Source organism: Eubacterium ruminantium (genome assembly GCF_900167085.1).
GTDB classification, from domain to species: domain Bacteria; phylum Bacillota; class Clostridia; order Lachnospirales; family Lachnospiraceae; genus Eubacterium_Q; species Eubacterium_Q ruminantium.
The window spans coordinates 230,686-288,356 of record NZ_FUXA01000005.1 but is presented as its reverse complement, the minus strand read 5'-3'; the positions used below and the strand labels follow the sequence as shown (position 1 = coordinate 288,356).

Here is a 57,671-nt window from a genome sequence, read left to right as displayed (position 1 = left end):
AAAGTTCCTGAAGTTCAGGAATAAGACGTCCGTTCTCATCAAAGAGTTCTTCTGCATGATAGCTTTCAAGCCAATCCTGAAGGATCTGCATATGCTCTGGCTTATCCATCATTACAGGAACCTGATGTGCCTGGAATGAACCTTCGATCTTGTTTCCGTCAACTACCTTTGGACCTGTCCATCCCTTAGGTGTACGAAGAACGATCATTGGCCATACTGGTCTTGTTGTATCACCATTTTCTCTAGCATTCTTCTGAATAGCCTTGATCTCATCAACAACTGTATCAAGAGTCTCAGCCATCTTACGATGCATTTCCTTAGGATCAGAACCTTCTACATAGTAAGGCTTCCAACCATTACCCTTGAAGAATGCATCAAGCTCTTCACGTGAAAGACGTGCAAGAATTGTTGGGTTAGAAATCTTAAATCCGTTAAGGTGAAGGATTGGAAGAACCGCACCATCAGATACAGGATTAAGGAATTTGTTTGACTGCCAAGATGTTGCAAGAGGACCTGTCTCAGCCTCTCCATCACCTACTACGCAGGCAGCTATAAGTTCTGGGTTATCAAATACAGCACCAAATGCATGTGCAATTGAATAACCAAGCTCTCCACCTTCGTGGATTGATCCAGGTGTCTCAGGAGCAACGTGGCTTGAGATACCGCCTGGGAATGAGAACTGCTTGCAAAGCTTCTGAAGTCCATCCATATCACGGCTGATATTTGGATATACTTCGCTGTAAGAACCTTCAAGGTAAGCATTAGCTACGAAGAAGTTTCCTCCGTGTCCAGGACCTGAAAGAAGGATCATGTCCTGATCATACTTGTTAATAACACGATTAAGATGAACATAGATGAAGTTCTGTCCAGGAACTGTTCCCCAGTGACCAACTATCTTCTTCTTAATATGTTCTTTCTGTAATGGCTCGCGGAGAAGCGGATTATCAAGCAGGTAAAGCTGAGCAGCTGCGAGATAATTTGTTGCACGCCAATACGCGTCCATTTTCTCAAGATATTCGTCTGTAATTACGTCGTGATTCATAATTATAACCTCTCTTATTTATTTTATTGCTCTGTCTGCTATTATACAAAAAAAATGCCCAACAGTGTGAGCATTTTTTTATTTTCGTTATATTTTCCGTATAGTCATTGTAAATATACATTTTTTTAGTTAATTTTACTAAATTTAATTTTTACTCTGCTAAATTATGTTAATACAGTGATTAAACAATTTATTTTTTTATATACAAACTGCTTTACAGAATGTCAATGTACTCTCCGGCAAGCGCTTTATTCATACTTCTTACTGCGCAGAATTTTCCACACATTGAGCAACTTTCTTCAATCTCAGGAGCTCTGCTGTCACGTATTGCCTTTGCTGTCTCAGGATCGATAGCACATTCCCACTGTTTCTCCCAGTCAAATGTCTGTCTTGCTTCAGCCATTCTATCGTCAATATCTCTTGCATGAGGAATCTTCTTGGCTATATCAGCTGCATGCGCTGCTATACGTGATGCGATGATTCCCTGTTTAACATCATCTACATTTGGAAGCGCAAGATGTTCAGCCGGTGTTACATAACAGAGAAATGCAGCGCCGGCAGATGCTGCAATTGCACCACCGATTGCTGAAGTGATATGGTCATATCCCGGAGCAATATCTGTAACAAGCGGTCCAAGTACATAAAAAGGAGCACCCATACAAATTGTCTGCTGTATCTTCATATTTGCTTCTATCTGATCAAGAGGCATATGTCCCGGTCCTTCAACCATTACCTGTACATCCTTTGCCCATGCACGTTTTGTAAGTTCACCAAGACGAACAAGCTCTTCAATCTGGCAAACATCACTTGCGTCTGCGAGACATCCCGGTCTGCAGGCATCACCAAGAGAAATAGTAACATCATACTCTCGACAGATTTCAAGTATTTCATCATAATGCTCGTAAAATGGATTCTCTTCCCCTGTCATACACATCCATGCAAATACAAGAGAACCTCCTCTTGAAACAATATTCATTTTTCTCTTATGCTTCTTTATCTGCTCGATAGTCTTACGTGTAATACCGCAATGGAGTGTTACAAAATCAACACCGTCCTCGGCATGGAGTCTTACAACATCAATAAAGTCCTGAGCTGTAAGTGTAGCAAGATCACGCTTATAATGAATAACGCTGTCGTATACAGGTACTGTACCGATCATTGCAGGACATTCTGATGTAAGTTTCTTACGAAATGGCTGTGTGTCGCCATGAGACGAAAGGTCCATGATTGCTTCAGCTCCCATTTCAACGGCAGCCATAACTTTCTCCATCTCAATACTATAATCTTTGCAATCCTTAGACACGCCAAGATTTACATTTATCTTGGTACGAAGCATTGAACCAACTCCGTTTGGATCGATACATTTGTGATTCTTATTTGCACAGATTGCAACCTGTCCCTTAGCAACAAGGTCTCTTATCTCTTCTTCTGTTCTGTATTCTTTTGCAGCAACAGCCTTCATTTCCGGTGTGATGATGCCTTTTCTTGCAGCATCCATCTGTGTAGTATAATTTCTCATTTAAATATTCCCTTCTTAAATTTGATTCATATAATTACAGGTGTCATTCACCTGAGTTTCTTCATTTTGCTTATGTTTTTCATTTATATGTATTTTTGTCTTAATATGTTGATTTGTTTAAATATGTTTTTTCATTCAATTCAACTTCTTCATTCAGCGGATTATTTGTTCAATCAAAATTTAAAAATATACATTTTTTATACATTTTAATGCAGTGTATTTTTTCATACATTTTTTCATATATTTGTATGCGGCACTTTTTCCATATATCTTTGTGCGGCGCATTTTAATATATCTTTATGTGGTACATTTTGTATATTGTAGCGGCACGGCATTCTCATTTATTTATTAATTCATTTGGCATGCTCTTTAAATAAAAAATAAAAAAGGAGATATCCGCCAAAAGAGTATCTCCCAGTTAATTCAGTATAATCCACCAGTATGACTCCCTGCGCCGGAATTACCCGTATCAGGTTATAGGGTCGAAGCGATACCAGCTTCCTCTCAGATTGTTTAAACAAACTCCCCTGCATCAAGTTATTATTTTGTTCACAACGTATTATATATATACAAAGACAATATTGCAAATGAATTTTTAAGATAAATTGACTTATCCATTTCAATATGCCGGATTGCTCATTTCGACAAATTAATTTATCCATTTCAATATGCCTGCTTGTTCATCCTAATAAATGCTTCCGCTTACAAATTCTTCCGTTTTTTCCATAACATCTTTTATTATAGATAAGTTGTGCATATTATCATCATTCTCAAGAGAATGATTCAATCCATCATAAACATACATTTTTATATTCTGCTCTTTTGCAGCTCTGATCACATTTTGATATTCGCACCACGGGTCAGCTGTACCGATAAAACCGATAGCATTCTTGGGATTATTTTCAAATGTATATTCCAGCGGAGTATATAAAATGTGCCTTATCTTATCATTAAGATTGTATTTTTCGGCATATGCACTTCCAATAACTGTTCCTATGCTTTTCGATAAAAAAAGTATGTCGTCATATTCCTTCCAATCGATCTCCGCAAGCTGATTTTCAGCTTCCTTATATAATTCCAGAAAAGCCTTTCTCATCTCCGGTTCATTTCCTCTTATTGACTTGCCGGGAGAATAATTAAAACTCACCAGCCTGCATACATCATATCCTGCTGAAGCTGCAATCTTTCCTGCATAATATAATATAGGCTTGTCTTTTGTATATCCTATTCCCGGAAATAAAACTGCTATTTTCTTCCCGGAATCATTCTTACACTGTTCCATTTACTGTTGCCTTTCTCTTATCACTCCATACTACATATCTCTTATTGCTCGATATTTTATAGTATATTATATTCAAATATTTTCACAGTATTAAAATCAAACCGACATTCCAAAATAATGAATTCCAAAATGTTGAAAATAAAAATGCAAAATTTATAAATCTCAGTATTACAAATTCGGATTCATATAGCTTGCTCTCAGGATGCGAAGGAGTTCCTCTGAGGGTATATCCATTCCATTTTCAACCCATTTAACGAGCATGCTAAACATACCGCCCACACTGTAGGAGAGCATGTAGGGAAGCGTCTGAGCATTTTTCTCCGCTATTTGTTTGGAATGTACTACTTCAAATACAGTAAGTGCATTTTGATCCAAAAAATCAAAGAATAAATTTAATAAATTATGACGAGTTAGGAGCTCCAGACTTTCCTTATGATTCTCGCAAAAATCAAAATAGCACTGAACGACATCCCAGTAGCTATGTAGCCGCTCTTCCCGAATACGGTCAAATATTTCCTGAAACCATTGTGAAAAGCGGGTTTTCAGAATATCTTCTTTTTTTGAAAACAGACGGTAAAAAGTTTTCCGCGAGAGACCGGACTCTTGAGCGATCTGAGTAATTGTGATTTCTCGATACTCATATTGAGACATGATGGAAAAAAGTGCATCCGCCATTTTCTGTTTGGATTTTTCAGCAATTATCCCGTTTGTTCTGTTCATTATATCCTCATTTTTCTATTTTGACACAAAAGCGGCCAATGTGTGACACATTAGAAAAGTTCCTTGATTTCACATTTTCTCATTATATAATAAATACATTGATATTAGAAGTGTGACATATTAGAAAAGAGGTTTTTATGTTTGAAATTTCATTTCCTATGTTATTTAGTTTTATCACTGTAGTATGGATTGTAGTAAGATTGATCATAAACATCAAGATGAAATCAATTGATATCAAACGTGAATTCCAATTGATTTTAGTATATATATGCATAATGGTTATTTCAAGGATGGTTTATCTTCCAACAGAGCATGTAAATGGCCATATTGCGACAGAGCCTTTTGATTTTTCAAAGATTTTGCCATTTAGAATTAACCCGGTGCCATTTACTTTTCTTCACGATTTTTATGACGGTTGGCAGATGAATATTATCGGAAATATCACTATGTTTATACCAGTCGGAATTGTTTGGCCTATATGCTTTAAAGAACTTGATACGATAGGAAAAGCTATTTTAGCAGGTGGAGGTTTCTCCCTTTTCATCGAGATATCGCAGTTACTTTTCTACAATCGCTGCACAGATATTGATGATCTCATTTTAAATACAACAGGCGTTACTATCGGTGTTCTAGTATACTTTGGTATCCGCAAATTATTCCGAAAAAGAATTAAAAATAAGATATAGGACACTCCTTTCCACCAAAAATCCTTATCCGCAGTACGCAACAGCATCCACTTGAAACTGCAGACCATCTTTGCCGCCCACATGCGCAAACTCGGTCTGAATAGATTTTCTCACAGGATACTTTCCGCCAAATCTTTCCTTTATGATTTTCTCCATGACAGGGATATTCCAAATGTCCCTGAACAGACAATCCATTTGAACCACGGATTCCAGAGTAAGACCGACCAAAGCAAGCCTTTCCTCCATATTGTCAAAAGCCCCATTGATCTGCTCTTCTATCGTTCCTCCGACATTTCCAACACAGTATCCCAAAAAGCAAAAGTCGCCTGCTTTAATAATTCCTGAATGAGCCCATTCTTCGCTTACATCGTATCTCTCAATTTCTCCCACTTTTCTTTCCTCCATACTTTCTGATCATTGATTCTGCCATATTCATAAGCTTCTCTCTTACTTCCACTGATAAGTTCTGATGATCCGGCCCGGATCTTTTCCATCAATTGACCGTATTACCTGCTTATCTTACCAAAGCAAACAGGACAACTGTGTGTCTTGTTTTGGATAAATTTTTTCCTGTACTATGAATCTTCGATCTTCGATTCTAACAGATTTCTTGGATTCTCATAGTACAGGATAGATTACTGATTCCTCCCTAACCACTGTACGAAAGCTGTCTTATCACCGCTGTTATATCCTGCCTTTTCATAGAAATGCAGAGTCTTCGGCTTCTTCGATCCGGTAAGCAGCATCATTTTATAGCAATTCTCCTGCTCAGCGATTTTCTTTGCATAAGCCAGGCACTCTCCTGCGTAACCTTTTCCTCTGTAATCAGCATGCGTCACCACATTCTCGACAAATGCATATGGTCTTACATTTCTGGTCAGATTCGGTATGATCACACATACACAGGAGGATATGATCCGACCATCAATCTCATTCACGATCAGATGATGATTGGGTTCTTCAAGAATCTGTTCCCATACTTTCTCAAGGTGGCTATTCATTTCCGGAATGCTGTCTTCATGTAAATACAAATACAATTCAAGCAACTCAGCTAAATCTTCTCTTTTCACTTCACGTATCATAGTGTATACAACTCCTCCATAAAATACTGTTCCTGAAAACCGATGGTCTCCAGAATGTCCTCTGCCGGAATCGTTTCTCCGTTTAAGCTTACTATCCACTTATCTTCGTTATCATTTAGGCGGTGATATACGGCATAGCCTTGACGCACCCATACCGTTTTCAGTTAATACATAGCCCTGTTTGTTTCTGATTTTTTCTTCAAATCCCTCTTCAGGCAAATGACGATCAAGCCTGAACCATTCTGTCTTATCATTTAATTGTGCGTATCTTATAAACATATATCTTCCTTACCCGGATTCCTTTTGTAAATCTTTAATCCTGTTTAACCACTTTTTCTCGAAAGCAGGCATCAGCGATGTTTTGAATAAAACACAAACTCATTATCTCGCTTTATTTCTTTATAGCCAATCTTAGAATAAAAACTGTTTGTCCTGACATTCCAAACAGGGGTATCCAGCGTAAATTCTTTTACTTCAGGGAACATATTCTCCACTTCCCGCATCATAAAGACCCCATACCCTTTTCGGAAATGCTCCGGAGCAATGAATATCCTGCCAACATTCAAAACATCATTTTTCAAAAACAGGATTGCGCCGCCAACGATCAATCCCTCATCGGTCAATTTATACAGATGCCCTTGCCTAGCCATTTTTGTATGAAATGGTAATGACATATATCCCGGAGGTCCACCCGGTGATGGCGCCCCGATCAAAATATCACTGTCAAACGCACGCTTCGATATTCCGTTCAATGTAAGCGCATCAGAAGTACCTGCCTTCAATAACTGTAAACTCATAGTCCACACCTCACTTACACGCAATATAAACGTCCATGCTCTCTCCATCCGTTTCAAAACAGGGGATCACTCCATTGATAAAGCAGACCGCTTCCGCTTTTGCTCTCTTAATCATCTTGTTCCTTTCGCTGTATTTCTTTACGGATGAATCTTGTTTTTAATTCTCAGGCACGCTTCAAGATGCATAATCCAATGTCTGGAAAACGGCATTTGAATCAATCCACGAATATCCTTGTTGCACCAATAATCGATGAGCCAGACGGCATTTTCATCTTCGCTTACCACATGGAGCGATCTCAGATTCTCTTTTGTTTCGTCCGAAATTTTCTTTTTAATATCATCAAAAGAAAGGCTTTCCAGTACCACCTCGGTACTGTCTTTTACTTCACCGATATAATGATACAGTTCATCCAGATTAAGTTCTTTCGAAAAATCTGCAATTTCCTGCTTCACAAGTTCATTCCCGGTTGTGATGATCGGAGCATTAATCCTCTTCTGATAGTTTCCCTTGAAGAAAACCTGCTGATCCTCTGCTACCAGCGTATGAGCAACAATATCTTCGATCCTGAAAACATGCCACAGAGAGTATGCTATCGTCTTACTATGATAGCCTTCTGCATTTATAAACGGTATTGCATTGAACTCATCACTGCTCAGTTCATTCTTCAGAGAAAGAATCGTATTCCATAACTCATCTCGCAACTTCATGAGTGAAAATATACCCTGATTGAATGTACCTCTCTTCTTAAGTTCTGTCTGCATCGTCTTATTAAGTTCCGACCATTCCTTATTCATGCTTGCCCCCTATTCCTACGCCATGTATGCGTAAAATGTTAGTTATTTAAGTCCACGCTCGTATACTTTACTGCCAAGCAGTTCATTTTTGCATGCTATAACAGTTTCATCATTGCCCTGTAAATGTTCATACTCCTTCAGGGTTCTGAGCCTTACCTCCGGATTTATATCCTCCAGAAGCCAATCCAAAACGGTTTGATTCTCAGGTATACTGTCTTCGTTCAGGAACAAATACAGTTAAAGTATTGCATTCAAATCCTCGTGCTTTGCTTCTCTAACCATCTGCAATCCCCTTCAGCCATTGGTCTTATGTGCAGTAATTATTGTATAACTTTTTGCATTTATGGTGATTTCGCATCCGTCATAGGTTACATACCAGTTTTTACCCTGCCGGATTATATCTGCACTTTCGTTCATAATGATTTCCCGACACCGTAAAACTACATCCTCATTGTCAAGAGCAAGGTTCTTTTTTATCCTTTCAGCTCCCATTTCCGTCGTATGTATTTTATCCAGATTATCAAGCAGAACCCGGACATCCGGTTTTTCAGAATCTATTTTATTAAGAGTATCCTTCAGTATTTCACTCCTAAGATCTGTAAGCCAGTCAGAAAAAGCAACCGTATCAAACGCGTATGTTTTGTTAAGTTCATATTCATTCTCTGCCCATGTATCAATCGGCGACTCGTTGTGCTGTATAAGTGCTTCGAGTTTATCAAGAGCCTTATATAACCTGGCTTCAGTCGTTTCCTGTGATTCCATTTCTTTGTATAGATCTTTCAGATCATCCGATACCTCCCTTGGAAGGCCTTCAACCCATTCATTAAGCAGAGAATCTTCCTTGTTCCTGTCAGCGTCCGTTTTATTAAAGGTCGGGATATCTCCGGTAAAACACTCTCCAAGATCATGAACAAGGCACATACTGACAACTCTGTCGATGTCTATATCAGGAAACTCATTTCTTAAGAGCAAGGCCATGAGCGAAACTCTCCAGCTGTGCTCTGCTACGCTTTCCACTCTTCTTTTGCTCGTGGTACAATGGCGCGTGGTATCCTTCAATCGCTCAGCAATATGAAGTATATTCAAATAATCTCTTGATGTCATATACACTCCTGATCCTCTACTTTATATCTATTATATCTTTGTATTCTTCGAGCAGCTCATGTGAATATTCCTTCTTCAGATCCGATTCTCTGACAATCTTCCAAAGAGCGGCCGCTGCCTTTAGCCGCCCGCTATAGACTTTTGTCGCCTCATCCCCACAGAAATCCTTTACAAATTTATTCCATTGAAGCGCAGATTTATCATATTTGGCGTATGTTTTTTTGCCATAATAGATGTCAAGCAGATCTCCGAGAGTAAAATTCTCATCTTCTGTAGCCTTGACCACCTTTACGGTTTCAACCATATCAACATTGAATTTGAACGGCTTAACTCCTGTCTGCTCAGAAAAAAATTCTCGGAATCTGTTACCAAAGGTGAAACCACACTCGATGAGGCCGGTCTGTAAAGTTAAGTCTTTCACTGCAGTCCCTCTCCGCCGTACTTTTTTCTTTTCAGGCAAAATCTTTTCACCCGAGAAGTATGCCTTGATAACCGTATTTAATTCAATTTTATTTCCACTGCACTTAAGACCGTGAGCCTTGCATATTCCAATTAATTCTTCACGATACCAATAGTACTTGCAAAACTCATCATAATCCCTGATACTTTCAAATTCCGGGCGCACCATATCTTTTACCGTTCCTCCTCTTTCTTCTCAGAATCCTTTATACTATAGTAATCCTCAGCATCCATGCTTATCCGCACATGATGCTTCGCCTTTGCATTTTTGTTTATCAACTGAACAACCGTCTCAACATGAATTCCATGAGAAAACTGATCAAATACAGCCACTTTCTTCAGTTCAAAATTATGATCAGTCAAATACTTTATATCTCGAGCCAAAGTCGCAGGATCGCAGGATACATATACAAGTCTTGCAGGCGCCATACTTACCAGGGTTTCAAGAAGTTTCTCATCGCACCCTTTTCTTGGAGGATCAACCACAACTACATCAGCTGTATATCTTTCTCTATCCTTCTCATAAAGTCCCGGCACAACTTCTTCAGCTTTTCCTACATGGAATTCCACATTTTTTATATCATTTAACTTTGCATTATTTTTAGCATCATCTATAGCCTGCGGCACAATTTCAACGCCATAAACATTTCCGGCTTTTTCTGCAAGGAATAAACTTATGGTACCTATACCGCAGTACATATCCCAAACTTTTTCGCCCCCTGAAAGCGCCGCGTATTCCAATGCTTTACTATAGAGTTTCTCTGTCATTTCGGGATTAACCTGGAAAAATGATTGAGGCGAAATATTGAATTTAACATCACCAATGTAATCGGAAATAAACGGATCACCAATCAAAACTTTCGAATCAAATCCAAGAATTCTGTTGGTTTTATCTTTATTGATATTAATCATAAATGATTTAAATAATATCTCCCCACCAAACTTTGCCACTTCAGAAGATATCATTTCATGAAGCTTCTCATAATGAGGGATATCATTTCCGTTAATCACCATACAAACCATGAGTTCATTTGTATGAAATCCGACTCTTGTCAGTACATGTCTTATAAGCCCTTTATGCTTTTCCTCATCATAAATGCTTATCTTGTATCTATCTATAAACTCTTTCACCGCTTTTATGATGAACTTATTGACCGGATGACCTATAACACAATCCGACAAAGGAATTATGGAATGAGTTCTTCCTGCATAAAAACCGAGAACCGCTTTTCCTTCTTTATCATAACCAACAGGAAACTGCATTTTATTGCGGTAATGAAATGGTTCAACAAGACCATAAGCCTTTTTGTCTTCAGCAGATTCCATTAGTTTTTCAGGTTCGGATATTCCTCCTATTCTCTGCAGAAGATTTTTGACCTTGTCCCATTTATATTTTAACTGGGCATCATAATCCATATGCTGCAATGTACATCCGCCGCAGCTTCTTGCAACGTCGCACAAAGGAGTTGTACGATAACCCGATGGTTTAATAATTTCCATAAGTCGTCCGTACGCAAGGTTCTTCTTTGCCTTGATAATCTTAATCGACGCAGTATCACCCGGAAGAGTATCCTTTACAAATACAGCCTCTCCATCCACATGTCCTATGCCCTGACCTTCTGTTCCTATATCTTCAATTGTTATTTCATATACTTCATTTTTATTTACCATTTTTATGCTGTTCCCTTCATAAAAAATCCATTTAAATACAGGGATTTCTTATCTGAATACTATGATTTTACCGCCATTAAACGTCGGTCTTAATCATTATAACATAAAAAAGACCACCTACAAATAAGTGGTCTCCTTTATAATAATATTTTATTTCAAATAAATAATTAGATGCTTACATTCTCACCCTTAAGTCCAACGTAAGCTCCCTGTGAAGCTTCACTTGATTCAGGATGTGCAAGAAGCCATTTATTTCTAGCCCAAAGCATCTTGTCTTCAAGATTCTTTGCTGCAGGTATTTCAAGATCTGTATTGGTATTTCTAGGAAGAACTACTGCTACTCTGAATCCTTCATCTGAAACCATACATGGTGCATAATGAAGTGATGTAGCATAAACTTCAACTACTACTCCTGCAGGAGCACGGAATGCCATAACATCCTTTGTATCAAGAACGCCATCGATTATCTTCTCCTGCTTTGCAAGAAGAAGTACGAAATCTGTTGCACCAATATTGATCTCGCTGTTTCTATGATACTCGAGGCAGTTAAGTGCCTTGTTGTATCCCCAGCACATACCAAGTTCTATCGGCATACCACCGAATGCATTCTCCTCAATATCTTTAAAAATTGCACATTTCTCAAGTGAATCGATCCATGGCTCATAATTAACACCTTCAGCAGGCATGGCAACATCATTCATTGCCTTAACAAGTTCTGCTGTATCATAACCATCTAATACCTTACCGAATTCAGCGAATTCAGGATCTGTTACTGAATAGATCTTCATAAATAATATCCTCCTGATCATCATTTAGTCTCATAATCCTTAAGACTACAACACCACTTTATATATTATAATTTAGCTGAATTCTTAAATCAACGGTGTTTGCCAAATAAAATACCTTACAAATTCTAGCACATAGATTCAATAGCTTTTTTTCTTCTCATAACATTTCTCTTTTCTCTCACAATTTCAAGAACTAAAAAGATAAATGTTACTGTAAATGCAAGTATGATATCTGAGTTAAAATATAGTTTTCCGCATTTTACTGATTCAAGTACGAATCCTAAAATAATACCACAAAGAATTGTTGAAATAAATTTAATAGTAGCTGTTAATCTCATAATTTTGATCTCCTTCACATTTCGTTATCTATATCGGTTAACTGTATCTCTTCTTTACATTTACATAATATAAAAAACAAAAATAAAAGTCCTTCGTTCAAAATTATTATTCATTACATTTTTGTAATATTCATTGAAAAAACGCAGATCCAAATTGGATCTGCGTCTTTACTTGAAATACCTAGCTACTCGATCATGCGATATTAATATTATCATCGACTTTGGTTGCGATATAGCTCATAACCTCATTCTTATCCATATCGAGGGAGATTGCAAGTTCCCCACACAGGCTCTCTTCCGCAATGTGGATATACTTCATGTCGGCAGCCGTCATCTTTTTGCCTTCCGATTGCCTTTGATTCATCCTGTTACTGATAGTTTTGATCATTCTGACAAGCTCTACAGGGTCACATGTATTGATGGTCTTCTTATATTCAATCTCACGCTTCTTCTCATCATCAATCTGAAGTGTGTCAATATCATTGATACCATCCACAAATGCCTCTGCCTCTGCCTTTGTCATAACTCCGCGCATTATAACCTTCCGGTTATCTACAGGAGTATAGACACTACTGGATTTTATATATAACGGACGTAGCGTATAATAAAGCTTGTCACTTGAAACCCCCGGGCAATCTATAGGTCCTACACTCTCGACTTCACAAACACCATTACTTCCGTAAATAATGTAGTCTCCTACTTCAAACATTCTTATCACCCATTTTAAAAAACCAAACAATAAAGTTCCAAGGGAACTGCATTAGCCTGTATAGAAAATGATAACACTTTTAAAACTTTTTTGTAAGTGTGATTTTGTTCCAAGAAACATTTTCGTGACATTGATCAGTAGGCATTAAATTTTCTTGTGCACTTTTACCACAGGCAATTTTTGCTCATAAATTTTCTATTCCATCTCACCGATCATATATCCATGATCAAGAGGTCCACTGCCCTTTCCGAGGTTAAGTCCGGCCTTAAGCGCACCCGAAATATATCTCTTTGCTCTCTCAACAGATTCAGTAAGACTATATCCCTTGGCCAGGTTCGAAGCTATGGCACTTGATAAAGTACAGCCTGTTCCGTGAGTATTCGGATTATCTATCCTTGAGCCTCTGAAATAAGTATATTTACCATTTTCATAAAGAATATCCGTCGCATCATTTATGCTATGACCGCCCTTCATAAGTACAGCCACATTATACTTTTCGCCGATAAGCTTTCCGACCTCAAGCATATCCACTTCATTTTTGATGCTCTTACCGGAAAGAACTTCCGCTTCAGGTATATTCGGTGTTATAACAGTTGCAAGCGGAATAAGAGACTCTTCCAAAACTTCAATTGCGTCATCACTTATCAGCTTCGCTCCGCTGGTGGCAACCATAACCGTATCAACAACGATATTCTTCGCCTTATATTCTTTAAGTTTCTCTGCAATAACTTTTATAAGTCCGCTGCCTGAAACCATTCCTATCTTCACTGCATCAGGATAAATATCCTGAAATACCATATCTATCTCTTCACCCAAAAATTCCGGTGTAACTTCCATAACCGATGAAACACCTGTTGTATTCTGAGCTGTAAGAGCTGTAATTGCGCTCATTCCGTAAACATTATTGGCTATCATAGTTTTAAGATCAGCCTGTATACCTGCTCCGCCGCTTGAATCACTTCCCGCTATGGTTAATGCTGTTTTCATTTTATTTCCTCCCGATCAGAATCACGGATTTTATCAATTAATAATTTACAATCATTTAATGTATCGATCTTGTCAAATACACCGATCATTCAATCACGTTTATCATTTACAACTTTTCAACAAGCTTCTTCATCCTTGCAGCTGCTGCTTCTACATCGTCCTGCCCGTAAATAGCACTTACAACTGCAACTCCACTCACTCCTCTGCCCGCAAGTTCCGAAACATTCTCTTCTGTGATCCCTCCGATGGCTACCACAGGAATATTTACCGCCTCACATATAGCCTGCAAGGTGTCATGACTAAGTGGTGATGCATCCTTTTTTGTTCCTGTTGCAAATGCAGCACCGACTCCAAGATAATCCGCGCCATCCTTTTCAGCGCGCAACGCCTCTTCTACCGAATGAGCTGAAACACCGAGAATTCTGTCAGGTCCGATAAGCTTTCTAACCTCTGCTGCAGGTCTGTCATTTTGTCCCACATGAACACCGTCAGCATCAAGTAATAGCGTAAGTTCTATATCATCATCAAGTATAAAAGGAACCTTATATCTTCCGCATAATTCCTTTAATCCTTTTCCAAGAGAAATGATTTCATCCTTTCCGGCCTTCTTCTCTCTAAGCTGAACAAATGTTGCTCCGCCTCTGATTGCTTCTTCGGTCTTCTCATATAATGTTTCACCTTCTTTAAGCCAGTAACGGTCTGTTACAGCATAAAGAAGCATCGCTCTTCTTATCTCTTCTTTTGTAAATCTAGCCATCATAAACCTCTTTCCGGATTTAATATATTTATAAAAAGTGATAGCGGAATCCCAAAGGACCCCGCTATAAATCCGCTATTTAGCTTCAAAAAGCCTTCTTTCCGCTTCAAGGAACATCCTGTCTATATCCATAAATTCCGAATACTTGGCATATCCGCATTTAACACTTATTTTTGCATCATATCCGTCGACTTTTCTTGTTCCGCCGACATAATTTATAACTCCTGAAATGAGTTCTTCTATCTCTTCTTCACTGTTTATCCTTAATAGAATGATGAATACATCTCCCGCAAATCTTGCAAGAATACTATCATCACCCATACATTCTTCTATTCTTCTTGCAGTATTTATCAGAAGATCATCGCCCATCTGATAACCATAGCTGTCGTTATAGCTTCTAAAATTAACTATATCAAGATAGATTGATACAAAATCCCTTGAATCTTCAAAATATTTTTCTTCAAGATCCTGAGCTACTTCATATGCTCCGCTTCGGTTAAGTACTCCCGTAAGCTGATCGAAAAACTCATAACGCTTAATCTGATCTTTGGTTTTGTTAAGTTCGCTTATAACTTCTTTAAATGATTTATTGGTATCGGTAACATCATTAAAGTCTCCCACAAGTCCGCATACCTGACCATTTTCATAAACAGGTCGCTTACTTGCAATGATCTCTCTTTCCTGTCCGTTAACAATGCATTTACATTCAGAACGGAGTACCGATCTTCCTTCTTCAAGAACAATCATCTCATCATTTAAAAACTGTGAAGGATTCTTTAGCCAACCAATCTCTTCATCAAACTTTCCGATTATATCCTCAACGCTTTCAAATCCAAAATAATCCAGAAATGCTTTATTGGCCCCAACAAAACGGCGAGTTTTATCTTTCCAGAAAATCTTAGCATGAGTATTGTCCAAAACTGCTTCGTAAATCCTGTTCTGATTCTTCAGGACTTCCAACTGCTGTTTCAACATTTCATTTTCTTCTATGTAGTTTTCAGGTTGTGAATTTATATCCATGTAACACCCTATCCTAAAAGCTATATACTAAATCAAAGCGCGCCTTATATTATACACGATTTAATGTTTTGAATCAAACTCTTTACGTGTTTTGTAGCGTGACATGGCACGGGCCAAACTTATCTCAGCAAGTTTATATTCTCTCTGATTCTGCTTAAGAAGCATTCCCGCAAGCGCTTTTTCTTCTGTTCTTTTTGCTCTGTTAAGATCTATCTCTTCAGGTGTTTCAAGAGAATCTATAAGAAGAATGACCCTGTTATTCTCTATCTTTATAAATCCTGTTCCGACCGATGCAATCTTCTTCTCGCCTGAAGCAGTCTCGATATGCAACACACCCGGAACTACCGGTGCGATCATATTTCTATGACCTGCCATCACACCATAATCACCATCAATTGTCGGAAATCTGAGAGATACAAGTTCACCTTCAAAATAAGGGCTGTCCGCCTCTCTTATCTCAGCATGAAATGAAGCCATATATTATTCCTCTTCTATCTGCTTTGCCTTCGCATAAGCATCATCAATAGTACCGACATTATAAAATGCATTTTCAGGCATATTATCCACTTCTCCGCCTATGATGATTTCTATTCCCTTGATGGTATCTTCAAGCGGAACATATACACCTTTATTTCCTGTAAATTTCTCTGCCACATACATAGGCTGTGAAAGGAATCTCATTATTCTTCTTGCTCTCTGAACTATTCCCTTATCATCATCCGAAAGCTCGTCCATACCAAGGATTGCGATGATATCCTGAAGCTCACTGTATTTCTGAAGTATCTCCTGTGACTTTCTTGCCACATTATAATGTCTTTCTCCAACTACACTTGCTTCAAGTATTCTTGATGTCGATGCAAGAGGATCAACCGCCGGATATATACCCTGCTCAGCTATTCTTCTTGAAAGAACCGTTGTGGCATCAAGATGTGAGAATGTTGTTGCAGGTGCAGGATCTGTAAGGTCATCGGCAGGTACATAAACCGCCTGAACCGATGTTATGGATCCATTCTTAGTAGAGGTGATTCTCTCCTGAAGAGCACCCATTTCATTTGCAAGAGTCGGCTGGTAACCAACCGCTGAAGGCATACGTCCGAGAAGTGTTGAAACCTCTGAACCTGCCTGTACAAATCTGAATATATTATCTATAAAAAGGAGTACATCCTTATTCTGATCGTCTCTGAAATATTCTGCCATCGTAAGTCCTGTAAGTGCAACTCTCATACGCACTCCCGGAGACTCATTCATCTGACCGAATACCATGGCCGTCTTCTCAAGGGTACCGCTTTCCTTCATCTCTCTCCACAGGTCATTACCTTCCCTGCTTCGTTCGCCAACACCCGTAAATATAGAATATCCGTTGTGGGCCATGGCTACATTATGGATAAGTTCCTGAATAAGAACTGTCTTTCCTACTCCGGCACCACCGAAAAGACCGATCTTTCCACCTCTTTGATAAGGTTCAAGAAGATCTATAACTTTAATACCTGTTTCGAGTATCTCTACTTCCACACTCTGGTCTTCAAACAAAGGAGCTTTACGATGAATGCTTCTTCTCTCCGCAGACTCATCTATCTGCTCTCCTCCATCTATGGCATCTCCAAGAACGTTGAACATCCTTCCGAGAGTCGCTTCTCCAACGGGAACTTTAATTCCACCGCCTTCATAGATAGCATCGTCGCCTCTGGCAATTCCTTCACTCTGTGAAAGCATGATACATCTGACTGTACGATTATGGAGAATCTGAGAAACTTCCATGACACGCTTTTCATTTTCAACATTTACATATAATGCATCACGTAATCTTGGAACTTCTCCTTCTTTAAATTCAACTTCTATTACAGGTCCTGAAACCTGAACTATCTTACCTTTATTCAAGATACAGCCTCCCCTGTTTTTCTTGTCTTTTTACGTTTCTGAGCATTTGCTCCGGCAGCAATCTCGGTTATTTCCTGGGTTATCGCTGCCTGTCTAACGCGGTTATATTCGACTGATAATTCCGATAATATCTCTTCCGCATTTTCATTTGCATTATTCATGGCCGTCATTCTTGCATTCTGCTCCGAGCAATAGCTGTCTATCATGGCACCATAGATGAATCCTGCAAGATACATCGAAACTACATTATCTATAACATCTATAAATGACGGATAAAACTCAAAATCCTCATAGTTTTTAACATCACTTACCATATGCCTGTCGAGAACTCGTCTTCTGTTAAGAGGAAGTATTCTCTTTCTTTCAACAACTTCTGTTATTCCGCTGAGATTTGTATAAATGATAAATACATCTCTGTACATTCCGTCATCATACCCGTTCAGAATAGCAGTTGCAGTCTTTCTGGCTATATGGAGTGTTGGATTCATCGCCGGATAATTATAGCTTTCAACCATTTCAATTTTATGTTTTCTGAAATAGTTTCTGCCATATTCACCCATAACAAAAAGATAGGTTTTCTTATATTTGGCGATAAGCTTCTCCGTCTCCTTGATAACATTTGAATTATAAGAACCTGCCAAACCTTTGTCCGCCGTAATGACGAAGATTGCGCAAGTATTTCTTGCCGCACCTTTCTCGCCTGCTTTTTCCTCATCTGAGTAAAAATAATTACTGTCGACACTGTCAACCCTCCTCAGCATACGACTGAATTCCTGGTTGATTTCATCAAAGAAGGGTTTAGTTTTCTCGTATTCATTTCTTGCCTTACGCATCTTTGTTGTTGAGATAAGATACATGGCATTGGTTATCTTACGAGTATTCTTTATACTATTTATTCTGTCTTTGATCTCTTTGGTTCCTGACATTACAATATCCTCTAATCCGACTATTTAATCTGGGATACAATAAACTCCTTAGAAGCTTCTTTGATCGTCTCTATCTGTTCATCCGTAACTGTTCCTGATGAGTCAATCGAACTGCAGATTTCAGGATACATATCTTCAAAATATTCAAGCATATTGTTGTTGATATCATTTATCCTGTCTATCGGAACATCCTGCATATTATGATTAAGTGCAGAAATCAGCGAAATAACCTGCTGATGCTGAGACATCGGATGATTCTTTGGCTGACGGAGCAGTCTCATAAGTCCCTGTCCGTAAACAAGCTGTTTCTTTGTAGCTTCATCCAGATCACTTGAAAACTGTGTAAATACTTCCATTTCTCTATACTGAGCAAGATCAAGTCTGAGACTTCCCGTTGACTTCTTCATTGCTTTAGTCTGGGCAGCTCCACCTACTCGCGATACGGAAAGTCCGACATTTACGGCAGGTCTTTGTCCTGCGAAGAAAAGGTCGCTTTCCAGGAAAATCTGTCCATCTGTTATGGAAATGATATTTGTCGGAATATAAGCCGACACGTCACCAGCCTGTGTTTCAACTATAGGAAGCGCTGTCATTGATCCGCCTCCACGTTCATCTGAAAGATGAGCACTTCTTTCAAGAAGTCTTGAATGAAGATAGAAAACATCTCCCGGATATGCTTCACGTCCCGGTGATCTTTCAAGAAGAAGGCTAAGTGCTCTATATGCGATAGCATGCTTTGAAAGGTCATCATAAACTATAAGTACGTCTCTTCCGGTATTCATAAAATACTCACCCAGTGCTGTTCCTGCATAAGGCGCGATAAACTGTATAGGTGCTGTTTCACCAGCGGAAGCATTTACTATAACTGTATACTCCATAGCACCGGAAACAGTAAGATTCTGTACAAGATTTGCTATACTGCTGGCTTTCTGACCGATTGCCACATATACGCAGATAACATTTTTACCTTTCTGATTAAGAATGGTATCAACTGCTATCGATGTCTTTCCGGTCTGTCTATCTCCGATTATAAGTTCTCTTTGTCCTTTTCCTATAGGGAACATGGAATCAATTGTAAGAAGTCCCGTCTCCATAGGTTTATCAACAGGCTGTCTGTCTATGATACCCGGCGCCGGAGATTCGATAGCTCTATATCCTTCAGCAATTATCTCACCCTTACCGTCCACAGGCTCTCCAAGTGCATTTACAACTCTTCCGATAAATGCATCACCAACAGGAATACCTGCTGTTTTTCCTGTTCTATATACAAGACTGTCTTCGGTTATCTCATTGTCATCACCGAAAAGGATAACACCGGCCTCATCATAATTAAGATCCTGTATCATTCCTTTTACACCGCATTCAAATGCAACGATCTCACCGTATTTTACTCTGTCGAGTCCCGAAACCACGGCGATTCCGTCACCTACAGAGATAACTTTTCCTGTCTCGTCCGCTCTTATCTTAAGCTTCCAGTTTTTAATATTCTCTTTAACAAGACCGACAACATCATTTGTTTCCGAAACATCGATATCATCGATCATTTCCTTGAACTGTCTGAGTCTTCCTTCAGTAGTCCAGTCATATATCTCACTGCCGCAACAAAGCTTAAATCCATTTCCCAGCGACTTATCTTTTACCCATTCAAGTGTAACCGGGCGGCCGCCATTCTTTTTGCTAAGAAACTCCAGAAATTTTTCTTTCTGTTCATTACCGGGAGCTTCGGCGGCGTAGAGGTAAGCCTTAAGGCATTCTCCATCCTTCATATCCTACTTACTCCTTATTTGTCTCTTTAAGGAAGGCGTCATAATTATCGCTGAGACTTCCTTTGACAAGCTGCTCAGCTGCATCGGCGACAATATTCTTCGCTTCCTTATCAGCCTCGTGAATGATCCTGTCACTTTCTCTCTTCGCCTTGTCTTTGGCATCTTTTACTATCTTTTCAGCCTCTGCCTCAGCCTTCTCGATCTGTTCTTTTCTGAGAGAGCTTATCTCAGCATCAGCACTTCTTTTCTTAGCGGATATCTCTTCATCAACCGAAGCGAGCTTTTCTTCATAACTCTTCTTCAGTTCTTCAGCTTCAGCTTTATTGTCATCAGCCTTTTTCTCCATATCCTTATAATGTTCCTGCCTCTTATTCATGAAATCCTTTACCGGCTTGTAAAGAATAAGATAAAGCCCTGTAAATAATATTGCGAAATTGAGGAGGTGCAAACATATCTGTTGAAAATCAATATTCAGTGGCATAGCCATGCCTCCTTTACATTACGAATATAATAAGTATCGCTACAATAAGGGCATAAATGATCGCTGTCTCTATGAATACGAGACCGAGCATAAGTGATGTTCTGATATTTCCCGTTGCTTCAGGCTGACGAGATATACCTTCAACAGACTTAGCAATGGCAATACCCATACCGATTGCACCGGCTGCTGCTGCAAGGCCTACAACAAGCGCTGCTGCCATAGCTTTTCCTGATGTTGATGAATCAGATTTCTTATCTTCATTTACTGCTTCAGTCTCAACAACTGCATCGTCCTGATTTACTTCATTTACAGAAGATGTACTAACCTGCTGTGTTTTAGCTTCTTCCTTGTCAGTCATGGCAAGTACAGGTATTGATACGCCGAGGACCATGATGACAACCCCGAGAATTATAGGTAATACTTTAAGTGCTTTATTCATTTTAAAATTCCTCCTAAATAAATATGAGAATGTGATTTTATGCTTCTTTTTTATGCTTCTTCTCGGACGGTTCGGAAACTTCTCCGTAAAAAAGTCCTGTAAGCATTGTAAGAACGTAAGCCTGTATCAATGCATGAAGCAGTGTAAACATGACTCCTACAAATACAGGAAGTACAAAACTTAAATTTATATAATAGTAAACAAGTTCCGTTACAAGAAGACCACTGAGAAGTGCTCCGAAAAGACGGAAACTCATCGATATCGGAAGCGAGAAATCCTTGAGAGTCTTCAAAACTCCTCCGAATTTATTCTCTGCTATTCCTCCGGACATGATCACGAAATAAGATAAAAATCCCATACATATAGCTGCGTTAACATCCGAAATAGGTGCCGGAAGTGCTACAGAATGTCCTTTAGTCGTTACTCCCTGTATTCCGAAAAGTTCAAAACATGTTCCAATGAAAATATAGGAACCGGCTGTAAAAAGATATGCACCAAGGAACTTATTCCTGTGAGGACTGTTCCCTTTAGCAAGACCGTCAAATATTCCTACCCACTCTTCAATCAGTAATTGGAATTTGCCCGGAACGTATTTGAATTTCGGTATCACAAATATCCTTATGATCAGTGCAAAAAGCAGTATCACGGCAGTTACCGTAAATGCTGATATAACAGACGGATTAACATCCATTATTCCAAACAGGTTTATCTTATTATCCCCGTGAAGAACAGCATCTTTCATAGTTTCCTGGATCGTTTCATGCTTTTCTTTATTGCCAAGCACGAATGTCAAAACGCCAAGTCCGATAACCACGGCAAACATTATAAGAAGCACTGATATCCTCTTCTTTTTAGTCATTTTTCAGAACGTCATCTCCTCTCTTTTAACCAACACTAATTCTAGTTTTTATATACATCAAAGTCAAGTTGTGTATTATAATTTTTTGTTATCGGTCATAGTCCTGAATAACCGATACTTCCCCTGCATAAAGTGAATAAATCACAGCCTTTTTTATCTTATTTCCACTGATTCCCATAACAGCTTCCGAGTATAATCTAAGTTGCTCAAAATATCTCTTTATAAGAATTTCTTTTTTGCCTGTTCTGTCGGTTTTATAATCGACTATCACGGCATTATTATCTTCATCAATATAATAAGCATCTATGATACCCTGCACTATAACCAAACCGGATTCATTTTCATCTGAAGATATTCCCATGGTGAACGGTGCTTCTTTATAAAGCTTTCCTTCTTTATCGGCTTTCTTCATACATTTAAAAAGATCTGTATTCGCAAAGCGGGCAATGTATTTTATATAATTCCCTTCAGCGATCATCTTTCTGTCGTCCTCAGTGAAAAAATCATCACTCATTATATTTTCTGCCGCATCACGCATATCTTCTTCCGAATCAATCTTCTGAAAATCCATAAGTTCAAATATCTTATGAATAACAGTACCTCTTCTTGTGGCCGCCTTCTCAATCTCAGCCTTTTTGATCAGTTCCTCACGATCAGGCTTTCCGGCAGTGCCATCTGTCTTTCCGGCAGCCTCATCCGTTTTTTCTACACTTTCTCCCGGACTTCCGGCAGCCTCATCATCTTCATCACCGTGGATTCCGTAGACATCAAAATATGATGCCACCGCTTCTTCATTTTCTCCAGTTTCTTCATAAAGCATTTTCTTTATTTCGGAAACCGACATCTTCGCCTTGGTGACAGTATCTGTGAGATAAGGATATTCTTCCTTCTGCCTGTAGACTTTCTCTACCGCATCCCTCTTTTCCTGAACATCCCTTTCCTGCGACTTTTCCTTAAGTTCCTCCGAAAGCTTAATATAATCAGCTTTCTCCTTAAACTTTCTGACTTCATTTGTGACAGCTATATCACTAAATAAATAAGTCTCTACGTCAAATACATCATAAACAGCATTTATATTCAGCAGCGGCTCGATCCATGTAAGATACTTTTTAAAAGTACTTCGTAATTTATAATCAAGTCCTGACTCCTCCGATAATTTCTTATCAACCCCGGTCATGATCAGATATTCTCTTGCTCTGGTCATTCCGACATACAAAAGTCTCTGCTCTTCTTCAACCTTCGCAAGCTTTGAAAGGCGGATTATAGAACGGCACATAAAGCTCTTATCTTTGATCCTCCTCTTCGGATCAAGATAATTTACGGCTATATGATTGTCACCGTCAACATATACATCCTTCTTCTCATCCATCTGATTAAACTGTCTTCCGAGTCCCACAAGGAATACAACAGGATATTCAAGTCCCTTACTTTTATGGATAGTAGTGATCTGAACTTTATCATCACTGCCTGTATCCATTTGTGCTTCTGCAAAATCAATATCATGATATCTGCATTTCTCTATATATCTCAGGAAATTAAATAAGCCGTTAAATGAATTCTTTTCAAATTCTTCAGCCTTTTTCATAAGCATATTTATATTGGCTATTCTTATATTTCCGTTCGGCAACGCCGAAATATAGATATCATATCCGGTTTTTTCAAGAACCTTCTCAATGAGGCTGTCTATACCGGTATAATTCTTACATTCCTCAAGCTCTCTGATCATCGTAAAAAATCTTTCGAGCTTGGTCTTTATCTCATCCTCATCATGCTTTTCGATATAAGAAATGCATGCATCGTAGAAACTGCATTTTTCTTCAACATTTCCTCTTATCAGGATTAATTCACTATTTGTAAATCCGCCAATCGAAGAAGAAAGAACTGCAGCCAAAGGGATATCCTGTCTTACGTTATCAATCACACTAAGAAGTGAAAGCATAGTTGTGATCTCTATCGCATCAAAATATCCATTCGGATTATCAAGTTTAACTCCGATACCTCTTCTTTTAAGAGCAGTTTCGTATTTATCTCCACGCCCCTTTACGCCTCTCATGATTATGGCTATATCGGAAGGCTTCACTCTTCTTCTGACCTTTTTGTCGGTATCAAGTATAAGGAACTCTTCATCATTAAGAAGCTCGTCTATCTTTGAAGCAACAAGTTCTGCTTCATATTCATCATTGTCAATTTCCTCTTCTTTTATTTCGCCGGACATTCCTTCTTCTTCATCCTGCGGCTGTGTAATAAGCATAACAAGAGGCTTTCTTCCCGGTCCTGTCTCTGCAGGATAAATATCAGCTTCCGACGCAAATGAAAGGGCGGCTCTGTCATCATAATCAATCCCGCCTATATCCTTTTGCATAAGATGCTTAAATATATAATTCGTTGCATCAAGAACAGGTTTTCTCGATCTGTAATTCGTACAAAGGTCGATTACAACTCCCGAAGCATCTTCAGGAATATCATCCTTTGAAAGATCCGTTACATTTGCGTAATCATTATATTTATCGATGAAAAGCTTAGGGCTCGCCTGTCTGAAACGATATATACTCTGCTTAACATCACCAACCATGAAAATATTATACGGAATACCATTCTTCGTTCTCGCAATAAGATTCAGCATATCTTCCTGGATATAACTACTGTCCTGATATTCGTCTGTATAAATAAATTTATATTTGTCCGCATAATTCTTTGCGACTCCCGACGGAAGTGCAGTTCCTTTTTCATCTCTTAAAATGCGCCCTTCGTCATCACATTCGGAAAGTATCTGCAAAGCAAAATGCGAAATATCACTGAATTCATATTGTCTTCTTCTATGCTTTTCAGTCATGAGTCTTTCATATATTTCTATACTTGTGAAAACAATGATATCAATCCATTTTGAAGTATTTTCTTCTATCTCTTTTTTAAGCGAATCCATATTCGGAAGTTTTCCGCTGCCGGTTATATTTTCAGCTATAGAGCCGATGATCCCGCTTTTAAGACTGTATTTCGATCTGAAATATGTATATGCTTCAGGCTCATCCTTACTCTTCGGTTTAAATTTATAACCTGAAAGTGCCTCCGAAATAGTCTTATATCCGCCGCCATTTTCCGGGTCACATGCTTCCTTAATGCCTTCAAGGATTTCTCTATCGAGTCTTGCTTTTTCAATAAGCTTACTGTCCTGCTTTTCTTCGGCAATCTCCAAGACCTTGTCATTATATCCGATGGCTGTTTCGACCTGTCCGTAAATATCCCTTATGATAAACTTCATCCACGGCATTTCATCAATCTCGCCTGTAAGCCTTGAATCCATCAGCCATTTAACAGGATCCGGCATTGTACTTGCAACACGGATAACCCTGCTGAAAATATCCTTTAATTCCGAATCGCTGGTTTTTCTGAAGAATACATTTGCAAGCTCGCAAAAGTCTGCCGACTTAATATATTTACCATCGGTTCCGCCGAAAAGCTGTTCAAAGAATTCTTCTGTGATATCTTCCTGAATTATGGAAGCCATATTTCCGTCTGTTACATTAAATGCAGGATCTATGCCTATAACATTGAAATTCTCTCTGACGATCTTCGCAGAAAAGCTGTCCAATGTGCATATATCCGCTCTTCCGACTGCAGTCTGTTGTCTAAGGAGGTGATCCACCAATTTAAGATCCGGATACTCTTTCTTACTTTCCTCATTGATCTTCTCGGAAATGGTTTTTGTTATCTTTTCCTTCATCTGTGAAGCAGCGGCTCTTGTGAATGTAACCACAAGAAATTCATCGATATTATTCTTATATTCACCATCTTCTTCAGTCATGATGCTTTCTAAGATACGTTCAACAAGAACAGCTGTCTTGCCGGAACCTGCTGCAGCTGAAACAAGTATGTTTTTATTGTAATTTCTGCTATCAATTACCTGCTTTTGTTGTTTATTCCACACTGTCATTTTTTGCAGCAGCCCCTCCTCTATTGATCATCTCACTAAACTTTTGCTCATCTATATCTTTTGAAACTCTGTTGATCTTATTATCCCTGTTAATCACGTCGAATCTGCATACAGACTTAAAACTGCAATAATCGCATTCCGATGAGGCCCCCTTATTGTAAGGGTTCTTTTCAATATCACCGGACATCATTTTGTCTGTAAGTTCTCCGGCCTTAACCTTTGCAAAATTCTCTATACATCTGAATTCATCCACCGAAAGATTTATATGGAAGCCTTTGATATCACCGGCTTTTTTATCCTTATATGGCTTTGTATAGAAATCAAACGGAAGGATCTTTGCATCTCCGTCTTTCCATCTTTCAGGTTCGGATATACCTTTCTCCTGAATCTCCTTCATGAAAGGATCATCGGCAGAAATACCTCTAAGCCTTAATTCCTTAGAGATTTTCTCCTCTATTACCCTAGGGTCATCTTCATTATCCGGCTTCTTAATATATGGATCATGCACCGGATAGTAATACATTCCCACAGGATAAACATTTACATTTCTGCCCTTTTTCTTATATACTTCTCTGACTTTTTCAGTCATAACTCCGAGATATATAACAAGCTGAAGCTGTCTGCCGTTATATAATTCCGAATAGTCAAATGTATTATTTCCGGTTTTATAATCAAGTATTCTAAGATAAACATTGTCGCCTTCTTCGTAGATATCAGCTCTGTCTATCCTTCCCACAAGTTTTATCTCTTCCTTCGCTCCGACCTTCGCCCTGTCGAATCCATCTCTGTCGGTAAACTGTTCCTCATAGAAAACAGGAACCATGTCACCGCCTCTTATCTGTTCACTGACAGAAGTGATGGTACGTTCACCCAGCTGATAGATATTTTCAATAATATATCTATTATATCCTTCTGCTATCACTTCACCTTCCGGAGAGATAAAATCATCGGACATCCTTCTGAATTCCGTAGTTATAGCATCCTTCATCATTTTTATCTCTTCGTCACGTTTTATCTTCTGCCAATTATCATAAGTTGCGGAAATAGTTTCTCCCTCCATCTCATCGAACACATCTCTTAATGCGTCATGGAGCACATTTCCGAAATTAAGCTGATCAATATTTCCTGAACGTCTTTCTTCAAGAGAAAGCATATATCGGAGGAAATATTTATATTCGCATCCCGCATACTGCTCAAGCTTTGAAACAGACTGAACCAAAAGCGCTTTTTTCGCTGCTTCTACCGCTGCTTCCGTAAGCTTCTTATCATCTATCTCATAAGCTTTTGCCTGATCGATATATCTCTTCTTATCTTCAAATAAACTGTATAAAACAGCATCATCAAGAGAAATGTCTTCATCTCCGTCATATAAGAATTTCCTAAAAGCTTCGGCAAAGAAATAAATATCCGTCTTCTCCGTACCTTTAAATACAGACGGTTTTCTGTTTTCCACCGATAGTCCCGAAAGAATCGCTTTTATTCTCGGGATTATATATGCGGATGTTAATTCCTCTCCGTCATTTCCTGCTTTGCAATAAGTCACATAAAGTCTTTCCATCGGTTTTGCGATGGCAAGATACATATAGAACTGTTCTATATAAAGTTTTCCCTTATCACTTGGCGCAAACTGCTTTCTTATGCCCTTCTTTTGGAATATATTTTCAACATATTCCTTATCCTGATCGGACAATATCTTCGCAGCATGAGGCGGATGCGGAACAACGCCTTCATTCATGTCCGTCAGGAATAATACCTTGATATCGGACACTCTTGTTCTTTCCGTATCACCTATAACAACACTGTCAATAACAGCCGGAATAGTTCCTATCCTGATCTCATTCATACCGGACTTCAGTATAGAAGCAAACTCCCTGAGAGTTATCTCTTCCTCCCCGAGAACATTTTCCATCTCATCAAAGAATGCGCAGATATTCTTATAAAGAGCCCTGTATGTTCTTGCAAGAGGTATGTCATTTTCCTCTATCCTGTCAGCCATAAGAAGAATGCTTTCCTCATATTCTTCATTTATCATGAATGTTCTTATGGCATTTATCAGATCCTTAACCTTTCCGGTTTTACTCTTTATTCCTTCATGGAAGTCGCCGATAACTTTCATTATCTTCTTTCTGACTTCTTCCTGCTCTGCATATCTGTCTTCGTTATTTAGGATCTTAGAGAAGCACCTGCTCCACTTTCTGTAACCTTTGATATTTTTCTCTAAAACAAAATTCTCGATAAGCGCTATCTCTTCACCGGTAAGCCCACTTATGACTCCGGTTTTTAAAAATGCAAATATACTCTCATAATCATAATTTTTATCTTCAGCCATAAGTAAGAGAATGATTGCTTCCGAAAATGGATTCTGTCTCATTTTCCTTGTATTATCCAGGAAATAAGGTATGTCATATTTCCTGAAGATCTTCTCAAATGACTTTGAACTGTCATCGAGAGAAGGAGAAAATACAGCTATATCGCTATATCTCATACCTTCTTCTCTTATAAGGCGCTTAATCTCTTCAGCGATAACAGCTATCTCATCATCGGAATTTCTGCATTCAAGTACCTTAACACTTTCATCGCATTCTTTATGTTCCGGACTCGGAAATCTAAATATTCCCGATACCAGATCATCAAGCATGGTGCCCTTCTGATGTCTCTGATCATTCTCATACAATAAAACTTCACCTTCGGAAAGGCCGTTTTCTTTTGCTTTTTCCATAAGATTTTTATATGTCACATAACTAAGATTAAATATTTCATAGTCTTTGACCACTCTTTTACTTTTAACTATCTCACTGTCCATAGTGATCACAAAGCTGAGACTTTCAGCCCTTTTCATTATCTCTTCTATGAGATCATACTGAGCAGGAGTATAGCCCGTAAAACCATCAAATGTAACAACTGCATTATCCAGGATATTGCACTCAAGTGATGAAAGCTTACGAAGCAGATATGACACAAGTCTCTCAGCAGGAAGGCTTTCTTCATAATCAGAAACCTTCTCCTCAAAGCCTGCAAATATATCTCTTATATCTTTGAGTTTCTCCAGAAGGACCGGTTTCTCCCCGGTCGCCTCCATCTCATTTATAACTTCATCAATATCCGAAATAGTAATATTATATTGAAATAATTCTGATAAAAGGGATTTTGCTTCAGAAATGAAGCCGTCTTTATCGATACTGTTTTTATATACTCTAAGCTTAAGTCTTCCTGCTATAAATCTGATTATCATTGATTTATCCGCATCTGCAAGAAGTCCTCCAACCTTAGCTCTCATTTCATTAAATATCTTATAAGCAAGTCGACTGATTCCGACTATATCGATATTCATGAAACCTTTCCTTCCATGACAAAGAGACATGATTTTCACCATGTCTCTTTCTACAGTACTTGCCGCTTGTTCCGGCACTATCATCAAATATTTTTTATCCGGATTCAGTACAGCCGCCTCAGCAACTCTCTTCATAAGATCCGTAGTTTTACCTGTTCCCGACGCCCCAACTAAATAATTGATCACAGCTCCCATACGCTTGTACTTCTCCTAATAATCTATTGTAAATATATTTAATAAATCAGTTTAAATCCTCTGATAATTATAATACGTTTACATCACGGAGTACATCTGTAATTTTCACAACAGGAACTATTTCCAAAGCTGACTTTACTTCTTCCGCAACATCCTCCAGATCCTGAACATTTTTCTCAGGAATAAATACTTTCTTAACTCCGGCTCTTACTGCTGCCATGAGTTTCTCAGGAAGTCCGCCTATAGGCATAACCTTTCCTCTTAATGAAACCTCACCTGTCATAGCAAGTGTCGGATCAACCTTTTTTCCTGTAAACAGTGAAGAAAGGGCTGTAACTATAGTGATTCCGGCAGAAGGTCCGTCCTTTGGAACAGCACCTTCAGGAACATGTATATGAAGATCATAATCAGCAAGATCTTCTGTTTCCTTAGGGAACAGTCCCTTTACAAGACTTATTGCAATCTCAACAGACTCTCTCATGACATCTCCGAGCTGTCCTGTGATAGTAACCTTTCCGCTTCCCTTTACTTTCTTTGTTTCTATGAAAAGGATTTCGCCGCCTGCCATAGTCCATGCAAGTCCGGTTACAATACCCGGAATAGTCATTCTATCTATAACATCATGGCTTAATACTTTATTTCCAAGGAATTCTCTAAGGCGTTTCGGAGTTACCGAAATTTTCTCCTCCTCACCCTTAACAAGTTTAACCGCAGCATATCTGCAAAGATTATCGATCTGCTTCTTAAGACCTCTTACACCTGCTTCAGCTGTATAATCCTCAATGATCTTTCTGACTGCAGCATCTGTAATTCCAAGATTCTTTGACTTGATACCCATCTGCTTCATAGCCTTAGGAATCAAATGTTTTCTTGCAATATTATATTTATCAACTGCTGTATAACCGCTGAAATTAATAATCTCCATACGGTTTAACAGTGGTTCCGGAATAGTATCTATCGAATTTGCAGTACATACAAAAAGTACATTCGAAAGATCATACGGAACATTCATATAATGATCTGTAAATGAATTGTTCTGCTCAGGGTCAAGAACTTCAAGAAGCGCCGATGCAGGATCTCCTCCAAAATCACGCACAAGTTTATCAACCTCATCAAGAACCATAACAGGATTTGATGATCCGGCTCTCTTCATCCCTTCCATGATACGTCCCGGCATAGCTCCGATATAAGTTCTTCTATGACCTCTTATCTCAGCTTCATCTCTTACACCACCAAGACTTATTCTTACATATTCTCTATCCAGTGCTTTAGCTATACTCTGACCGATACTTGTCTTACCTGTTCCGGGTGCACCTACAAAGAGAAGGATAGATCCCGACTGCTTTTTATTCAGGGCCATAACAGCCATCTGCTGAATGATCCTCTCTTTAACCTTCTTCAGTCCGTAATGCTCTGAATCAAGTATTTCTTCTGCTTTTTCAATATTGATTTCAGTCGCTTCAGCCGGCTTCCAGCTAAGTCCTGTCACGAAATCAAGATAATCATAAAGCATTCCGTACTCATGACCGTCCTGGCCTTCCTGCTTCATACGGTTAAGAACTTTTTCAGCCTCTTTACGAGCTGTCTCATTCATTCCCGATTCATCGATCATCTTTCTGAACTTACTTATATCGGAAATACTTTCCGGATGCATCTCCTCAAGTTCTTTCTGAAGAATATCTATCTGCTTACGAATAGCATTCTCTCTGTAAATCTTCTCATGCTCTTCTTTCTGAGCATCCTCAGCGCCGCTCTGAACTATAGCCATTTCCATAAATTCATATGCAGCTGTCTCGATAAGTCTATACCTTTGCTCCAAAGAATCAGCCTCTATGATGGAATATTTCTCTTCCCATGTGATACTGAAATATCCAGCCATAGCGCATGCAAGTTCATTCATATTCTTCCACTGAAGTATGAATCCTCTTGCCCAAAGACCCCACTGGAAATTCTGAACAAACTTAAGATATTCCGCCTTAAGTCTTTCAAAAACTTCAGTTCTTTCTTCAACACTGAAATCATCAACTTCAGGTCTCTCATCAATAGTCGCAAGGATCTTTGTCTTCTTAATACGAACATCTTCGAACAGTATTCTGTTCATGGTTCTTATTCTGATATTTCCTTCATTATCAATATTCTCAAGTTTAGCAGCGATACCTACAGGGTAGAAATCCTCAGGCTTTGCTTCATCAATACTGATATCTCTTTTCAACATGATAAATGCTATAGTTTCTGACGGCTTAAGTTCTTTAGTATTCCAGCCATCTATAACTTCTTTTTTAAAATAAAATGTCACTTCAGGAAGAAGCAATGTATCATATATTGGAATTATTGTCATTAAATATCTCCTCTTCTTTAACAAACAACAGGGATCTTGTTAGCACTTAATCTAAGTGAGTGCTAATTTAATCATACTACTTTTTATGAAAATTGCAATAGTATAAACCTATATAAAAAAAAGGATGGTCATAAGACCATCCAAAAAATTACCAACTAAGCACTTCGTGTCCGTCTTCAGTAACGAGAACCTGAATCTCCCACTGAGCTGACTTTGAGCCATCATCTGTATAAACTGTCCAATCATTTTCTTCATCAACGAAGATTTCCGGACCGCCCATATTGATCATAGGCTCTATAGTGAATATCATTCCGGGAACAAGTAATATCTCTGTACCTTTCTTAGTTACATAGCTTACCCATGGTTCCTCATGGAATTCTATTCCCACTCCATGTCCACCGATTTCACGAACAACAGAATAGCCGTTTGCTATCGCATGATCATTAACAGCCTGTCCCATGTCACCCATAAATGTCCATGGCTTAACCATCTCAAGGCCTTTATACATAGCTTCTTTAGTTACTTCAACAAGCTTCTTATCTTCATCGGAAACATTTCCCATCATAAACATTCTTGATGAGTCTGCAAAATATCCGTCAAGGATAGTTGAAACATCAACATTTATAATGTCGCCATCCATAAGTATCTCATCTTTTGAAGGAATACCATGACATACAGCATCATTTATTGATGTACATACGCTCTTTGGAAATCCTTCATAATTAAGAGGAGCCGGAATAGCATGATTCCTATAAGTTACCTCATTTACGATTTCATTGATCTCTTCAGTACTCATTCCTATGCAGATTTTATCCGCAACAGTATCAAGTACCTCTACATTTACCTTACATGCTTCTTTTATCTTAGCAATCTGTTCAGGATTCTTGATCATATTATGAGTCGGTACAATATGTCCCTGATTCTTATAAACTTCTATTCTTCTGTCAAATTCTTCATGGCATGCCTTGTATTTCTTTCCGCTTCCGCACCAGCATGCATCATTTCTTCCTAATTTAGCCACTATAATTCTCCATATTCCGAGGCTTAAGCCTCTACTAAGTTAGTTACGACTTACTTACCGACTACCTATTATATTACAATCAAAATATATGTCAAGACAGATAAATGATTATATTTTAGCGGTTCTCATACATCTTCTTATAATAATTCTGATATTCTCCGCTTATTATCTCTTCCCACCATTCACGGTTTTCAAGATACCATTTAACAGTCTTCTTTATACCATCTTCAAACTTTGTTTCCGGAAGCCATCCAAGTTCGTTATGAATCTTGGTAGGATCGATAGCATATCTCATATCATGTCCTTTTCTGTCCGCAACATGTGTTATGAGACTTTCAGGTTTTCCAAGTTCCTTGCAGATCAACTTAACGATGTCGATATTTCTCATCTCGTTATGTCCGCCGACATTATATACCTCACCGACTGTACCTTTATGGATAATAAGATCGATAGCCTTGCAATGATCTTCAACATAAAGCCAGTCTCTTACATTAAGCCCTTCACCATATACAGGAAGCGGCTTGTCATAAAGACAATTTGCTATCATAAGAGGTATAAGCTTTTCCGGAAAATGATAAGGTCCGTAATTATTTGAACAGCGCGAAATAGTTACAGGAAGACCATATGTACGGTGATAAGCCATTACAAGAAGATCCGCTCCTGCCTTACTGCTGCTGTACGGACTACTGGTATGAATAGGAGTTTCCTCTGTAAAGAAAAGATCAGGTCTGTCCAGTGGAAGATCTCCATATACCTCATCAGTTGATACCTGATGATATCTTTTAACATTATATTTGCATGAGGCATCCATAAGGACACCTGTACCTTTGATATTTGTCTCTAAGAATATTCCGGGATCTTCTATAGATCTGTCAACATGTGACTCTGCTGCAAAATTAACAACAATATCAGGATGCTCTTCTTCAAAGAGCTTATATACTCCCTCTCTGTCACATATATCAAGCTTAACAAATCTGAAATTCGGATTATCCATAATACTCTTCAAAGTAGAAAGATTACCCGCATATGTGAGTTTATCTATACAAACAATCCTGTAATCAGGATATTTATCTAACATGTGGAAAATGAAATTGCTGCCGATAAATCCGGCACCACCTGTTACTACTATAGTCATTTATCCATATCTCCTTAAAATATTGAAATATCTATCCGCGAAGAATAGTAATCTTATCTTCCGGAAATAAATAACTTCTTAACTCTGTTTTTAAGCAGCTAATTACTTTTTAACTCTATTTTTAGCAGCCAGCTTCAGATAATTTCCGTATGCACTCTTTCCATACTGTTCAGAAGCCTGAATAAGCGCCTTAGAATCAATCCACTTATGAAGAAATGCAATCTCTTCCGGTGCTGAGATTATAACACCGTTTCTCTTCTCTACAGACTGTATGAAGTTTGATGCTTCAACCAAACTGTCAACCGTTCCTGTATCCATCCATACAAATCCTCTGTCAAGATGCTGAACATCCAGGATATCATCTTCAAGATACATAACATTTAATGATGTTATCTCAAGTTCGCCTCTTTCCGAAGGTGTTACCTGAGCTGCTTTTTTACTGACACCTGAAGGATAGAAATATAATCCTGTAACAGCATAATTGCTCTTTGGTTCTGCAGGTTTTTCCTCTATACTTACGGCTCTGCCGTTTTCATCAAAGTCAACCACCCCAAATCTCTCCGGATCTGAAACATAATAACCAAATACAGTAGCTCTCTTATTTACTTCTGCATTCTTAATAGCATCTTTTAATTTTTTGCTGAAACCATTTCCATAGAAAATATTGTCCCCAAGAATGAGAGCGCATGCATCATCGCCAATGAATTCTTCACCAAGGATAAATGCCTGAGCAAGGCCATCCGGACTAGGCTGTGCTTTATAATGAAGTGAAATACCGAACTTTTCACCTGTACCAAGCAATGCCTCGAATCTATGAAGCTCATCAGGCGTACTTATTATCATGATATCTCTGATGCCTGCAAGCATGAGAGTTGATAACGAATAATAAATCATAGGCTTATCATAAACTGGAAGTAGCTGTTTACTTGTTACCAGTGTTAAAGGATAAAGCCTTGTTCCTGCGCCTCCGGCCAAAATAATACCTTTCATAAAAATCTCCTATACCCTAAAAAAACGCATTAACCAATATCTCCCCACGAATAAAAGTCCCTTTAAATGGAACAGGTAATAACAAAATTATTACCAAAAAGGCAGATATGTTGCTCCAACATCCTACAGAATATAATATATTTGAAGGGATTTCAAATACGATTCTTTGATATTATACCCTATAAAATGCAGTTTTTGCAAATCCATATCCGCCTTTTTAAGTATTCTATATGTTATTTACAAGGAAATTATACTTCCTTAATCTCTTTATGCCACTCCTGAAGTGATTTAACATCACTGAACTTATGCTTTCTAAGATGACGGATTCCGTCAGCTGCTGCAGAAGCTGCTGCAATTGTTGTGATGTACGGAATCTTAGCCTTGATAGCTGCTTTACGAAGGTAGCTGTCATCTGTTGCGCTGTCTTTTCCAACAGGCGAGTTAACGATAAGCTGGATATCACCATTTGTGATGAGATCAAGAATATTTGGTCTGCCTTCCTGAAGCTTCTTAACTCTTTCGCACTCAATACCTGCATCGTTGATGATCTTACAAGTACCTTCTGTAGCTATAAGCTTAAATCCATCATTTGCAAAGCTCTTAGCGATTTCAACAACTTCTTCCTTATCCTGCTTATTAACAGAGATAAGTACTGTTCCTTCAAGAGGAAGATCAGCCTTAGCACCTTCTTCTGCCTTGAAGAATGCTCCACCAAGTGAACGAGAAAGTCCGAGAACTTCTCCTGTTGAACGCATTTCAGGTCCGAGAAGAGGGTCAACTTCCTGGAACATGTTGAATGGGAATACAGCTTCCTTAACACCGAAGTAAGGAATCTCTCTATCCTTAAGTTCAGGTACAGGTGACTTTCTTCCTGTAAGCTCTGCTGTGATTATATCTGTAGCAATAGGTACCATTCTGATACCGCAAACCTTTGAAACAAGCGGAACTGTACGAGATGCTCTTGGGTTAGCTTCAAGTACGAAAACCTTACCGTCTTCGATAGCATACTGCATATTCATAAGACCTACAACATGCATCTCTTCAGCGATCTTTCTTGTGTATTCCTTGATAGTCTCAAGATTATCTGCAGGAATATGCTTTGAAGGAAGGATACAAGCTGAGTCTCCTGAATGGATACCTGCAAGCTCGATGTGCTCCATAACTGCCGGAACATATGCATGTGTTCCGTCAGAAATAGCATCTGCTTCACACTCAAGTGCATTATGAAGGAATCTATCGATAAGGATAGGTCTGTCAGGTGTAACACCTACAGCTGCATTCATATATCCTGTCATTGCATCGTCATCATAAACGACTTCCATTCCACGTCCACCGAGAACGTATGAAGGACGAACCATTACAGGATAACCGATCTTATTTGCAATAGCCTTAGCTTCTTCAACTGTTGTAGCCATTCCTGACTCAGGCATAGGAATACCAAGCTTATCCATCATTGCTCTGAACTGATCTCTGTCTTCTGCAAGATCGATAACTTCCGGAGAAGTTCCAAGAATCTTTACGCCATTCTTCTGAAGATCAGAAGCAAGGTTAAGAGGTGTCTGTCCACCAAACTGTGCGATAACACCTACCGGCTTCTCCTTCTTGTAGATGCTAAGAACATCTTCAAGTGTAAGAGGCTCGAAATAAAGTTTATCTGAAGTATCGTAATCTGTAGAAACTGTTTCAGGGTTACAGTTTACGATTATTGTTTCAAATCCAAGTTTCTTAAGTGACTGAGCTGCATGTACACAGCAGTAATCGAACTCGATACCCTGACCGATACGGTTTGGACCACCACCAAGGATCATGATCTTTGGTTTATCTGATGATACAGGATTGTTGTCAGGAGCATTATATGTTGAATAGTAATAAGCACTATTCTCTGTTCCGCTAACATGTACCTTATCCCATGTCTCAACAACGCCGAGAGCTTCTCTCTTTTCTCTTACGGCATCTTCATCGATACCAAGGATTTCGCTGAGGTACTTATCTGAGAATCCGTCTTTCTTAGCCTGTGTAAGAAGAGCATCATCAGGAAGACTTCCCTTAGAAGCCGCAATAGCTTCCTCTTCTTCAACAAGTTCCTTCATCTGCTCGATGAAGTATCTCTTTACATGTGTAAGTTCAAATAATTCATCTACTGTTGCACCTTTTCTAAGTGCTTCATACATCTGGAAATGTCTCTCACTTGAAGGTGTAACAAGAGCCTTAAGAAGCTCTTCCTTAGTCATATCATGGAAGTTCTTAACATATCCAAGACCATAACGTCCCTTTTCAAGAGAACGGATAGCCTTCTGGAAAGCTTCCTTATATGTCTTACCGATACTCATTACTTCACCAACTGCACGCATCTGTGTTCCGAGCTTATCTTCAACGCCCTTGAACTTCTCAAATGCCCAACGTGCAAACTTGATTACTACATAATCTCCGTCCGGCTTATACTTATCAAGTGTACCATACTTTCCGCATGGGATATCTTTAAGTGTAAGTCCTGAAGCAAGCTTTGCTGATACAAGCGCAATAGGGAAACCTGTTGCCTTACTAGCAAGAGCTGATGAACGTGATGTACGTGGGTTGATCTCGATAACAATGATTCTGTCTGATACAGGATCATGAGCGAACTGTACATTTGTACCACCGATAACCTGAATAGCATCAACGATCTTATAAGCCTGCTCCTGAAGTCTGTCCATAACTTCCTGAGAAATAGTAAGCATAGGAGCTGCACAGAAGCTGTCTCCTGTATGAACACCCATAGGATCGATATTTTCGATGAAACATACTGTTATCATGTTTCCTTCTTTATCACGAACAACTTCGAGCTCGAGTTCTTCCCATCCCATTACAGACTCTTCAACAAGAACCTGGTGAACGAGGGAAGCCTGAAGACCTCTTGCACAAACAGTCTTAAGTTCTTCCTTATTGTAAACAAGTCCGCCGCCGGCGCCGCCCATTGTATATGCAGGACGAAGAACAACCGGATAACCAAGCTTATCAGCGATCTCAAGAGCTTCATCTACGCTATAAGCAACCTGGCTTCTTGCCATCTCGATACCAAGAGAATCCATTGTCTGCTTGAATTCGACACGGTCTTCACCACGCTCAATAGCATCTACCTGAACACCAATAACCTGTACATTGTACTTATCAAGTACACCGGCGTTATATAATTCAGAACATAAATTAAGTCCTGACTGACCACCTAAATTAGGGAGCAATGCATCAGGACGTTCCTTTGCAATTATCTGCTCAAGACGATTAACATTAAGAGGCTCGATATATGTAACATCAGCCATCTCCGGATCTGTCATGATAGTTGCAGGGTTTGAATTAACAAGAACAATCTCATAACCAAGACTTCTAAGAGCCTTACAAGCCTGAGTTCCGGAATAATCAAACTCACAAGCCTGACCGATTATGATCGGACCAGAACCGATTATAAGTATTTTGTGTATGTCAGTTCTCTGTGACATGAAGTAATACCTCCTTTACTTCTCTCGTTCTTCCGTGACTTTTTATCTTTCCAAGTCACACTCTATCTCTCGCATAGTTTATGCCGCATCCTATCTAAATCTACGGGCAGACTTTCTCCCCGGGACGCAGACCTATGCTCGCATCTGCCATATTATAGCATTACACTATTAAAAATACCATACTTTTTTTACATTTTTATAATTTCTTTAAAAATGACGGATTTATGCGGTTTCTCGCCCTGTTCTCTTGTTGTTTTTTACTTTGGTAGACATAAAATATGCATAAAATATGAATATTATACATATTTTATGCATATCTTAATCATAATCAACTTTCATTAATGTAAGACCTTTCGCTTCGGCCGTAAATCCTGCCAGCTGACGGTTCTTTCCTTCTATTATAGAAGGTATATCTTCCGGTTCTTTCTGACCGAATCCAACCATCAAAAGTGTTCCCGTCATGATCCTTACCATATTTTGAAGAAAACCATTTCCATGAAAATACATTCTGATATAATTTCCGCTTTCTTCTATTTTAATCTGGTCAACTATACGGACTGTTGATTTTTTCATCTTAGGATTACCACAGAAACTTTTGAAGTCATGCATACCCACAATATACTCAGCAGCTTTTCTCATTCTGTCTACATCCGGTTTTTTATCCAAAACCGATACATATTTCCTGTCAAATACAGGTTTCGATGCACCATACCAGCATGTATATCTGTAGGTTTTTCCTTTAGCATTGTATCTGCTATGGAAATGAGGGGATGCCTCAGTCACCTTGTTGATACTTATATCATCCGGCAGATAATGATTCATATATTCCATAATCTCATCGCAGGATTTATCCGTATCAAGTATTACATTCGCTGTCATTGCCCTTGCGTGAACTCCCGCATCGGTACGACCTGCGCCGATTACGGTAAGACCTTTAACTTCCTGTCCGCCATTTTCTCCTTCAAGCATGGCTGTGAGCACATTTTCAAGTTTACCTTGTATAGTCATATCAGTATTCGGCTGATGCTCCCATCCGAAAAATCTGCTGCCGTCATAGCTCAGGATCATTTTAATATTCTTTTTCATATCATTATATTTCCATATCTATTTTTTATAATCATACTTAAGAATGATAGCGGAAAGCGGAGCTATGTCAAGCACTATTGACTTATCGGATCTGTCACACGGAGCTTTCTCCGCAATAAGCTTCTTATCTTTATTGGTTCTTCCGAGTCCTCCGAATCTTTCATCATCCGAATTAAGTATCTCTGTATATTCCGTAAGACAAGGTACTCCAACGCGGTATCCCTTTCTTTCAACCGGAACAAAGTTACAGATCATCATGATCTGATTCTTAGTTGTCTTACCTCTTCTGACAAATGTAACTATTCCTGAATCGGCATCATCAACCTTGATCCATTCGAATCCCATGACTTCATTATCATTATAATAAAATGCGTCATACTTCTTATATATATTGTTAAGCTCTTTGACGTAATCCTGCATGCCCTTATGAAGCGGCTGATCAAGAAGCCACCAATCAAGACTTCTCGCCTCACTCCATTCACGCTCCTGAGCAAATTCCTGTCCCATGAAAAGGAGTTTCTTACCGGGATGTCCCATCATAAATCCATATGCGGTTCGGAGATTTGCGAACTTATCAAATTCAAGCCCCGGCATCTTTCCGAGCATTGAACATTTAAGATGAACAACTTCATCATGAGAGATGACAAGTATATAATTCTCCGCATATGTGTATGAAAGAGAAAATGTAAGCTTATTATGATTGAATTTCTTGAAATAAGGATCAATCTTCATATATTCAAGGAAATCATTCATCCAGCCCATATTCCATTTAAATAAGAAACCGAGTCCCTGCATTGAAGCCGGAGCAGTAACTCCCGGCCAGGCTGTTGATTCTTCTGCAATAAGATATGCTCCCGGATTTCTTCCTTCAACCACAGTATTGATCTTCTGAAGAAGTGCTATCGCTTCAAGATTTTCCTTACCGCCATTTTTATTGGCAACCCACTGTCCGTCCTGCTTTCCGTAATCAAGATATAGCATAGATGCAACCGCATCAACACGAAGAGCATCGATATGATATTTCTCAATCCAGAAAAGGGCATTGGATGTCAGGAAGTTTGCAACTTCATTTCTTCCATAGTCAAATATATATGTTCCCCAGTCAGGGTGTTCACCCTTTCTTGGATCTGCATTTTCATAAAGTGCCATACCGTCAAATCTTCCAAGGCCATGAGCATCTCTTGGAAAATGTGCCGGAACCCAGTCAAGGATTACGCTGATGCCTTTTGCATGCATGCGATCCACGAAGAACATGAAGTCATCCGGAGTTCCGTATCTTGAAGTCGGAGCATAATAATTTGTTACCTGGTAGCCCCACGAACCATCAAACGGATACTCTGCGATACCTATAAGTTCCACATGGGTATATCCCATTTCAACAAGGTAATCTCCAAGCATTTCCGCAAATTCTCTGTAATTATAGAATCCGCTGTCCGAATCCTCATATTTCTTCTTCCATGATCCGAGATGGCATTCATAGATAGACATCGGACTCTTAGTCCTTTCAACTCTGTCGATGGCCGAACGGCTCTTGATCCATTTTGCATCTTTCCATTTATAAGTATTTAAATCCACAACAATGTTGGCATTATCCGGTCTGAACTGATCATAATTGCCGTAAGGATCTGCTTTATAAAGTATGTCTCCATACCTTGTCATTATCTGGAATTTATAGATTGCCCCCGGAAGGACATCAGGTATGAAAAGTTCATATACTCCCGACGCACTGTGAATCTGCATAGGATTCAGCTGGCCGTCCCACATATTGAAATTGCCTACCACCGAAACACGTCTTGCATCCGGTGCCCACACAGCAAAATAAGTACCTTTAACTCCATCGATGGTCATCGGATGCGCACCCATTTTGTTGTAGATATCATAATTATTTCCTTCAGCAAAAAGGTATGCATCATAATCCGTAAACAACCCGTCAAAGCTATAGCAATCCGCCGATGTTACAGAAGTACCGTCATAGTATTCCGTTATCAATCTATATTTATTACCTTTGAATTTCTTGTTAGGAAAATAAATTCCGTAGAATCCTTCTTCGCTTACCTTCTCCATCTGGTAAGTAACTTTTCCGCTTGGTGATTTAATGGAAACCGATGCCGAATGCGGCTTATAACATGTGATTACCTGGCCATCTCCGTAATCATGATTACCAAGAAGATGTTTCGGCGCATTTATCTTGCCTTCAATAAGTTCGTCATAGAGCACCCAATTAATCCAGTTGTTCAATTTATCGTTCAATCCCATTACCTCCCACTATATTCCGCCGGATCAACCCATATCCGGTCAACTTTTGCCAATACTTTCCCCAAATAAAAGGATTAAATATCCTTACGACTGAGACATTTGACCCGAGAATAGAATATGCATCTGCCGGGCTTTTAAAGACATCGTCAGATCAGTCGTCATAATAAAATATTTTATCATTCAAATCATACAATGTAAAGTCAGCAAACCATCTGAAATGCTATTATTTACATTGTTGTCTGCATTGTTTTTTACATTGTTGTCTGCATTGTTTTTTACATTGTTGTCTGCATTGTTTTTTACATTGTTTTTTACATTGTTATTCGTATTATAATTTGCATTGTCTTTTGCATTATCATTTGCTTTGTCTTTTGCATTATTATTCGGACCATCATCCACATTATTCTTACATATAAAATATTGCCCAAATTCATTTTCTGTATTATCATTTTAGGGTATAGGCGAAAGGATTGGAATCTCGAATGTGAAAATGCACAGGAATCCCGGCACCTATTATAATTTTGCTTTTAACAGCGGGATAATTCACTGCTTAAAACATTACTATGATCCGACCGAATAAATATCCGGAACGGTTATTAAGCAGTCAAAAATACAGCCCAAAAAAGCAACTAGAAAAATCAGGAGAAATCATATGGCACCCAAAAAGGAAAATCCTACAGTCGCTTCGATCAATACTTTAAATGAACACCTTAAAAGCGGCGAATTTAATAATATCTACCTTTTAACAGGAACTGAAGGATATTTCATATCACAATATAAGCATAAGCTTCTGGATGCTCTTACAACTCCGGATGACACAATGAATTTCAATGCATTTTCAGGTGACAAATTTCAGGAGAACAGTTTGATAGAAGCCATGTCGACGATGCCATTTTTCAGCGATCACAGAACGATTCTTGTAGAAGCAACCGGCATACTAAAAAAAGCTTCCGATAATCTGATCAGTGCCATTGAAGAAATTCCTGATACAACGAAACTTATATTTGTTGAAACAGATACAGATTCCCGTTTAAGGATATATAAAGCAATCGCAAAGCACGGCACAGTTGCCAAATTTGAAACGCCGGATGCTTCCATGCTTAACACCTGGCTCAAGAAAATTCTTGCCCAAGACGGCGCGTCAGTTGAAGATAAAGCAGTCTTCGCTCTCATAAATGCAGTCGGAAATGATATGAACCGTCTTTATAATGAAGCTGCAAAGCTCCGTGCCTATACTATAGATAAGAAAAGCATCACTGTGGAAGATGTGGAAAATCTTTGTGAAAATGATGCTGAAAATAAAGTCTTTGAAATGTTGGATGCTATCGGAGACCATAATGCGAATAAGGCCATATCTTTATATAGTGACCTGGAACAGCTGAAAGTTCCTTCAATGCAGACTCTGGCTCTTGTCCGTAAAAGATATATGCAGCTTGCGCAGATTAAAATGATGCTGAAAGACAAAGAAGATAATTCCACTATCGCACGTCTCACCGGCATACATCCATTTTATTTGAAACCTCAGCTTGCGCTTGCAGAAAAATATGAATATAAGACACTGCTTTCATTTGCAGATATGTGCTCAAATGCAGATCTTGATGTAAAGGCAGGACGTTCAAGTGATAAGGCCGCTGTGGAAAATCTAATTTTAAATTTATGCCTTAGTTAAATACCACTTGACGATTTCATTTACATTTGATATTATATCATTTGCGTATTTGGTACTCGCGGCAAAAAGGTACCGAAGCACGTTCATATGCCCGGTATATTTATATACTGACCCGTGTCTTGGCTAAGTGGATTCTGCTTTTAAGATACGCAAAAACCATTCATAGTAAAACCCTCATTATGATTGGTATAACATATTATTTACACCGCTAGACGGTGGGTTATTACAATTAATCCGGAGGTAAAGTGCTGTGGCAAATATTAAATCAGCAAAGAAGAGAATACTTGTAGCTAAGAAAAGAGAAGAAAGAAATAAGGCTGCAAAGTCAAAAGTTAAGACACTTGTAAAGAAGGTAGAAGCTGCTTCAAAGGCAGGCGATAAGGCTGCTGCTTCAGAGGCTCTTTTAGCTGCTACTTCTGCTATTGATAAAGCTACTTCAAAGGGTATCTACCATAAGAAGACTGCTTCAAGAAAGGTTTCTCGTCTTAATCTTCTTGTAAATAAGATCGACTAATCTTTTCAACAAAGTAATATAGCATAAAAAAGACATCGGATAATTTTTCCGATGTCTTTTTATTTATCAAATAACATATCATGTGGGAGGTTTTTATAGAAACATGACATGCATAGTAAATTAGCTATTTAATAACCTGTCCATTCTTTACTTTATAGATACCGTATTTTCCATTTACGTATCCGTATCTATATCCATTTACTCCAAAATTAACTTTTCCGCCTTCAATAACGAACCATCCATACTGATTCTGTGCGAATCCATTTACCGAGAAATCAACCTTTCCATCGGTAACAGCCCACCAGCCATACTGGTTTTTAGCGACTGTATCTGTGTATGTAACTTCGCCATTCTTTACATACCACCACGCAAGTTCTCCGTCAACATAGCCTTTATATACGCCATTTGCTCCGAAGTTAACCTTGCCACTGTTTATATACCATAAACCATATTTATTATATTCAAATCCGGTAAAGGAGAAATCGACTTTTCCGTCATTCACATACCACCAGCCATACTGATTCTTGGCTACAGTATCCTTGAATGTAACTTTTCCTCCTTCGACATACCACCATGCGAGTTCACCGTCCACATATCCCTTGAATACACCATTTGCGGAGAAATCAACTCTACCGTTATTCAAATACCATATTCCGTACTGATTTGGTGCGAATCCTGTGTACGAAGGATCAACCTTACCGTTTTTAACATATCTCCAGGCTTTAACGCCATTATATGTAGCCTTCTTTACCTCACCTGTATTCTTAGTAGCATTAGAAAGCTTAGGTTTTTCAACACCTTCAAGAATATTTCCTTCTTTAATGCGATAAACTGCATATCCTGTTGCGTCATCAACATATAAATGACCATCTATCGGTGTGTAAAACTCAACACCATATTGATAATTAAGTGAATGAGCAACTGTCGGATGACCTATATACTGTCTTCCCCATCTGTCTTCGCCGTAATGATTATTGTTGGATGTTCTTCCATTAAACTTGTCCGGCAGAATAATTGATGCATGTTCTCTGGTTCCTGAATTATCAATCCTAGCACCATAACCGTAGTAAATGATGATATCTCCTGCTTTAATATTTCCGCTTTCTATCTGAGAAAGAAGCTTATTTGCTGCATTTGGACCATAATCATCGTTGTAATAAGCTACACAGGTAAAATGGTTATCGGATCTCATAAACTTTTCGAGACCTGATGCAGATGCTACTGCATAATCGCCAAAATTCGGAATATATCCGCCCAGTTTCCCGCCAAGTCCTGCTGTATAGAGTACTCTTGATACCCATCCGGCACATGACCAGTAATCTGAACTTTCATATCCATTAGAACCATAGTTACCATACTTCATATAAGGTCTTATAGCTACATATGAACTATTTAATACTGCCGCTTCAACCCTACTGTCTGCCCCCTGTACTAATCCGGATATACTTAATGTAAGTGCAAGTAATACACCTAAGCAAACCTTCGATATCCTCTTAATACACTTCATAAACTATCTCCTTTTATATCTTTCTGTTAATAATATACCCTTAATGTTACATTTGTGTCAAGTGAAATGTTACGTAAATGTTACAAAATGTTACGTCAAATTTTCGTATATATTCTATAAATGACGCATTTACGTGGAATATAGAAAGTTTAACATTTCAAATTAAATAGTTTTATTTTTGTAACAATTTATTATTAACGTTTTTTATATTCATTTATAAAACAGTTTATCTCACACTTATCCTCTCCCATATAAACAGTAACCGCTCCGCCTTGATCAGTTCGGTAAATATCGCTTCCTACTTCCTTTATACGTTCTAGAGTTTCCTTCCCCGGATGACCGTATATATTATTCTTTCCACAGGAAATGATTACTTTCGAAGGATTTACCTTTCTCAGAAATTCACTTGAAGATGAATATTTCGATCCATGATGAGGGCATTGCAGTATATCTGCTTCTTCAAGATTCCCTATGATTTTACCCTCCGTTTCACTCCCGATATCCCCGGTAAAAAGAGCCGAAATGTCATGATATTCAAATTTTACAACCAGAGAATTCTCATTTATCTCATTACCCTCCCTGTCTGAATATGAATTCACCGTAGTTTCATTTTTCTTTTCAGTACTACTTATCATTTCATTTTTCTTTACTCCGGAAGATATTTCATCCTCTACGCGGTTACTTCCCGAATAAATGATCTTAACCTTCGCCTGCCCATAAGTTATATCCATTCCCGGATGAACTCTCGCAATCTCACAGCCGCATCTTTCTGCCGCATCAAAAAGCATTCTGACATTATCATTTACTACCACTTGCTCCGAAACACACAGCTTGTCAACCTTAATTCCCTCCAGGTCAGAATTTTGCAGTATATAAATAAGTCCATTTATATGATCCTCATCCCCATGAGAAAGAAAGATGATATCTATATGAGACATACCATAATATTTTAGAGCAGGAACAATGACATTTTCGCCAACTGTCTTTCTGTTGGTAGAACCGCCGTCATAAATCATATTAAAACCTTCTTTTGTATGTATTACAACCGAACTTCCCTGGCCCACATCCAGAAAAAGCATAAAATCCCTTCTACTATTTACAAATGAAATAAAAAACAGAAATATCGCCATAAAAATCAGTCCGACTCCGGAATATATACAACTCAATTTTTTCTCTCTCCGCCTTACATTTTCATTTTTTATATTACCACGTCTTACATTTCCATTTTTTATATCGCCCTGTCCGACATTTCCATTTTTACTATCTCTCCACTTTGCATTTCCAATTTTATTTTTTCCGCCCAAAATACCATTACGACTTCTAAAAATATTCCAAAAAAGCACCAGCAAAAAGATGAGCAAAATATAATAAATGATCACCCCTTGCCAACTCACATGTCCTGTATTGATCAGGGCTCCAGGAAATTTCAGCACAGTTTTACAGATCATTTCATACCCATTCAGCATCAGTCTGACCGGAAGAAATATCCCCTTTGCCGGAAGTATCATTAAAGGAAATATCCCCATCACGCCTGCGATAAATCCAAGCGAAACTATAAAAGAAAGGAAGGGAATTACCACTGCATTTACGAGTAAACTATATAAAGAAATTTCATAATATGAATAAATAAGTATCGGCAGCATAAAAATATTTATACTGATGGTTCCGATGATTCCCTTTACGAAATGCTTATACTTTTTCCTCCATTTCCTCCTTATATCCAAAAATCTCTCGTCATTATATATGGTTCTATAAATAATATCCGAGGTGATCACTCCGGCAGCCGCTGCATAACTCATTAAAAATCCCGAATTAACTACTGAATCCGGTCTTATGATCAGCATATAGATAACAGAGATAGTGAGTGCTGTAGGCATATCCTTCGTACGGCCGATTGCTTCTGCCACGCATCCGGCTGAAATAATGATAAATGCTCTGATGGTCGCCTCCGAAAATCCTGTCATTATCCCATACATTAGCAGAAATACTATCGTAAGCCCCGCTCTCTTTTTCTTTCTCACTTTTAGCCTTTTCAAAATCCCATTAAAAAATGATGCGATCAGTGCCGTATGAAGTCCGGATATTGCAAGCAAATGAGCAATACCATTCTTTTGATACATCTTCCTGATATCTTTACCAAGATCCGACTTGTCACCCAAAAGCATTGCTTTCAAAACTCCGGTAACTCTCCCAGAACCAAGACTGTCTATAGAATCCGCCATCAGATTTCTGCATTTATTTAAAAATATTCTCACATGGTCATCCGACTTTCTATCCCGCCGGATATAATTTATTTCAAGATAATTTCTGACTCCTTTACTTTTCAGATAAGTCCTCTGGTCGAACTCTCCGGGATTGGTTGCAGAAGGCATTTTCTTTATATTCCCGCTTATATAATATCCATATCCTTCACAGATCACTTCATCATCTTTTAAGAATGCCTGATATTTCCTGCCATCCGCCTTAAAGGTCACACTGTAACCCTTCTCATTTTTTGAGACTCCCACGGCGCATACATTTCCTTCAACTCTCGCCCCTATAGAAAGCTCCTTATCAACACTGTAAAATGCAATGCTCCATACAGCCCCGAAAATGAAACTTATCATTATAAGCCTGTCCCTTGCATCAAAAAAAATGGTCCTGTCGTGCAGAACCATTTTCTTTATAATAAAAATACATATAAATACAGCCATGATCAAAACAGCCATATCCTTATGCCCCGTTAAAAGGCAGAATCTGCACAACACCTCTCCAAGTGTAAACATGATACCTACCATACATAACGGTCTCTTCAATTATTCAATTAATCCTCCTTCAAAAAACAAAGGTTCGGATATATCCAGCTTTCCTCTGTATTTTCCGCTTTCATCTCCGTCGATATAAATCTTTACAGCATTTATACCCTTTGTTCCGATCAGACTGTCTACGATGGAATAAATCGCAACCTCATCAGCAATCTTTCTGCTTCCTTCCTGAAAATGTTCAGAGAAGTTGATATAACAAATACCGCCTCTTGTAAATACATTGATTATCTCCGTATCTTCATTATAAACACCCTGGCTCTTAAGATATTTAAGAATAGCCATTTCCGGCGACTCACCGCTTTCAACTTCAAGAACCGGAAGGACTCTCATAAGCTTTTTTCCCTGACTGTTAGGAATATAACAGCTAACCTCAATGGTATTATTGGCTCCACTCGCTTCATCATAGAAGAAAAATGAATCCGACGTAAATTTTATCGAATCCTCGTCGTCTTTCGAATCAAAACTAATGGTAATATCACCAATACCGGCAATCTGAGAAAACGTCTTAACAAGTGCCGCCTCTTCAAGAAGAAGTTCTTCATCAGAAAGATCTTCCTTCTTAGCAACAGTGATATTTATATTATTATATTCATCCGGTATTATGCTCACAATAGAAAGGGCACCTTCGGATTTAAATGCACTTACAACTTCTTCAACAGAAGCATTAAATGAATCCGGCTGCTTCAAAAGATATTCATCTCCGATTGTTATTCCCTGTTCCTCCGAATGATATATATTTACGATATTCTCTTTGGGAATATCTTCATTCTTTTTCTTTTTATCAGTATTTTTGCCACAGGATACAAATGACATGATTCCGGCGAAGAATAAGCATATTAAAACTTTATTTTTCTTTTTACTCATTTATTCTTCCTCTTCCACTTCATGCTTAATAGGTATTCTGACCGTAAATGTCGTACCTTTACCCTGTTCACTGTAAAGCCTTATATTTCCATCATGGGAAACAATGGCATTTCTGGCAATTGCAAGACCAAGTCCTGTACCACCCGTATCACGGCTTCTCGCCTTATCAACTCTGTAGAATCTGTCAAATACCTTTTCCTTCGCATCATCCGGAATACCAACACCCGAGTCAGCAATCTTCAGGTAAAATGATTTCACATCCGCATTCAGGGAAATCTTGACCCATCCGTTATCTACATTATATTTGACAGCATTTTCAATAAGATTTGAAAGCGCAAGCGAAAGTTTTACTTCATCAATTTCCGCCGTTACATCACGGTAACTTTCATAAATAATCTTGATTCCGCGCTTATCCGCAATAGGAGTAACTCTCTTAATGATGACCTCGATCAGTTCATTGATGCTCTTCTCCTCAATATTAAGGACAGCATTCTGACGGTCTGTCTTAACAAGAGTAAGAAGGTCATTGATCATCTTAGTTTCTCTGTCAAGCTCATCAACTATATCCGACATGAACTCGCGGTACATTTCAATATTATCGCTATCATTCTGCTGTATGGATTCAGCCAGAACCTTCATGGATGTGATAGGAGTTTTCAACTCATGTGACACATTTGATACGAATTCCTGTCTTGTACTATCTATGGAATCAAGCTTCTTCAATACCGCATTATAATTATCGGCAAGATATCTTGTTTCCTTAAATCCTCTGACTTTAAGACGATTCTGGAAATCCCCTTCGGAAATCTCATAAATCTGTCTGTTAATCCTGTTAAGTTCACGCACAGAAAGATATGCAATACCTGCTATAGATAAGATACCTATTACAAGAACAGCTATAAATACCCAGATACTCCCTGTATAAAGTTTCTTATTCTGTATATTTATCTGCTTAACACCCGCTGTGGATATAAGCGTACCTATGATCACATTATTATGTTTTACAGGAAGGATTATCTCTACATAATCACCAACCGTTCTGCTGATTTCCGGAACATCACCCTTCATGACTTCAAATACATCATTTCCGATAATGTACTTTCCGTCTTCGAATCCGTAAGTATCCTTGATTACCCTGTAATCTCTGCCAATCAGAATGATGCGCCCCTTCTGCATCTGTGCAAATATATCCAGGTCATCGCTTATCTTTACTTCTTTTCCGGAAAGGGTATTATTCTCCCTTCCGATCTGATCAGCCAAAGATCCTGCATTTACATATGTATCATGTCTTAGTTCTCTTTCCTCTGATGACTTAAGCGAACGTATGACACCTATACTGAAAAGTGCCATACAAACCACAAATACAATAACTGTAGACACAAAGACAAATGATTTGATACTTGCACTGAGAAAATAATTCTTGCGCTTCTTCTTGATCTTTCTCTTCTCAATATCAAATCCGTCATCGATTATATCCATCTCTTCAGGCGTAAGTATGCCAGTTTCATCTGCTGATCGTAATTCCGAAGTTTCTCCGGTCTTCTCGGATTTTAATTCTTCTGTTGTCTTACTCTTTGACGGCTGTACCGTTTCCTGCCGCTTTTTCATATGCTATCTCGTACAATCTTTCCTGTGCATTTATTATTTTTTCACCCTCCGGAACTCTTACATAAGTTCCATCCGGTTCCTGCTTTCTTGCTTTACAATTATCTTGAAGCATAAGGGTAAATATATCTTTTATCATACCCTTTGATTTTTCATCATATACCGGTGCAGCAACTTCAACTCTTCTGACTGTATTTCTTGTCATAAAGTCTGCCGACGCAATATATATTTCCTCTCTCTCACCCTTGCCGAATATATATATTCTTGAGTGTTCAAGGAATCTTCCTACTATACTTATAATACTTATATTCTCGGTAACTCCCGGAATTCCTGCCTTAAGACAGCATATTCCCCTTATTACCATCTCAATCTTAACTCCCGCTTGGGAAGCCTCGATTAATTTATCAATGATTTTTTTATCTGTCAATGAATTGATCTTAAATCCAAGATATGCTTCTTTACCTTCTTTGGCTGCCTGAATCTCTCTTTCAATTCTTTCGATCACCTTATTCTGAAGGCATTTCGGCGCAACCATAAGATGCTCTGTCTGCTTAACAACCTGATTAAGCGAAAGCTTTTTAAATATATTTGCAGCTTCCGCACCTATTGCTTCATTTGAAGTCATTATCGAAAGATCGGTATAAAGTCTCGATGTCTTCTCATTGTAATTTCCGGTTCCAATCTGAGTTATATAGCCAACTCCATCGGTCGTCCTTCTTGTAATAAGGCAGAGTTTTGAATGAACCTTAAGCCCTTCAAGTCCGTAAATGACATGGCATCCGGCCTTTTCAAGAGTTCTTGACCACTCGATATTATTCTCTTCATCAAATCTTGCCTTCAATTCAACAAGTACATCTACCTGTTTACCGTTTTCTGCCGCTTCAACAAGGGCTTCAACCACCTTACTATGCTTGGCAAGTCTATATAAAGTCATCTTTATGGATACCACATCCGGATCGTTCGCCGCCTCAACAAGCATATTAAGGAACGGTCTTATACTTTCAAATGGATAAGAAAGCAATTTATCACTTTCTATGATCTGTGGTATCAAAGGTTTTGTCTCATCAAACTGCGGAGACTTCTGAGGAATCCTCTTCTCAAAGAAGAGCTCAGGTTTATGACGCAATATGTCCTGGATATCAAAGACAAAAGACATATCAAGAGGAGCACCCTTTTTAAATAGCATATTTTCACTGATATTCAGATGATCTCTTATACGGCTGAGTACGGTCTTATCCATATCTCTGGTATATTCCATACGCACAGGACATAGTTTACGTCTCTGCTTTATGACTTCAGCCATATGGTCTCTGTAATTAAGCTCTTCATCATATACTTTATCTGCGTCAATATCCGCATTTCTTGTAACTCTTACAAGAGATTTACTTACTACTGTATATCCCGAAAAAACGTCCGGAAGGAAATGAAGGATCAACTCCTCGGCAAGCATATAATATCCCTTGCTTCCCGGAATCTGAATAAGCCTTCTGAACATTCCGTCATTACACGGAATGATTCCGAGACGTTCCTTATTATTCTTATTTGCAAGAACAGAAACCGCATAGATTTCATTATTCTTTATAAATGGAAACGGCTGCTTCTTGGTAACCGTCATAGGTGAGAGCAGTGGAAGAATCTCTCTGTCAAAATAGCTCTTAAGATATTCTCCCTCTTTCTCATCAAGCTTGGCAAAATTAATAATCTTTATGCCATGCTTCTCAAACTCTTCCATAAGTTCTCTATATGCAAGAGAATGTCTGGCAGAAAGAACTTTAACTCTGTCTGCAATAGCATCTATCTGCTCTTCGGCGGTCATATTGGTTTTATTCTCTCTCGGATTATCCTCGAGGAGCATCTGATCATGGAGCGATCCAACTCTTACCATGAAAAATTCATCAAGATTTGTCTGAAAAATCGAAATAAAACTAAGTCTCTCACACAGCGGAATCCTTACATCCTCTGCCTCTTCAAGAACTCTTTCATTGAACTTAAGCCACGATAACTCCCTATTTTCGTAAACATCCTTCATTTAAGCACCCCTTATATTCTTTTGCCTGCCAATCAGTAACCTTTAAAAAGCAATCCCATGTTTTGAATTATATCACAAGAAACGTTTATATAAAAGCCGATATAAGTTATGAATTATTGAAAAAATAATGACATTCCGCCTCGTTTAATGTTATCATACTATTGTATTTATATTAACGAAAGGAACAGGGGTATGTCTTCGCTTAATATTCAATCAATCATAGTAAATGATGCCGTCGGCGTCGTTCTTCTTATAATAATTCTGGTTACAAAAGGCTGGAGTCTTCCTGCCCGTAAAAAAGAAAGCTACATGCTGTTCGGAATGATCCTCGTGTCAATCACAAACTGTATCGCCGACGCAGTTGTCGCATGCTTTGACGGCAAGCCGGGCACCCTGAGCAACTGGATCGCATATGCCGGCAATACATATTTATATCTATATAACCTGTTAATCGGAATCGGCGTTATATATATCATTTCAAAGCATATAGATAAAGTTATCTATGTTAATCAGGTTATATTTTTTACAATAATCACATCTTTGGAAGTTGTCATTCTTATCATCAACTTCTTTAAACCTGTGGTATTTAAGATTTCATCAGAAAATGTTTATCACCGCGAAAAGCTTTATTATCTCTATGTGGTAGCAGGTTTCGGACTGATCATTTACGGTTACATGATCTACCTTTACGGCAAGCTTAAGAGCGCTTCTGTAAGATATTTCCCGGCATGGCAGTTTTTACTTCCGATACTTCTCAGCGCAGTGACTCAGACTCTTATATACGGTATATCTCTTCAGCCTGTAAGCTTTGCCATCGCATTTTCCGCTATGGTCATATGCCTTCAGAATGAATGTATATTTATCGACAAGCTGACCGGCGTCTATAATCGTTACGAGCTGGATAAACTTCAGAAGAGTTTTATCAAAAAGCGCAAAGAAAGAGTCGGCGCCATCATGATCGATATGAATGACTTCAAATCCATAAACGATAATTATTCGCATACAGAAGGTGATAATGCTCTTGTAGAATTCGCAGATATTCTCACAAACAGTATCAAAACCGAAGGAGTCGTAATCCGATTCGCCGGAGATGAGTTTGTGGTCATTCTGAGAAGATTCAAATCCGAGAGTCTGGATCCATATATTGAGTCCATCAGAAATGCCTTAAATGAACGTAATAACACTTCAAAAAAGCCTTATAAGCTTTCAGCTGCCATAGGCGGTGACATATTTGATTATAAAAATGTATCCGAAGGAGATTTCATGAAGCACATCGATGCTCTCATGTACAAAGACAAGGACGATTACTACGCAAAAACCGGCAACAAACGCCGATAAAAAAACTTTCAGATCTTTTGTAAATATTCGTAACTAATCTTTGACAGAATCAATCTTTTATCATAAACTGATACTTAGTGTGCATCAGCAAATGATATTTAAGGAGTAAGGCTGTTATACAATGAACGAAAGATCCAAGTTTCAAAAATACAAATATTTTCTTTGGTTACTATACATCCCGGCATATTTCATCTGTTTTTTTCTTCTTGAAAAAAGAAAAGATGTAGATTTTAACTACATCCATTCTTCTTTAGATGATGCTATCCCATTTTGCGAATTTTTTATAATTCCATATTATCTGTGGTTTTTATTTATCTTCGTATCGGTGGGCGCTTTTATACTCTTCGACTTTGAAGGTTTCAAGAAACTCGCATGGTTTCTCGCATTGGGAATGACCGCATTTTTAGTCATTTGCTATGTATGGCCGAATGCACTCAACCTTAGACCTATAAATGTCACAAGAGATAATTTCTGCGCAGATATAGTAAGATTCCTTTATAAGACAGATACACCAACCAACGTATTCCCTAGCATTCATGTATATAATACAGTCTGCGTTGAAGTTGCGATACTCAGATCCAACCTTAGGAATAAGCACAAAATTTTGACTACCTTTACGGTAATTCTTTCTGTTCTCATAATACTGGCAACGGTATTTTTGAAACAGCACTCTATAATAGATGTTATAGGCGCATTTGTAATGGCATTTATCTTCTATCTTTTGGTATATCTGCCAAATGATATTAAAATATGGAGAACGAGGAAAGGAGCAGTAAATGCATAATAAAGATAAACTCCTCACTATAGCTATACCTTGTTATAATTCACAGGATTATCTTAGAAGAGCGCTTAAATCAACTCTCATCGGAGATGACAGAATCGAAGTTATCATAGTTGATGACGGTTCTTCAGATAAGACACCTGAGATGGCAGATGCTTACGCAGCAAAATATCCGGATATAATCCGTGTTATTCATAAAGAAAACGGTGGACATGGTGATGCAGTAATGACCGGTCTTTCCGAAGCAAAAGGAAAATATTATAAGGTTCTTGATAGCGATGACTGGCTTAACCGCCGCGCTCTCGCTGCCGTTATGAACTTTTTATCCGAAAATGAATCAATGGATAATTCTTTCGATATGATCATTTCCGATTATGTTTATGAGAAGTCCGGAAAGGTTCATAAGAAAAGGATCAATTACAGAAAAGTTATGCCTGTAAGAACACCATTTACATGGGATAAGCTCGGCAGATTCATGCCTTGGCAGAATATCCTCATGCATTCGGTAATTTACAGAACAGAGCTTTTAAGAAAATCCGGCATCAAAATGCCAAAGCATACTTTCTATGTTGATAATATTTATGTATATCATCCTCTTCCATATGTAAAGAAGATTTATTATCTTGATGTTGATCTATATCATTATGTTATCGGCAGAAGCGATCAGTCCGTAAATGAAAAGGTTATGATGGGACGTATCGATCAGCAGATTCTTGTAACAAAGCTCATGATCGATGATCATAATCTCAGAAATATCGACAATGGTAAGTTAAGAAGATATATGAGTCAGTATCTTGCAATGATGATGACTATATCAACAGCTTTCCTTATCAAGATAGGTACACCTGAGTCTCTTGCTAAACGTGATGAGATTTGGGCTTATCTCAAAAAGCACAGTTCGCAGTACAAATATGTTCATAGACATTTCCTCGGAAAGGCCATGCAGATGAAGACCCGTCCGGGAATGTGGATCATAAAAGTGGGATATACGATTTCCCAGAGACTTGTAGGCTTTAACTAAATTTTCAAAATAAAACCGTGGCAGTATATTTGTCATCCATTCAGTCTTTATGGATTATGAATATACTGCCACGGTTTTTCTATACCTTTTAGATCACGACATCTATATACTTTTAAAACCAACCATCTAAATAATTCTTTTTATGCTTACACCGAGGAACCTGTACCCGGATTACTCTTCATTTTCAGATACTTCTCCGGTCTTGAAGATGAACTTAACATTTCCTGTCATTCCTTTTTCAATTCCACCGAAGTTATCATATTCTTTTCCGGCTTCAATAATCTTTTTAGCATTTACAGAAATGTTATCAATATCTTTTTTAGCTCCGCCGATCTTATCAACAACCTGATTTGTCGCATCTTTAAGCTTCTTAGAACCTTCCTTAAGTTCATCACTGTGACTGTCAAGTAATGTTGCTCCGCCCTTAAGTGTTCCTGCACCGCTGCTTAACTGATCTGCACCTGCTCTAAGATCACTGAGTCCTGATGTAAATACAGGCACTCCTGCAAATATTCTATCAAGTCCTTCCTTAAGACTTGAATTACCCTGGTAAACCTGATTAAGCCCTGTATCAAGCTTCTTAGAACCTTCAGAAAGCTTATTTACACCCTCTTTAAGCTCAGCTATCTTAGGTTCAAAACCACTCATTTTAGTTCTTACTGATTCAAGCCCCTGATCAAGACCATACATAACTCCCTCATCTGCATATACGCTGATTATATATTTCAGATTTCCTGCAATATCCTGCATTTCCTTTCCAAGTTCAGAATAAGCTTTTCCGTAACCTGCTGCGTAAGATTTACCGATTATAGTTTTGAATCCGTCTACTACACCGCTTTCAATATCTGCGCCGTAATTATCAGCTATATTACTTCTAACTTTACTTCTTACATATGGCTTAAGCATTTCGGTTGCAGCAGCTACATTTTCATCAGAAGAAACCTTTGCCTCTACACCCTCATAAAGTGCTGCATATGCATCACTGTCAGAAAGTTCAACTCCATTTGCAGCATACTGAGCCTTAAGTCCACCCATGGCAGCAAGTGCAAGTTCCGATGGCGCATCTGAACTACCCATTACAGAATAAATAGTATTTGCTTTATACTCTGCAAGCGCATCATAAACAGCAGCCTGTCCTGATTCTGATGCCATATATTCATCTGTCTTTTCTTCAATAATACCATTTACAGCATCATTTATAAGTCCCTGAACAGCTTCATCGGAAATGATTCTTTCGATGTTAGGATCAACCTTTGCAGCCTCGGCAGCCTTTGCTGAAATAGCAGCTACCTTCTCATCTTCAGACATGCTTGAAAGAGCATCAAGATCGGTAGTATCTATACTAATGCCTTCTTTCTTAAGTCTTTCCTCAGCAGATTTTGCTATGGCCGCTGCAGCCTTCTCCTTATCCTCAGCGGTGAATTCTATATCAGCCGCGTGTGGAATTTCCGGAAGATTTATATTCTTAACCGATTCATTTAAAGTATTAAGTCCATCAGATATTTTCTTTGATCCGTCAAGGATTCCGTTTTCACCCTCAAATGCTTCTTTAAGTTTTCCTGCACCGCCATCAGCCTGTTCTATTGCCTCCGAAAGAGTTACACCGCCATCGTAAAGTTTATCGCTTCCGTCCTTTAACTTCTCAGCTCCGTCAGCTATCTTTACAGTACCTTCCGAA

49 protein-coding genes, 1 pseudogene and 1 riboswitch (2 of these 51 only partly in view) are annotated in these 57,671 nt (G+C 38.5%); of the genes and pseudogenes, 6 read left to right on the top strand and 44 right to left on the bottom strand.

The window, feature by feature from the left end; translation table 11 throughout:
- The 4 genes from B5D25_RS04070 to B5D25_RS04055 form a co-directional block, all read right to left on the bottom strand.
- A protein-coding gene (locus tag B5D25_RS04070) for a phosphoketolase family protein (protein WP_078786641.1) crosses the window boundary here: on the bottom strand, nucleotides 1–1,042 show its start. Its footprint begins 1,325 nt before the window's first position; only the first 1,042 of its 2,367 coding nucleotides appear in the window; its start codon is at nucleotides 1,040–1,042; the stop codon falls past the left edge of the window.
- Nucleotides 1,043–1,256: 214 nt separating this feature from the next.
- Complete coding sequence (thiC, locus tag B5D25_RS04065) at nucleotides 1,257–2,561, bottom strand: phosphomethylpyrimidine synthase ThiC (RefSeq protein WP_078786639.1); 1,305 nt, start codon at nucleotides 2,559–2,561, stop codon at nucleotides 1,257–1,259.
- Nucleotides 2,562–2,989: 428 nt separating this feature from the next.
- A riboswitch (TPP riboswitch) is annotated at nucleotides 2,990–3,100 on the bottom strand.
- 146 nt (nucleotides 3,101–3,246) lie between these two features.
- Nucleotides 3,247–3,843, bottom strand: a complete 597-nt coding sequence (locus tag B5D25_RS04060) for a hypothetical protein (protein WP_078786637.1) — start codon at nucleotides 3,841–3,843, stop codon at nucleotides 3,247–3,249.
- A gap of 168 nt (nucleotides 3,844–4,011) precedes the next feature.
- Complete coding sequence (locus B5D25_RS04055) at nucleotides 4,012–4,563, bottom strand: TetR/AcrR family transcriptional regulator (RefSeq protein ID WP_078786635.1); 552 nt, start codon at nucleotides 4,561–4,563, stop codon at nucleotides 4,012–4,014.
- 137 nt (nucleotides 4,564–4,700) lie between these two features.
- On the opposite strand from B5D25_RS04055, the gene B5D25_RS04050 reads away from it, so the two are divergent.
- On the top strand, nucleotides 4,701–5,249 hold the full coding sequence (locus B5D25_RS04050) for a VanZ family protein (protein WP_078786633.1): 549 nt from the start codon (nucleotides 4,701–4,703) through the stop codon (nucleotides 5,247–5,249).
- 24 nt (nucleotides 5,250–5,273) lie between these two features.
- Here B5D25_RS04050 and B5D25_RS04045 read toward each other — a convergent pair whose 3' ends face one another.
- From B5D25_RS04045 to B5D25_RS03890, 34 genes and pseudogenes are all read right to left on the bottom strand, one after another.
- Entirely contained in the window at nucleotides 5,274–5,639 is a 366-nt protein-coding gene (locus B5D25_RS04045; RefSeq protein ID WP_090168698.1) for a RidA family protein, read from the bottom strand.
- Entirely contained in the window at nucleotides 5,612–5,746 is a 135-nt protein-coding gene (locus B5D25_RS13190) for a hypothetical protein (RefSeq protein WP_278286299.1), read from the bottom strand. Before B5D25_RS13190 ends, B5D25_RS04045 begins: the two co-directional genes overlap by 28 nt.
- Nucleotides 5,747–5,884: 138 nt before the next feature.
- On the bottom strand, nucleotides 5,885–6,331 hold the full coding sequence (locus B5D25_RS04040) for a GNAT family N-acetyltransferase (protein WP_078786631.1): 447 nt from the start codon (nucleotides 6,329–6,331) through the stop codon (nucleotides 5,885–5,887).
- A 111-nt stretch (nucleotides 6,332–6,442) separates the two neighbouring features.
- Nucleotides 6,443–6,610, bottom strand: coding sequence for a hypothetical protein (locus B5D25_RS12840; protein ID WP_159444078.1), 168 nt, complete (start codon nucleotides 6,608–6,610; stop codon nucleotides 6,443–6,445).
- Nucleotides 6,611–6,681: 71 nt separating this feature from the next.
- Complete coding sequence (locus tag B5D25_RS04030; RefSeq protein ID WP_078786630.1) at nucleotides 6,682–7,128, bottom strand: GNAT family N-acetyltransferase; 447 nt, start codon at nucleotides 7,126–7,128, stop codon at nucleotides 6,682–6,684.
- Between the two features lie 138 nt (nucleotides 7,129–7,266).
- A complete protein-coding gene (locus B5D25_RS04025) occupies nucleotides 7,267–7,923 on the bottom strand; it encodes a phage head-tail adapter protein (RefSeq protein WP_078786629.1) in 657 nt (218 codons plus the stop codon).
- Between the two features lie 42 nt (nucleotides 7,924–7,965).
- Nucleotides 7,966–8,112: a hypothetical protein gene (locus B5D25_RS12835; RefSeq protein ID WP_159444077.1), complete on the bottom strand. Its 147-nt coding sequence runs from the start codon at nucleotides 8,110–8,112 to the stop codon at nucleotides 7,966–7,968.
- Between the two features lie 105 nt (nucleotides 8,113–8,217).
- Entirely contained in the window at nucleotides 8,218–8,481 is a 264-nt protein-coding gene (locus B5D25_RS13105; protein WP_338082903.1) for a DUF3781 domain-containing protein, read from the bottom strand.
- An 81-nt stretch (nucleotides 8,482–8,562) separates the two neighbouring features.
- Nucleotides 8,563–9,027 (bottom strand): annotated as a pseudogene (locus B5D25_RS04015) (HD domain-containing protein); the annotation flags it as partial.
- Nucleotides 9,028–9,043: 16 nt separating this feature from the next.
- A complete protein-coding gene (locus B5D25_RS04010) occupies nucleotides 9,044–9,655 on the bottom strand; it encodes an SAP domain-containing protein (RefSeq protein WP_078786626.1) in 612 nt (203 codons plus the stop codon).
- Between the two features lie 5 nt (nucleotides 9,656–9,660).
- Nucleotides 9,661–11,157, bottom strand: a complete 1,497-nt coding sequence (gene rlmD, locus B5D25_RS04005) for a 23S rRNA (uracil(1939)-C(5))-methyltransferase RlmD (protein WP_078786625.1) — start codon at nucleotides 11,155–11,157, stop codon at nucleotides 9,661–9,663.
- Nucleotides 11,158–11,324: 167 nt separating this feature from the next.
- Complete coding sequence (locus B5D25_RS04000) at nucleotides 11,325–11,945, bottom strand: DUF4867 family protein (protein WP_078786624.1); 621 nt, start codon at nucleotides 11,943–11,945, stop codon at nucleotides 11,325–11,327.
- A 125-nt stretch (nucleotides 11,946–12,070) separates the two neighbouring features.
- Nucleotides 12,071–12,283, bottom strand: a complete 213-nt coding sequence (locus B5D25_RS03995) for a hypothetical protein (RefSeq protein WP_078786622.1) — start codon at nucleotides 12,281–12,283, stop codon at nucleotides 12,071–12,073.
- Nucleotides 12,284–12,476: 193 nt separating this feature from the next.
- Nucleotides 12,477–12,992, bottom strand: coding sequence for a CarD family transcriptional regulator (locus B5D25_RS03990; protein ID WP_078786620.1), 516 nt, complete (start codon nucleotides 12,990–12,992; stop codon nucleotides 12,477–12,479).
- 195 nt (nucleotides 12,993–13,187) lie between these two features.
- Entirely contained in the window at nucleotides 13,188–13,979 is a 792-nt protein-coding gene (gene thiD, locus B5D25_RS03985) for a bifunctional hydroxymethylpyrimidine kinase/phosphomethylpyrimidine kinase (protein ID WP_078786618.1), read from the bottom strand.
- Between the two features lie 106 nt (nucleotides 13,980–14,085).
- Nucleotides 14,086–14,736, bottom strand: coding sequence for a thiamine phosphate synthase (thiE, locus tag B5D25_RS03980; RefSeq protein WP_078786616.1), 651 nt, complete (start codon nucleotides 14,734–14,736; stop codon nucleotides 14,086–14,088).
- A gap of 75 nt (nucleotides 14,737–14,811) precedes the next feature.
- Nucleotides 14,812–15,756: a sensor domain-containing diguanylate cyclase gene (locus B5D25_RS03975; RefSeq protein ID WP_078786614.1), complete on the bottom strand. Its 945-nt coding sequence runs from the start codon at nucleotides 15,754–15,756 to the stop codon at nucleotides 14,812–14,814.
- Nucleotides 15,757–15,816: 60 nt separating this feature from the next.
- Nucleotides 15,817–16,233: a FoF1 ATP synthase subunit delta/epsilon gene (locus B5D25_RS03970; protein WP_078786612.1), complete on the bottom strand. Its 417-nt coding sequence runs from the start codon at nucleotides 16,231–16,233 to the stop codon at nucleotides 15,817–15,819.
- A 3-nt stretch (nucleotides 16,234–16,236) separates the two neighbouring features.
- Nucleotides 16,237–17,634: a F0F1 ATP synthase subunit beta gene (atpD, locus tag B5D25_RS03965; RefSeq protein WP_078786610.1), complete on the bottom strand. Its 1,398-nt coding sequence runs from the start codon at nucleotides 17,632–17,634 to the stop codon at nucleotides 16,237–16,239.
- Complete coding sequence (gene atpG / locus B5D25_RS03960) at nucleotides 17,631–18,560, bottom strand: ATP synthase F1 subunit gamma (protein ID WP_078786608.1); 930 nt, start codon at nucleotides 18,558–18,560, stop codon at nucleotides 17,631–17,633. The genes atpD and atpG overlap by 4 nt, the downstream gene beginning before the upstream one ends.
- Nucleotides 18,561–18,580: 20 nt before the next feature.
- A complete protein-coding gene (gene atpA, locus B5D25_RS03955; protein WP_078786606.1) occupies nucleotides 18,581–20,326 on the bottom strand; it encodes a F0F1 ATP synthase subunit alpha in 1,746 nt (581 codons plus the stop codon).
- 7 nt (nucleotides 20,327–20,333) lie between these two features.
- The gene (locus B5D25_RS03950; protein WP_159444076.1) at nucleotides 20,334–20,807 is read right to left on the bottom strand and encodes an ATP synthase F0 subunit B; all 474 of its coding nucleotides are present in this window, start codon (nucleotides 20,805–20,807) and stop codon (nucleotides 20,334–20,336) included.
- 13 nt (nucleotides 20,808–20,820) lie between these two features.
- The gene (locus B5D25_RS13310) at nucleotides 20,821–21,246 is read right to left on the bottom strand and encodes an ATP synthase F0 subunit C (protein ID WP_242870196.1); all 426 of its coding nucleotides are present in this window, start codon (nucleotides 21,244–21,246) and stop codon (nucleotides 20,821–20,823) included.
- Nucleotides 21,247–21,283: 37 nt separating this feature from the next.
- Nucleotides 21,284–22,105, bottom strand: a complete 822-nt coding sequence (locus B5D25_RS03940) for a F0F1 ATP synthase subunit A (protein ID WP_078786602.1) — start codon at nucleotides 22,103–22,105, stop codon at nucleotides 21,284–21,286.
- 88 nt (nucleotides 22,106–22,193) lie between these two features.
- On the bottom strand, nucleotides 22,194–26,036 hold the full coding sequence (gene addA / locus B5D25_RS03935) for a helicase-exonuclease AddAB subunit AddA (protein WP_078786600.1): 3,843 nt from the start codon (nucleotides 26,034–26,036) through the stop codon (nucleotides 22,194–22,196).
- Entirely contained in the window at nucleotides 26,020–29,562 is a 3,543-nt protein-coding gene (locus B5D25_RS03930; RefSeq protein WP_078786598.1) for a PD-(D/E)XK nuclease family protein, read from the bottom strand. Before B5D25_RS03930 ends, addA begins: the two co-directional genes overlap by 17 nt.
- 67 nt (nucleotides 29,563–29,629) lie before the next feature.
- Nucleotides 29,630–31,900 carry an endopeptidase La gene (gene lon / locus B5D25_RS03925; RefSeq protein ID WP_078786596.1) on the bottom strand — a complete coding sequence of 757 codons (2,271 nt, stop codon included), beginning with the start codon at nucleotides 31,898–31,900 and terminating at the stop codon, nucleotides 29,630–29,632.
- Nucleotides 31,901–32,048: 148 nt separating this feature from the next.
- Entirely contained in the window at nucleotides 32,049–32,921 is an 873-nt protein-coding gene (locus tag B5D25_RS03920; RefSeq protein WP_338082899.1) for a methionyl aminopeptidase, read from the bottom strand.
- A gap of 115 nt (nucleotides 32,922–33,036) precedes the next feature.
- Nucleotides 33,037–34,056: a dTDP-glucose 4,6-dehydratase gene (gene rfbB, locus B5D25_RS03915; protein WP_078786592.1), complete on the bottom strand. Its 1,020-nt coding sequence runs from the start codon at nucleotides 34,054–34,056 to the stop codon at nucleotides 33,037–33,039.
- A gap of 102 nt (nucleotides 34,057–34,158) precedes the next feature.
- Nucleotides 34,159–35,046: a glucose-1-phosphate thymidylyltransferase RfbA gene (gene rfbA / locus B5D25_RS03910; protein WP_078786590.1), complete on the bottom strand. Its 888-nt coding sequence runs from the start codon at nucleotides 35,044–35,046 to the stop codon at nucleotides 34,159–34,161.
- A gap of 248 nt (nucleotides 35,047–35,294) precedes the next feature.
- Nucleotides 35,295–38,519, bottom strand: a complete 3,225-nt coding sequence (gene carB / locus B5D25_RS03905; RefSeq protein WP_078786588.1) for a carbamoyl-phosphate synthase large subunit — start codon at nucleotides 38,517–38,519, stop codon at nucleotides 35,295–35,297.
- A 318-nt stretch (nucleotides 38,520–38,837) separates the two neighbouring features.
- Nucleotides 38,838–39,605 (bottom strand): tRNA pseudouridine(38-40) synthase TruA, encoded by a 768-nt coding sequence (gene truA, locus B5D25_RS03900; protein ID WP_078786586.1) that lies wholly within the window; start codon nucleotides 39,603–39,605, stop codon nucleotides 38,838–38,840.
- 18 nt (nucleotides 39,606–39,623) lie between these two features.
- Nucleotides 39,624–41,855, bottom strand: a complete 2,232-nt coding sequence (glgB, locus tag B5D25_RS03895) for a 1,4-alpha-glucan branching protein GlgB (protein WP_090168551.1) — start codon at nucleotides 41,853–41,855, stop codon at nucleotides 39,624–39,626.
- A 186-nt stretch (nucleotides 41,856–42,041) separates the two neighbouring features.
- Entirely contained in the window at nucleotides 42,042–42,260 is a 219-nt protein-coding gene (locus tag B5D25_RS03890; protein ID WP_078786582.1) for a hypothetical protein, read from the bottom strand.
- Nucleotides 42,261–42,513: 253 nt separating this feature from the next.
- Between B5D25_RS03890 and holA the strand changes: the two genes are divergently transcribed.
- Entirely contained in the window at nucleotides 42,514–43,530 is a 1,017-nt protein-coding gene (gene holA, locus B5D25_RS03885; protein ID WP_078786580.1) for a DNA polymerase III subunit delta, read from the top strand.
- A gap of 250 nt (nucleotides 43,531–43,780) precedes the next feature.
- Nucleotides 43,781–44,044: a 30S ribosomal protein S20 gene (gene rpsT / locus B5D25_RS03880; protein ID WP_078786578.1), complete on the top strand. Its 264-nt coding sequence runs from the start codon at nucleotides 43,781–43,783 to the stop codon at nucleotides 44,042–44,044.
- Nucleotides 44,045–44,168: 124 nt separating this feature from the next.
- On the opposite strand, the gene B5D25_RS03875 is transcribed toward rpsT, so the two are convergent.
- The 5 genes from B5D25_RS03875 to ppk1 form a co-directional block, all read right to left on the bottom strand.
- Complete coding sequence (locus tag B5D25_RS03875) at nucleotides 44,169–45,551, bottom strand: hypothetical protein (RefSeq protein ID WP_078786576.1); 1,383 nt, start codon at nucleotides 45,549–45,551, stop codon at nucleotides 44,169–44,171.
- Nucleotides 45,552–45,745: 194 nt separating this feature from the next.
- The gene (locus B5D25_RS03870; RefSeq protein ID WP_143000647.1) at nucleotides 45,746–48,346 is read right to left on the bottom strand and encodes a DNA internalization-related competence protein ComEC/Rec2; all 2,601 of its coding nucleotides are present in this window, start codon (nucleotides 48,344–48,346) and stop codon (nucleotides 45,746–45,748) included.
- Entirely contained in the window at nucleotides 48,347–49,219 is an 873-nt protein-coding gene (locus B5D25_RS03865; RefSeq protein WP_078786572.1) for a GerMN domain-containing protein, read from the bottom strand.
- Nucleotides 49,220–50,827, bottom strand: a complete 1,608-nt coding sequence (locus B5D25_RS03860; protein ID WP_078786570.1) for a sensor histidine kinase — start codon at nucleotides 50,825–50,827, stop codon at nucleotides 49,220–49,222.
- Nucleotides 50,787–52,853 (bottom strand): polyphosphate kinase 1, encoded by a 2,067-nt coding sequence (gene ppk1, locus B5D25_RS03855; RefSeq protein WP_078786568.1) that lies wholly within the window; start codon nucleotides 52,851–52,853, stop codon nucleotides 50,787–50,789. Before ppk1 ends, B5D25_RS03860 begins: the two co-directional genes overlap by 41 nt.
- A gap of 192 nt (nucleotides 52,854–53,045) precedes the next feature.
- On the opposite strand from ppk1, the gene B5D25_RS03850 reads away from it, so the two are divergent.
- The 3 genes from B5D25_RS03850 to B5D25_RS03840 all read left to right on the top strand — a co-directional run bounded on the left by B5D25_RS03850 (nucleotide 53,046) and on the right by B5D25_RS03840 (nucleotide 55,993).
- Nucleotides 53,046–54,191, top strand: a complete 1,146-nt coding sequence (locus B5D25_RS03850; RefSeq protein ID WP_159444075.1) for a GGDEF domain-containing protein — start codon at nucleotides 53,046–53,048, stop codon at nucleotides 54,189–54,191.
- Nucleotides 54,192–54,312: 121 nt separating this feature from the next.
- Complete coding sequence (locus B5D25_RS03845) at nucleotides 54,313–54,975, top strand: phosphatase PAP2 family protein (protein ID WP_078786564.1); 663 nt, start codon at nucleotides 54,313–54,315, stop codon at nucleotides 54,973–54,975.
- Nucleotides 54,968–55,993: a glycosyltransferase family 2 protein gene (locus B5D25_RS03840; RefSeq protein WP_078786562.1), complete on the top strand. Its 1,026-nt coding sequence runs from the start codon at nucleotides 54,968–54,970 to the stop codon at nucleotides 55,991–55,993. Before B5D25_RS03845 ends, B5D25_RS03840 begins: the two co-directional genes overlap by 8 nt.
- A gap of 171 nt (nucleotides 55,994–56,164) precedes the next feature.
- On the opposite strand, the gene B5D25_RS03835 is transcribed toward B5D25_RS03840, so the two are convergent.
- Nucleotides 56,165–57,671: the 3' portion of a hypothetical protein gene (locus B5D25_RS03835; RefSeq protein ID WP_078786560.1), read on the bottom strand. 1,025 nt of this gene lie beyond the right edge of the window; 1,507 of the gene's 2,532 nt are visible here — the last part of the coding sequence; the start codon falls outside the window, past its right edge; the stop codon is at nucleotides 56,165–56,167.

Excerpts from the sequence above, each read along its gene's own strand:
- B5D25_RS04010 (WP_078786626.1), bottom strand. The coding sequence starts at position 9,655 with ATGGTGCGCCCGGAATTTGAAAGTATCAGGGATTATGATGAGTTTTGC.
- ppk1 (WP_078786568.1), bottom strand. The coding sequence starts at position 52,853 with ATGAAGGATGTTTACGAAAATAGGGAGTTATCGTGGCTTAAGTTCAAT.
- lon (WP_078786596.1), bottom strand. The coding sequence starts at position 31,900 with ATGACAATAATTCCAATATATGATACATTGCTTCTTCCTGAAGTGACA.
- B5D25_RS03970 (WP_078786612.1), bottom strand. The coding sequence starts at position 16,233 with ATGGCTTCATTTCATGCTGAGATAAGAGAGGCGGACAGCCCTTATTTT.
- atpG (WP_078786608.1), bottom strand. The coding sequence starts at position 18,560 with ATGTCAGGAACCAAAGAGATCAAAGACAGAATAAATAGTATAAAGAAT.
- thiC (WP_078786639.1), bottom strand. The coding sequence starts at position 2,561 with ATGAGAAATTATACTACACAGATGGATGCTGCAAGAAAAGGCATCATC.
- rlmD (WP_078786625.1), bottom strand. The coding sequence starts at position 11,157 with ATGGTAAATAAAAATGAAGTATATGAAATAACAATTGAAGATATAGGA.
- B5D25_RS04025 (WP_078786629.1), bottom strand. The coding sequence starts at position 7,923 with ATGAATAAGGAATGGTCGGAACTTAATAAGACGATGCAGACAGAACTT.
- B5D25_RS03850 (WP_159444075.1), top strand. The coding sequence starts at position 53,046 with ATGTCTTCGCTTAATATTCAATCAATCATAGTAAATGATGCCGTCGGC.
- B5D25_RS03930 (WP_078786598.1), bottom strand. The coding sequence starts at position 29,562 with ATGGGAGCTGTGATCAATTATTTAGTTGGGGCGTCGGGAACAGGTAAA.
- carB (WP_078786588.1), bottom strand. The coding sequence starts at position 38,519 with ATGTCACAGAGAACTGACATACACAAAATACTTATAATCGGTTCTGGT.
- B5D25_RS03975 (WP_078786614.1), bottom strand. The coding sequence starts at position 15,756 with ATGGATATAAATTCACAACCTGAAAACTACATAGAAGAAAATGAAATG.
- rfbB (WP_078786592.1), bottom strand. The coding sequence starts at position 34,056 with ATGACTATAGTAGTAACAGGTGGTGCCGGATTTATCGGCAGCAATTTC.
- B5D25_RS12840 (WP_159444078.1), bottom strand. The coding sequence starts at position 6,610 with ATGTTTATAAGATACGCACAATTAAATGATAAGACAGAATGGTTCAGG.
- thiD (WP_078786618.1), bottom strand. The coding sequence starts at position 13,979 with ATGAAAACAGCATTAACCATAGCGGGAAGTGATTCAAGCGGCGGAGCA.
- B5D25_RS04055 (WP_078786635.1), bottom strand. The coding sequence starts at position 4,563 with ATGAACAGAACAAACGGGATAATTGCTGAAAAATCCAAACAGAAAATG.
- B5D25_RS13310 (WP_242870196.1), bottom strand. The coding sequence starts at position 21,246 with ATGAATAAAGCACTTAAAGTATTACCTATAATTCTCGGGGTTGTCATC.
- holA (WP_078786580.1), top strand. The coding sequence starts at position 42,514 with ATGGCACCCAAAAAGGAAAATCCTACAGTCGCTTCGATCAATACTTTA.
- B5D25_RS03840 (WP_078786562.1), top strand. The coding sequence starts at position 54,968 with ATGCATAATAAAGATAAACTCCTCACTATAGCTATACCTTGTTATAAT.
- B5D25_RS04030 (WP_078786630.1), bottom strand. The coding sequence starts at position 7,128 with ATGAGTTTACAGTTATTGAAGGCAGGTACTTCTGATGCGCTTACATTG.
- B5D25_RS03950 (WP_159444076.1), bottom strand. The coding sequence starts at position 20,807 with ATGCCACTGAATATTGATTTTCAACAGATATGTTTGCACCTCCTCAAT.
- atpA (WP_078786606.1), bottom strand. The coding sequence starts at position 20,326 with ATGAAGGATGGAGAATGCCTTAAGGCTTACCTCTACGCCGCCGAAGCT.
- B5D25_RS04050 (WP_078786633.1), top strand. The coding sequence starts at position 4,701 with ATGTTTGAAATTTCATTTCCTATGTTATTTAGTTTTATCACTGTAGTA.
- B5D25_RS03865 (WP_078786572.1), bottom strand. The coding sequence starts at position 49,219 with ATGAGTAAAAAGAAAAATAAAGTTTTAATATGCTTATTCTTCGCCGGA.
- truA (WP_078786586.1), bottom strand. The coding sequence starts at position 39,605 with ATGAAAAAGAATATTAAAATGATCCTGAGCTATGACGGCAGCAGATTT.
- B5D25_RS03940 (WP_078786602.1), bottom strand. The coding sequence starts at position 22,105 with ATGACTAAAAAGAAGAGGATATCAGTGCTTCTTATAATGTTTGCCGTG.
- rfbA (WP_078786590.1), bottom strand. The coding sequence starts at position 35,046 with ATGAAAGGTATTATTTTGGCCGGAGGCGCAGGAACAAGGCTTTATCCT.
- B5D25_RS04060 (WP_078786637.1), bottom strand. The coding sequence starts at position 3,843 with ATGGAACAGTGTAAGAATGATTCCGGGAAGAAAATAGCAGTTTTATTT.
- B5D25_RS03860 (WP_078786570.1), bottom strand. The coding sequence starts at position 50,827 with ATGAAAAAGCGGCAGGAAACGGTACAGCCGTCAAAGAGTAAGACAACA.
- B5D25_RS04000 (WP_078786624.1), bottom strand. The coding sequence starts at position 11,945 with ATGAAGATCTATTCAGTAACAGATCCTGAATTCGCTGAATTCGGTAAG.
- B5D25_RS03995 (WP_078786622.1), bottom strand. The coding sequence starts at position 12,283 with ATGAGATTAACAGCTACTATTAAATTTATTTCAACAATTCTTTGTGGT.
- B5D25_RS03875 (WP_078786576.1), bottom strand. The coding sequence starts at position 45,551 with ATGAAGTGTATTAAGAGGATATCGAAGGTTTGCTTAGGTGTATTACTT.
- thiE (WP_078786616.1), bottom strand. The coding sequence starts at position 14,736 with ATGGCTAGATTTACAAAAGAAGAGATAAGAAGAGCGATGCTTCTTTAT.
- B5D25_RS03990 (WP_078786620.1), bottom strand. The coding sequence starts at position 12,992 with ATGTTTGAAGTAGGAGACTACATTATTTACGGAAGTAATGGTGTTTGT.
- B5D25_RS04040 (WP_078786631.1), bottom strand. The coding sequence starts at position 6,331 with ATGATACGTGAAGTGAAAAGAGAAGATTTAGCTGAGTTGCTTGAATTG.
- B5D25_RS03845 (WP_078786564.1), top strand. The coding sequence starts at position 54,313 with ATGAACGAAAGATCCAAGTTTCAAAAATACAAATATTTTCTTTGGTTA.
- addA (WP_078786600.1), bottom strand. The coding sequence starts at position 26,036 with ATGACAGTGTGGAATAAACAACAAAAGCAGGTAATTGATAGCAGAAAT.